Below are 57198 nucleotides of genomic sequence, written 5' to 3' on the forward strand. Positions count from 1 at the left end.
GACCATCAGCATCGAGGAAGGCCCGCTTCTATGTGCGGAAGCGACCCGGAGTGGGGAATTTCAGTGAGCAGAACTGGGGAATTTCAGTGAGCGCCGTCAACGGGTCGTGGACCCTCCTATACGAGGTGGAGGCGCTCATCGTACCGCCCGACCTCGCACAGGCACTTGCCGCGAATGAGGAGGCCAGCAGCTCGCTCGCTGCTCTTGCTCCGTCGACGCGCAAGCAGATCTTGTACTGGGTTGCCAGCGCCAAACGGCCGGCGACGCGTGCCAGACGAGTCGAGGAGGCGGTCGCGGCCGCGGCGGAGAACCGCCCGGTCCGGACGGACCAATGGCCACCTGACCGTCGCGAACCGTCGTGAGTGAAGGAATGGGCCGGCTGTTACGCCGGGTTCTGTCCCGGTGCGCGAAGCACCTTGGACGGCCATCTATCTCGGGACTACGTTGCCGCAGCCCTCCAGCGGTCTACCCGGAAACTCGGCGAGCCGCCTTGGCGTTTCCTGTCTGACCTTGCTCCGGACGAGGTTTACCTAGCCGACCAGGTCACCCTGGCCTCTGGTGGTCTCTTACACCACCGTTTCACCCTTACCTCCGGCCGAGGCCGGCGGCGGTCTACTTTCTGTGGCACTGTCTCGCGGGTTGCCCCGGGTGGGTGTTACCCACCATCCTGCTCTGTGGAGCCCGGACGTTCCTCGGCACCCGCACCCCCGAAGGGAAGCGGATGACGCGACCGTCTTGCCGACCCATTCCACTGTCCAGAATACAGGCCGCGGGCGGAGCCTCACTCCACCTAGATACCCGATTCCTCCGTGCGCACCAGAATCGCGCCGCAGTCCGGGCAGAAGAGCACGTCGTCGGCCGGTGCGGACCGCACGGCATCCAGGTCGCTGCCGGTCAGCGTCATCGTGCACCCGCTGCAGGTGCGGGCCCGGAGCAGGGCCGCGGCGTTCCCGCGCCCGGCCACGAAGCGCTTCTGGTAGAGCGCGGCGAGGTATTCGGTGACGCCGCCGGCGATGGCTGCCCGGTCGCGACGCAGCTCGCCGAGCTGCCGGTTCAGGTCAGCAAGGCTGAGGTCCCGCGCCACTTCGGCGTCGCGCATCCGGCCCAGGATGGCATCGCGCTCGGCCTCGACTGCGGCAGCGGCGCCCTCACGCTCTTCGAGGCGTTCCATGACCGCGATCTCGATCTCCTCGAGCGCCAGAAGCCGCTTACGGAGCGCGGCGAGCTCGGTCTCCAGTGCCTGGACGTCTTTCACCGAAGACGTGTGCTGCACCCGGTCGGCGTCCCTGGCTATGCGCTTCTCGACCACGTCGACATCGGACTCGATCCGGTTCAGTTCGAGCCGGACGTCTTCGACCTCGCCCGAGCGGGTGCTCAGAGTCATCCGGATCGTGTCGGCCTGCGCGCCGAGTTCCCGGAGCCGTGCAAGCTCCGGCAGGGCCTTCGTCTGGTGCTCGACCTGCTGGAGCCTGATGTCGAGGGCCTGAAGCCGGAGAAGCTCCTTCTGTTCAACTGGAGATGCCTTCACGATGTCCTGACCTTTACGAGTATTGAGCTTGAGCGGGCGTGGGGGTGGAACCGCATCCATCGGCAGGTTACTGCACGATGACGAAGTCCCACGGATCTGTGCGCAGATCACTGCAGGTGACCGTGATTCCGGGGAGCGCCGCCCGGAGCTGCTCGGCGGCGGGTTCGAGCCAGAGCGACTCGCTGGCCCAGTGCGACACGTCGATCAACGCCGGCGTGCCGCCGGAGTGCACGGCCTGCTCGCGGGCCTCGGAGGCCGGGTGGTGCCGGAGGTCGGCGGTGATGTACACATCCGCCGCGACCACGGACGGATGCGCGAGGAGTGAGTCTCCCGCACCTCCGCACAGCGCCACGGTCTCCACGACGGCGTCGCGCTCCCCCGAGACCCGGACGCCGGACACGGTCGCCGGCAGCAGATCGGCCAGTCGCCGGGCCAGCCGGTCCAGCGACGTGCGTTCCGGCAACCGGCCCACCCGCCCGATGCCGGTGCCGGGAGCGACTCCCGCCGTGATCGGACGCGTGTCCAGGAGGCCGAGGCGGGAAGCCAGGATGTCCGATACGCCGTCCACGACCACGTCCGCATTCGTGTGCGCCGCCAGGAGGGCGCAATCGGCCCGGATCAGGCGGCCGAGCAGCGCACCCTTGTACCGGTCCTCCGCGACCGACGTCACCCCGCGCAGCAGCAGCGGGTGGTGCACGAGCAGCAGGTCAGCACCCCGTTCGACGGCCTCGTCGACGGTTGCGGAGACCGCGTCGACGGCGAGGTGGATCGAGGTGACCGAGTGTGTCGGGTCGCCGCTGACCAGACCGGGGGCATCCCAGTCTTCGGCCCCGGACAACGGCCACAATTCATGGACGATCAGGGTTACATCGGCGAGCGAGAATGGCACCCCGTCAGCTTACCGGTGACCGGACGGCGCGGCTTCCTGCCGCCGGATCGCCGGAATGCCCAGGACCGGCGGTGTGATCAGGCCCAGCACGAGTGCGACGAGCACGCCGAGCGCGGTCGCCGCCAGGCCGCCGTGAGGATCGATGCCGGCCCAGGCGAGGAGGAAGCCCTGCCAGGCCAGCCATCCCGGGCCGGACTCGATCAGTCCGTAGCCGACGACCGTGATCACGGCGAGAGCACCCACGTTGACCCAGCGCCAGTCCGCATAGCGACCGCCGCGATGAAGCAGGCTCCTGGTGTCGAGCGGGCTCCGCCGAATCACCACCTCCGCGCAGAACAGGCCGGTCCAGGCCGCGACGGGCACGGCCAGCGTCACCGGCAGGGCCAGGGAGGCGTCGGCCAGGCCCGTTCGGCTGACGAGGATCAGCACGACGAGTATCGCTGTTCCCAGCGCGGCGAGCAGCACGCCGACGGGCCGGGTGATCCTGCTGTCCGCGGCGGTGACGGCGAGACCGCCCGAGTACAGATTGAGGTTGATCGCCGACAGCAGGGTGAGCGTGCCGACGAGTAGCAGGGGGATCCCGGTCCAACCCGGGAGGATTCGGGCCAGACTGCCGACCGGATCGATCGCGAAAGCGGCGGCCTGTGCGGGGTGCGATGCGGCCAGCACCGCCCCGAAACAGATCAGGACCAGGGCCGGCAGGCCCAGCCCGAGGTTCGCCCACAGCATCGAGGTCCGACCGGGCGAGTCCTCTCTCTGGTACCGGGCCAGATCTGCGCTGCTGGTCGCCCAGGCCAGCCCGAAATAGGCGAAGACGAGGATCGTGCCGGTGAGCGCGCCGAGTCCGATCCCGGTCGAGTCGGCCAGGGCGGGTCCGGGATCGATCAGCCCGGCGGTCATGATCATCGCCAGGGCGAGCAGGACCGTGGACGAGGTAGCGCAACCCGTAACCGAAAACGGCGACAGCGGCCGCGGCCACGGTGACGGCGACTGCGCCGACCAGAGCCGGGACGGTGCCGTACCCGGGTGCGTCGCGCCCTGCCGCCGCCGCAACCGTGCCGATCGCCTGCCCGGCCGCGGCCGCGAGCAGCGCCCCCTACACGACTCTCATCAGGACGACCAGAGCGGTGGGCACCACGTTCCCGACCAGGCCGAACGTGGCCCGGGACAGGACCATCGCCGGTTGCCCGGTCCGCTTGCCGGCCAGGGTGCCGAGGCCTACCGGGATGAACGACAGGGCGATTCCGAGAAGAGCGGACACCGCCGCTTCGAGGACATTGAGTCCGAGCGCAATCAGCCGGGCCCCCAGCGCCACGCTGACCACGGATGCCGTCACGGCGAACCAGAGGCGGAACATCCGTGTGGGGTGCCCGACCCGGTTCGTCACCGGAACCGGCTCCGTGCCGCTGTGTTCGATGCGGCGCACCGGGGGGGGTGCCCGGAGGCCCGCATCAGGGATCACCGACTCCCTCTCCGCCACCCGCGGACTCGGGATCGGGCCGGGGACGCCGCTGACCACGTCGTCCGCGTCCTCCGGAAGCTCCCGGTCGACGTCGCGCCCGGCGATGTCCGGGGATCCGGTGCCGGGGGCAGATCGAACCGCCCCGGCGAGGTCGTCGCCGGGGCCACCAGGGGCGTCGGGGCCGTCGTCCCTCGCCCCGTGCAGCCCCGTCCCGCTCGGCCATGACCCGATTCTAGCGAGAAATGCTCATTCTTTCCCGGTTGTCGAGGCTGACCAGGGCCGTCACCGCCACCAGCAGCAGGCAGAGGCCGGCCCAGGCGGGCGGGGTCAGCCGTTCACCCACGACGAGGACAGCGAGCACAGTGGCGACGAGCGGTTCGAGCAGCGTGATGCTGGTGGCGAGGCTGCCCCGGACCGAACGCAGGCCGTGGCCGAAAAGCAGGTACGCGGCACACATCGGCCCGATGGCCAGATACGCGGCAATCCCCGCGCTGCCCGCGCTCTGGAGCAGCGGCGCTCCGGTCACCAGCAGCACGGGGACGAGGCAGACCGCGGTCACGCCGAACAGCGCACCCATCGTGGCCCGCGGGCTGTGTCCCGCCCCGATCAGCTGGTGCGACGCGTGGGTGTACAGGGCATAGCTGAACCCGGCCAGCACACCCAGCAACGCGCCGACCGGGGCGCCCGAGACCTCGGCGGCTCCGATGCTGCCGCCGAGCACCAACAGGCCTGTCCCGGCCAGGGCGGCCAACGTGCACAGGCCCCAACGCGGAGTGACCCGACGACGTTCGGCCAGGAACTCGATCCCGGCAGCGAACACCGGAGCGGATCCGAGGGACACGACCGTTCCGACGGCCACCCCGGCCAGGTGCATCGAACTGTAGAAAGCGAGCGGGTAGACGACGATGGCGGCGACGCCGGCCCCGCCCACCGGCGCACGGACCTGTCTCTCAGGACGGCTCGGGCGCCGCGCACCGACAGCAGCCAGAGCAGTCCCCCACCGACGGCCATCGTGGCTGCTCCGGTCGCCAGCGGGCTGAGGTCATCCGGCAGGAAATGCGCGGCCGTTCCGGTCGTCCCCCAGAGCAGGGCGGCCAGAAGGATCGGCATCACGCCGGGGCCCGGCAGGATCATCCGGGGCCCCGCAGTCACCATCCGAGCGTGCCGGGCTCCCCCTTGAACGGGCCGACCACCCGGGACGTGATCCAGCCGCCGTAGAAGTCTCCCGGCTGCGGCTGCACCCGTTCCCCGTTCACTGTGCACCGCTCCATCCGGCCGGGGTAGAGGGCAATGCGGTCGAGGAGCGCCTCATACCCCTTCCTCGGCGCCGGGTAGGTCCAGGCGGCGGATTCCTCCCGCCGTCCCGGCGTGACCACATTGAGGTAGGACGCCTGCCCTTTGTACTCGCACCACGAGTTCCCGGGGGCCGGTTCCAGGCTCCCGGGCCGGAAAGCCGATCGAGGCAGGTAGTAGACCGGAGGATGGCTCGTCTCGAGCACCCGGATCACATCTCTGGTGTCGACGATGACCTGGCCGCCGAACGTGACGACGACGCGGTCGGTACTCGGCTCGGCCCGGGGCGGCCGGGGGTATGTCCAGACCGATTCCTGGCCCGGGCCCGGCACGGCCGGAGTGACGCGATTCTGCTTCATCGGGCCAGCGTACCGGCAGACCCGGGGTGGATTCGAGAGCCGGAACCGCCCGCGGCCCGGGACAGATCGGCACCGAAGACCGCGGCCTGGGTTCTTCGCTGCATCCCGAGCTTGCTGAGTACGGCGGACACATAGTTCTTGACCGTTTTCTCGGCCAGCTCCAGCTCGGCGCCGATCTGACGGTTGGTGAGCCCCCGCGAAATGAGGTCCAGGACCTGCCGCTCGCGCAGGGTCAGTGCCTGCGCGGCCCGGTCCGGCTCGGCCAGGCTCAGCACCTCGGCCACCCGCCGGGCGGCCAGGTCGGTGAGCAGCCGCTCCCCGCGGGCCACCCGGCGGATGCCGTCGATCAGCCGGTCACCGCGGATGTTCTTCAGGACATACCCTGCAGCCCCCGCCAGCACCGCGGCGCAGGTGGCCTCGTCGTCGTCGAAGGCGGTGAAGATCAGGCACCGGATGCCCGGGTCCCGGGCGAGGATCTCCCGGCAGACGTCGATGCCGCTTCCGTCGGGCAGGCGGACGTCGAGGACCGCGACGTCCGGCCGGGTGGCGGCGACCCGGGCGAGGGCCTCCCGCCTGGTCGACGCCTCCCCCACGACCTCCAGGTCCGCTTCCGCGTTGATCAGGTGCACGAGGCCATGCCGGACGATTTCGTGGTCGTCCACGAGGAAGACGCGGGTCATCGGCGTGCCGTGACGGATGCACCGACCAGGCTGGCCGCCCAGCGCAGCCGTGTGCCCCGGGGCGCCCGGTCGTCGAGGGTGAAATTTCCCTGCCATCGTCCTGCCCGTGCCGCCAGGTTGTCGATTCCGCCGGAGTGCGCGGCCTTCGCCCTGCCCACGCCGTCGTCACTGATTTCGATCGTGATCGAGTCGGCGACCACGGTCAGGCTCACAACCGTTTCGCCGGCCCGGGCGTGCCTAACCACGTTGGTCAGCCCCTCGCGGATCACGGCGACGAGGTCGTCGGCCAGGTCGGCCGGCGTGACCAGGTCGATCGGGCCGGAGAAAACGACTCGTGGAGGCTGCTCGAACAGGGGCCCGAGTTCGGTCAGCAGGTCGATGACGCGATGTCGCAGGGACGGCCGGTCGGGGTGCGCCGGCAGGGTCAGGGCGAAAATGGCCGTGCGGATCTCGACGATGGCAGCGTCCAGGGCCTGCACCTCCTCGTCGAGCCTCAGGCGCAGCGCCCGGTCGGTTATCTCCCCGCCAATGGCCTGAATCGACATCCCGGCGGCGAAGACCCTTTGGATGACGAGGTCGTGCAGGTCCCGGGCGATCCTGCCGCGGTCCTCCAGCACCGCCAGCCGGGCCCGATCGGCCCGGCCCAGGGAGAGTTCCAGCGCCACACTCGCCTGCTCCGCGAAGTCCGAGGCCATCACGAGGTCCGAGGCGGTGAACCGGGCCGCTCCGAGGGGACGCGAGGCCGTCAGGACCCCGTGCGGGACTCCCGCTCCCAGAGGGATGACCATGGTGGACCCGCAGATCAGGGCGGAGTCCGGGCCCGGCCTGACGCCGTCCCCGCCGTCGACCAGGAGCGGCTGGCCGCCGGAGAATACCCGCCCGCACAGGCTCCCGGCGACAGGGAAGATGAGGCCGGCGGCCTGCTGCGCGAGCGGCCCCCTGGCGGTGGCGACGACCAGGGAAGCATCCGCGCCGGGGTCGATTCCATCGGGGACGACGACGCACACCAGTTGCGCATCCGCCGTCTGCGCGAATCGGTCGGCCAGGAGGGCCAGGGTATCGTCCGAGCGATCGGTCAGGAGGGCAGCGCTGACCCCGGCCGACGCGGCCGACCAGCGCTGACGCCGCTGGGTCTCCTCGAACAGCCGGGCATTGTCGATCGCGATGCCCGCGGTCGCCGCCAGGGCACACAACAGGTCCTCGTCTTCCTGGTCGAATGCTCCCGGCACCCTGCCGATCAGATACAGGATGCCCGAGACCTCGCCGCGCACCCGCACCGGGACGGCCAGGAGACTCTGCATCGGCGGGTCCTCACCCTCGAAACCAGCCGGACGCGGTTTGGCCTGCCATCGGCTCAGCCGAAGCGGAACCGGGTCATCGGCGAGGGTGCCCAGCAGCCCGAGGACCTCGGCCCACGCGCCCCCCGCAACGGCGGCATCCGCGGATGCCCCGACCTGGACGCTCGGCTCGAGACGGCCGTTGTCGGCGGTGGTCGCGAGCGCCCCGAACAGCGCCGGGCACAGGTCGACCGCCGCCTCCACGATGCGCCGCTGCACGGAGAGAAGATCGAGCTGGCCCACAATCGCCTGGCTGGCCAGGAGGAGGCGGCGCAGGCGCGCATCCGACTGATTCGCCGAGGGTTCGGGCCGCGTGAACGGGGTGGCAACCGGGGCTGTGATCTCGTGCTGGGGCATGGCCTGGCTCCGCTCTCGGTCTGATGCCGGGGATTCTACTCGCGTGGGACCTTCGCCCCTTTTCGGCGCCTCCCGACGCTGTCACCGTGAGGGGGGACGCGAGGGAAGGAGGCCAGCCATGGTCGAAAAAGTGATCGTCGCCATCGACGGCGGGCCCGCCAGCAGGGCCGCCCTCGAGTGGGCCCTCGACCGCGCTCTGGCGGCCGAGCGGCTCCCGTCAGCCTCGGTGAGCCTCGAACTGACGACGGTGGTGGAAATGGGCTGGTCCCCCACCGGGGGGCCGGAGGATGACTTCCAGCCCGCCTACGAACGCGCACTCGCCGAAGCCATCCGCCGGGTCGACCAGGCCGCACCGAACTGCCGCAAGACCGGGTACATCCGCCACGGGGTCCCCACCGATGAACTCGTCCGGGCGTCCGCCGCCGCGGACCTCCTCGTCATCGGCACCAACAAGACGGGGGTGCTCGCCGGAGCGGTCTACGGGACCCTTCCGTTGCGCCTCACCGCCCATGCGAAGTGCCCCGTCATCGTCGTCCCCGCGGTATGGGCGCCACGAACCGGGCCCGTCGTGGTCGGACTGGAAGACGATGCGTTGGCAGCCGGGGCCTTGGACTTCGCCGCCCGCGAGGCCGCTCACTTCGGCCGCCCGCTCAGCATCGTGCATGCCTGGACGATCCCGGCCACGGTGGCGGTCGAATTCGGGGCCGTGATTCCCTATGACGAGTTGCGGCAGGCGCACGCCGAGATCCTCGCCGAACGCGCAGAGCGGGTCCGGGCAGCCAACCCCGACCTCCAGGTCACCGAAGTCCTGGAACAGGGCCTGCCGGCGTTTGTTCTCGTGGAGGCTTCCCGGGACGCCTCCCTGATCGTGGTGGGCACTCACGGCCGCGGCGCCGTCGGCTCCCTCTTCCTCGGATCGGTCAGTCACGACGTCCTACTCAATCTGCCCTGCCCGGTCGCGGTCGTTCCTCGCCCCGACGACGCGGGTGACCGCGACCAGGCGACCGGAAAGGATGCACAGTGAACACCTACTACATCGGGGCAGACGGCTCCGAGCCGAGCCGAGCTGCGATCAGCTGGGGACTGTCCCGGGCAGCCGAGGACGATTCTCCGGCGGTCCTGGTCAACGTCGTCGACGACGAGTGGGGCCTTCTCGGCCCGTCCTATGCGCAGGATGCGGAGCGACACGCCAGTGCCCTGCTGGCCGAGGAGCTCGCCCTGGCGAAGAAGGCTCACCCCAGGCTCGACATCGGCGCCATCATCCTGCACGGCGCGCCGTCCTGGACCCTTGCCGCCCTTCCGCTGGCCGACGACACCCTCATCGTGGGCACCCACAAGACCGGGTTCCTGCGGGGGCGCGTGCTCGGATCCCGCAGCGTGCAGATCGCGGCCGCTGCGCCGTGCACGGTGGCAGTCATCCCGGACACGACGTTCGACACCCGGCGCGGGGTTGTCGTCGGGGTGGACCGGTTCGAGGGTTCGACGTCGGCCGTCATCCGAGGCGCCCGCGAAGCCGACCGGCTCGGCCAGGAGCTCATCCTGGTGCACGCGCCGCCGACACTTTGCACGGGGAAGGCGTCGCCTGAGCTGCCCGAGAGCGCCGACGCCGCGCACCTGCTCCTCAGCGAGGCGGCCGCGGTCGCGAGCGCCACCGCGCCGGGCGTGGTCGTTCGCCGGCGCCTGGTGAACCGCGACCCCGCGGAAGCCCTGCTGGATGCGGGCGCGGGCGCGTCCCTGATCGTGGTCGGCGTGTCCCACCCGCGAGGGGCGACACAGTCGGTGATCGGATCGGTCACCCACGACGTGCTCATGAACATCAACGTTCCCATCCTTATCGCCAGGCCCGCCTGAGCCCCGGCCCCGGACGTCACTCGCTGCGGGTCACACGCTCCGGATCACGGCCACCGGGCAGGGCATGGTCAGCACGATCACGTGGCTGACCGAACCCAGCCAGAAGCGGGCGAATCCGTTCCGGGAATGGTTGCCCACGACGAGCAGGCTCGCACCGGTCGCGGCCGTGACGAGCGCATCGACCGGCAGACCCAGGTCCAGCCGAAGGTCTAACTGCAGGTCGGGGTAGCGTTCGGCCAGTCCTGCGACCGCTTCGGAGAGGACCAGCCGGTCGGCGTCATCCGGTTGCATCGGCCAGTCGATCATGGCGCCCTCCTCGGTCCACGGAGCGGGCACGCTCCAGCAGTACACGGCGGTCAGGCGCTGCCCCAGACGGTCCGCCTGCTCGGCGGCGAACTGGACGGCCGCAAGCGAGGCCTCGGAGCCGTCGACGCCGACAACGACCCCGGTGCCGTCCCGGTTACTTCGTTCGGGAACGATGACGACGGAGCCGGGGGCACGGGCCGCGATCTGCGCGGAACGGGTGCTGAAGACATAGTCCCGAAAGCGCCCGAGCGCATGTGAGCCGATCACCAGCAGTGCAGCGCCTTCTGCCCGGTCGGCCAGCGCCCCGGCCTGCGAACCTGTGAGCACGGTCGCGTGGAGCTTCAGCTCCGGCGCCAGGGGTGCCGCATCCGCGATCTCCCGGGCGAGGTTGCGTTCAGCCTGCTCCCGCGCGGTGTGCTCGTACCCGGCGGCCAGACTCGCCCAGTTCTCGTCGACGACGTGAACCAGCTCGACTGCGAACCGTCTCGGGCGCGCGTAGTCGAGGGCCCAGTGCAGGGCATCCCGGTCCGACGGCTTGCCGCTCATCCCGACCACAACGCGTTCGTCCATGATCTTCTCCATTCCCGTGCACCGGCCTCAATGGTGTCGGGTCAGAACCGAGCCTGACAGGGCCGAAAGTCCCGGTCATCCCGCGGGCCGCTGCAGCAGACCGTCAGTATTCGAACTCGTCGAATTGCGGCGAATCAAGCCCGTCCCCGGTCCACGAAACCCGACCGCTCGCCGTGCCGGACAGCGCTTTGCGGCGCAGGTCATCGGACTTCGCCGATTCCACCAGCTCCTGGTCCACGGCGTCGGCAGTGACACAGACGAGCTGGCTGGATGCGCCAATCAGGAACTGGGCACGACCGGGCAGTCCAGTCTCATCCGCGACCGGGATGTCGATGACGTCGACCTGCCCGCGTGAACTCAAGGCCTCCGCGTAATGCATCACGGCATCCGCGAGTTCGCTTCCGGTGAGGACAGAGCCGCCGGGATGGAAAATGCGCTTCATGGTGACCTCGATAGCTCACGAAAATTACACGTGCAGCCAGGGTCTGGGGCGTGAGTCACACTATAGCCCGGCCGAGGCCGGAAATGCGGGCGTCCCGAGCAGCGGGGCTACAGCGAGAGGGACCGGTTGACGATTCGCTCCGCCACGTCGTTCAGCGGCAGGCCGTTGCTGCGCGCGTGCTGGCGCAGCAGAGCGAAGGCCTCGTCCATGTTGACGGTGTGGGTGAAAGCGACCACACCCTTGGCCTGCTCGATCAGCACCCGGCTGCTGAGGGCGTGCTGCAACTGGGCACGGGCCACGTCGCTCTCCCGGATGGCCCGTTCCTGCAGGATTCCGATCGTGGCGGTGTCGGCCAGAGCCTGGACAGTGCGCAGGTCGTCAGCTCCCAGCCCACCCAGGCGGTCCCAGAAAAGGTTGAGCGAACCGATGGTCGTGGAACGCAGGCGCAGCGGAACCGAGTGCATGGACTTGAATCCGAGCTCGATGGCTCCGGCCCGGAACCGCGTCCAGTCCGGCGAGAGAACCTCGAGGTTGGGAATCGCGACGGGCCTGCCCGTGGTGTAGCACTCGACGCACGGGCCGTTGCCGGCTCGAAGCTGCAGGATCTCGATCAGACGGCTGCACTCGTTGGTCGAGGCCACAACCTCGAGATCGGTGTCGTCACCGGCGGTCAGGATGATTCCGACTGCTGACGCCTCGAAGAGCGTCGCGCACGTCTCAACCAGCGTGTGCAGCAGATCCACCACGTCGTAGCCGACCACCAGGGTGTCGGCCAGAGTGACGAATGTCTCAACCAGCTGACCTTCACGTGACTTGGTCACCATGAACTTATCCTAAGACCCGTCTAATTTAATTCTGAAGTAAAATCAATATTTCGTGCGACCACGTTCTCCGCGACCTCTCGCACCGTTTGACCGTGCGAAAAGGCGTAACCCTGCAGGATGAGAAGCGCGTCCGAGGGTGATACGTCTAATTGGGCCAGCACCATTCCGGTCGCCTGGTGCACGACGCGTCGGGAGTAGCCCCGATCGTAGTCGGCGTCCGGTTTCATCGTATTCGAGAGCAGCACCCGCCGAAGCACCTGCCGGGCCGCGATGCCGACGAGGGTGGTGGCATTCTCGATCTGCCCGAGGGTGAGCGCGCGGGGCATTCGCGAATAGAAGTCGACGGCGCCGATGTCCAGCGAGCCCACCAGCATCGGGAAGGCGAAGATCCCGCCGACTTCGGTGTCGCCGAGAGTGCGCTGGAAGACAGGCCAGTCGAGATTGGCCTCGTGACGGATGTCCGGGGACAGCACCGGCCGACGTGTCGCCCTGGCGTCCCAGCACGGCCCCTCGCCGAGATCGAATTGGATCTCATCGATGCGGGCCGCGGCGGCGTTGCTCGCGCAGATGGTTTCGGTGCCGAACGGCACCCCGAGGGTGGAGATCGCCAGCCCGTCGACGGGCAGCGCCCTGAGGAACGGTGCGCAGAGATTGGTCTGGTGCAGGTGGGCGCTGGTCAGCTCCTCGACCGCGACGCCGAAGGACAGCCGGTCAGACCGAGTCATGACGCCCACCCCCTCGACGCGCTCTGCCCGAAGCGGTCGTGGTGACGGCACCTGCGTGCTCATTCTGGTGCACAGTACCTCACGACCTCTCGCCCCACGGAGGGTTATGGGTGGTTCTTGAGGGGTGGGCCCTACCGGGCTCGAACCGATGACATCCACGGTGTAAACGTGGCGCTCTACCAACTGAGCTAAAGGCCCCTTGAAACGTCGACCTCTGCAGGCCGTGCACCATCATACCGATTCTGCATGGCCGCCGTACGCCAGGGCCGGTCAGGCCGGCTGGAGTTCCTCGATCGCGGCGCGGTACGCCTCCAGCGAGCGAGCCTCACCGGGGGCGGTGATGAAACTGGCCCGGATGATTCCGTCCGGGTCGATCAGGAACGTGGCACGATTCGCAAAGCCCTTATCCTCCAGGAAGACACCGTATTCCTTGGCCACCGCGCCGTGGGGCCAGAAGTCGGCCAGAAGGTCGAAGGTGTACTCCTCCTGCTCTCCCCACGCCCGGAGCGTGTGCCGCGAGTCGACCGAGATCCCGACCACCTCGACGCCACTGGACTCGAACAGGGAGAGGTTGTCTCGCAGTTCGCAGAGCTCACCGCTGCAGATGCCGGAGAACGCGAGCGGGAAAAAGACCAGGGCAACCGACTTCTTCCCGCGGAACCGGCTCAACTGGACCCGCTCGCCGAACTGGTTGACGAGCTCGAAATCGGGAGCCTGGGTGTCGTTCTCCAAAGCCATGCTGCGCTTCCTTTCCTCCGCCCGCGCGAACTTGAGCGGCGGCGACACAGCCTAGCCCCGGTGACTGGGTGAACCAAGAATCGGCCCCGCCCGGCGGCATCCTGCGGCCTGAAAACGACACGCATCGTTCGTGCACGGACCACAGGCATAATCTGTAGGCTTGCGTGGTGCCATCGGTCGTGACCCGACCGTGAAGCGGCGCAGCTATCCCGGCATGATCGGCACCAACACGGTCTGCCCAACAGAGACCAACAGAGAGAGGTCGAGTGTGACTGTCAACGACCAGGACCCGTATTCGGTGAACAGCACGGATGCGGACCCGGAGGAAACGGCCGAATGGTCGGAATCGCTGGACTCGCTCGTATCGGCCCAGGGACACGAGCGCGGTCGCGAGATCATGCTCAGCCTGCTGAAGCGCTCCAAGGAACTGCACCTGGGCGTACCCATGGTGCCGACAACGGACTACATCAACACGATCGCCGATGACGGCGAACCCGACTTCCCCGGCGACGAGGACATCGAACGTCGTTACCGTGCCTGGATCCGCTGGAACGCGGCGGTCCTCGTGCACCGAGCCCAGCGTCCCGGCATCTCCGTCGGCGGGCACATCTCCACCTATGCGTCATCCGCCGCACTCTACGAGGTCGGCTTCAACCACTTCTTCCGCGGCCAGGACCACCCGGGCGGTGGAGACCAGATCTTCATCCAGGGCCATGCCTCCCCCGGCACGTACGCCCGCGCCTTCCTCGAGGGCCGCCTGAGCGCTGACCAGCTCGACGGATTCCGCCAGGAGAAGTCACACGCCCCGAACGGCCTGTCCTCCTACCCGCACCCGCGGCTGATGCCCGAATTCTGGCAGTTCCCGACCGTGTCGATGGGACTCGGCCCGATCAACGCGATCTACCAGGCCCAGACCAACCGGTACCTCACCAATCGCGGGATCAAGGACGCAAGCGACCAGCAGGTCTGGGCGTTCCTCGGCGACGGCGAAATGGACGAGGTCGAGAGCCGCGGACAGCTTCAGGTTGCCGCCAACGAGGGCCTGGACAACCTCAACTTCATCATCAACTGCAACCTCCAGCGCCTCGACGGCCCGGTGCGCGGCAACGGCAAGATCATCCAGGAACTGGAGAGCTTCTTCCGCGGCGCCGGCTGGAACGTGATCAAGGTCGTCTGGGGCCGCGAGTGGGACGACCTCCTCGCCCGCGACTCCGACGGTGCCCTGCGCGCCCTGATGAACGCGACCCCCGACGGGGACTACCAGACTTACAAGGCCGAAAGCGGCGCCTATGTGCGCGAGAACTTCTTCGGCCGCGACCCCCGAACGCTCAAGCTCGTCGAGGGCTACACCGACGATGAAATCTGGAACCTCAAGCGCGGCGGACACGACTACCGCAAGGTCTACGCGGCGTTCAAGGCGGCCTCGGAACACAAGGGACAGCCGACCGTCATCCTCGCGAAGACCGTCAAGGGCTACGCCCTCGGGCCGAGCTTCGAGGGCCGCAATGCGACCCACCAGATGAAGAAGTTCACCCTCGACAACCTCAAGACCTTCCGCGACAGCACCCACATGCCGATCACGGATGCCCAGCTCGAGGAGAACCCGTACCTGCCGCCGTACTTCAAACCGGACGACAACGACGAGGCCATCCAGTACCTGCACGAGCGCCGCCGCGCCCTCGGCGGGTACCTGCCCGAACGTCGCAGCAAGTACACCCAGGTCAACCTGCCCGACGATGCGACCTACGCGCCCACGAAGAAGGGCTCCGGAACGCAGGAGATCGCGACCACGATGGCCTTCGTGCGGCTGCTCAAGGAGCTGCTGCGCGCCAAGGATTTCGGGAACCGCATCGTGCCGATCATCCCGGACGAGGCCCGCACCTTCGGAATCGACGCGTTCTTCCCGAACGCGAAGATCTACAACCCCAACGGCCAGCAGTACACCTCGGTCGACCACGCGCAGCTCCTGGCCTACAAGGAAAGCCCCCAGGGACAGATCCTGCACGTGGGCATCAACGAAGCCGGCGCGATGGCCGCATTCACCAACGTGGGCACCTCGTACGCCACCCAGGGTGAGCCGCTGATCCCGATCTACGTGTTCTACTCCATGTTCGGTTTCCAGCGCACGGGCGACGCCATGTGGGCTGCCGGCGACCAGATGGCCCGCGGGTTCATGATCGGCGCCACCGCCGGACGCACGACCCTGACCGGGGAAGGCCTGCAGCACGCCGACGGGCACTCCCCGTTGCTGGCCTCGACCAACCCGGCCGTCGTGTCGTACGACCCCGCATTCGGTTACGAGATCGGGCATATCGTGCGCTCCGGACTCGAGCGGATGTACGGCGGCACGCACACCGACCCGAACGTCATGTACTACATCACCGTCTATAACGAACCGCAGGTGCAGCCGGCGGAACCCGAGGAGGTGGACGTGGACGGCATCGTGCGCGGCATCCACCGCGTCAATCACTCGCCGATCACCGGGCCGAAGGCCCAGCTGCTCGCGTCGGGCGTGGCCGTGTCCTGGGCGCTCGAAGCACAGAAGCTGCTCGCCGAGGACTGGGGGGTGTCGGCAGATGTCTGGTCGGTCACGTCCTGGGCCGAGCTGCGGCGCGACGGCATCCGGGCCGAGGAGCACAACTTCCTCTACCCGGACAACGAAGCGCTCGTTCCGTATGTGACGGAGAAGCTCGCCGGAGCAGCGGGACCCTTCATCGCGGTCTCCGACTTCATGCACGCCGTGCCTGACCAGATCCGCCAGTTCATCCCCGGCGACTTCGCGACGCTCGGCGCGGACGGCTTCGGCTTCTCCGACACCCGCCCCGCCGCGCGCCGGTTCTTCAAGATCGACGGACCGTCGATGGTGGTGCGCACGCTGCAGCTTCTCGCCAAGCGTGGCGAGATCGACCGGAGCCTGGTCAGCCAGGCCATCGACAGGTACCGGTTGCACGACGTGACCGCCGGAACCACCGGTTCCGCCGGGGGCGAGAGCTAAGCGACCAGTGGCATCGACGCCGAAGACAAAAGAACAAACGCTCACCTGGCTCCGGACCATCTCGGGTGAGCTTTCTACGGCGACGCTGAAACGTCTCGAGGACACGCTGCCCTGGTATGGCGATATGCCGCCGGGGCGGCGGTCCGCGGTGGGGCTGGTCGCCCAGGCCGGGATCACGTCGTTCATCTCCTGGTTCGACGACCCACGGTCCACTCCCTGGATCGCCGCGGACGTCTTCGGCGCGGCCCCCCGCGAACTCCTGCGCTCCATCAGCCTGCAGCAGACGCTGCAGCTGATCAGGGTCACAGTCGAGGTGGTGGAGGAGAGGATCAAGGACGGTGGCGAAATCCTTCGGGAGGCCATCCTCCTGTACTCGAGGGAGATCGCCTTCGGAGCGGCCGATGTGTACGCCAGGGCCGCGGAAGCGCGCGGACTCTGGGACGTGCGACTGGAAGCCCTCGTCGTCGATTCGATCCTGAGCGGCGAATATGACGACGAACTTCCCAGCCGGATCGCCGCTCTGGGCTGGCACGGGCACGGCGAGGTGTGCGTGCTCGTCGGAACGACCCCCAAGATGCTCGACGTCGACCAGTTGCGGCGATCGGCCCGGCACATGGCCGCGGACGTCCTGATCGGCGTGCAGGGCAATCGTCTCGTGCTGGTGATCGGTCGCGCCCATCCCAGACCCGCGGATGCGGAGGAGAACATCGGCACGGCGTCCGCGCTCAGTTTCATGGAAATTGCGGTCCAGCTGGAACCGAGCTTCGGCGCCGGCCACCTGGTGCTCGGCCACGAGGTGCCCAATCTGGTGGACGCCTCCAAGAGCGCCAAGGCTGCCCTCGCCGGCTTCGCCGTGGCGCGGTCCTGGCGCAACGCACCCCGCCCGGTCCAGGCCGACGACCTGCTCCCCGAGCGCGCCCTCGCCGGCGACCCCCTCGCCCGGGCCACCCTGATCCACCGCATCTACCGGCCCCTGCAGGCCCATTCGACCGAGCTGCTCACCACCCTCTGGTGCTACCTCGACAACGGCCGGTCCCTCGAGGCGACCGCCCGGGAACTCTTCGTGCACCCGAACACCGTTCGGTACCGTTTGAAGAGGGTCTCAGAGGTCATCGGTTATGACGCGACCGGGGCCAGAGAAGCGCTTATTCTGCAGGCCGCGCTCATCATCGGTTCGATCAGCGATCACGACGGGTCTACTCGCCGACGGTGAACCGCACGTCGCCGACGGCGAACCGCACCACCCTCAGGACCGCCCGACTGGTGGTTACCGACAAACGTTTCCTGGATAGTTGGTGGAGGATCGACACCCGTTCCGGGAACGGGCTTGGGAGACTGGACAAATGATTGTTGTCGTCTGCCCGGGTCAGGGCTCGCAAACCCCCGGATTCCTCGAACCCTGGCTGGCGGACCCCGCTTTCGCCGCCGGCCTGGCCGAGATCTCCGACGTATGCGGGATCGACCTCGTGCGCCACGGCACGGTCAGCGACGCCGACACGATCCGAGACACCCGAATCGCCCAGCCGCTGATCGTGGCCGCCGGCCTCCTCACCCTGGACGCGATCCTGGTCGACGGACGCCGGGATCGGATCAGTGGGATCGCCGGCCACTCCGTCGGTGAGATCACGGCCGCGGCCGGCGCGGGCATCCTCACCGCCGCGGACGCTGTGCGGTTCGTGCGGGAGCGCGGAAACGCTATGGCCGAGGCCGCCGCACTGGAACCCTCCGGCATGAGCGCCGTCATCGGCACGGACGAGACGGAGCTCCTCACCCGCCTCGACGAACTCGGACTCGCCCCCGCCAACTTCAACGGCGGCGGACAGATCGTCGTGGCCGGATCCCCCGACGCCCTGGCCGCCCTCGGGCAGAACCCGCCGACCCGGGCCAGGGTCATTCCTCTCCAGGTCGCCGGCGCATTCCACACCCGTTACATGCAGCCCGCCGTGGAGCACCTCACCCGGGTAGCGGCGGCGCTGCCCGCCACTGATCCGACCCTGCCGATTTGGACCAACCGGGACGGCACCTCCGTCTCCAGCGGCGCTCGATTCGTCGACTTGCTGGTTCATCAGGTCTCGTCGCCGGTACGGTGGGACCTGTGCATGCAGTCGTTCGCGGCTGCCGGTGTCACCGGAATCATCGAGCTCGCGCCGGCCGGCGCCCTCGTGGGGCTCGCGAAACGTGCACTCAAGGGTGTACCCAGCGTCGCCATCAAGACGCCGGACGACCTGCCTGCTGCATTCGACCTGATCGACCAGCAGAACCAAGCCTGACCGAAAGAGACTATGTCCAAGCCAACACTCCAGCAGTCGCACGGCCCCCAGTTCACCCGGATCCTCTCAGTCGGCGCCGCGCGTGGGGATCTCCTCGTTCCCAATGACGCCCTGGTCGGACCGATCGATTCCTCCGATGAGTGGATCCAACAGCGCACGGGCATCGTCACCCGCACCCGGGCCAGCCAGTCCGTCGAGGCGGTCGACCTGGCCGCGGATGCCGCCCGCGAGGCCATCGAGAAGTCCGGCATTGCGCCGAACCTGATCGACGCCGTCATCGTGGCCACCATCAGCAACGGGCGCCAGACGCCCTCCATCGCCGCCGTGGTCGCCGACCGGGTCGGCGCCAACCCGGCCGCGGCGTATGACATCAACGCGGCCTGTGCGGGATACGCCTACGCCGTAGCGCAGGCCGACGCCCTGATCCGTACGGGGGCCGCCCACTACGCTCTGGTCATCGGCGCGGAGAAGCTGTCCGACCTCGTCGACCCGACCGATCGCAGCATCTCCTTCCTGCTCGGCGACGGCGCCGGCGCGGTCGTCATCGGTCCCAGCGACTACCCCGGAATCGCTCCCACAGTGTGGGGATCCGACGGCTCCAAGGCCGACGCCATCACCATGAACGCCACTCTTCAGGAGTATCGTCGCGGCGAGGCCGAGTGGCCCACCCTGCGCCAGGAGGGTCAGACCGTCTTCCGTTGGGCCGTCTGGGATATGGCCAAGGTGGCGAAGAAGGCACTGGAGGTCGCCGGCATCGAGAGCAGCCAGCTCGCCGCGTTCATCCCCCACCAGGCGAATATGCGCATCATCGACGAGTTCGCCAAGCAGCTCAAGCTTCCGGAATCCGTCGTCATCGCCCGTGACGTCGCGACCACCGGGAACACGTCCTCGGCGTCGATCCCGCTGGCCACCCACCGCCTGCTCGCGGAGCACCCTGAGCTCAGCGGCGGCCTCGCCCTCCAGATCGGCTTCGGGGCCGGTCTGGTGTTCGGCGCGCAGGTCGTCGTGCTTCCCTAGATTTCACCCATCCCCCTCTAAACTGAGTCTCGGTCATACGAGACACCCCCAAGGAGAAAAAAATGGCATTGTCCACCGAAGAAGTTCTTGCCGGCCTGGCCGAACTCATTAACGACGAGACGGGCATCGCAGCCGACACGGTTGAGCTGGGGAAGTCGTTCACCGACGACCTGGACATCGATTCCATCTCGATGATGACCATCGTCGTCAACGCTGAAGAGAAGTTCGACGTCAAGATCCCCGATGAAGAGGTCAAGAACCTCAAGACCGTCGGCAACGCCGTCGATTTCATCGTCAAGGCGCAGGTCTAGCCCTCACCGAACAGGGCCATCACGGATCAGGCCGGCCGGCAACTGCCGACCGGCCTGATCTGTGTGACCTGTCCTCGTTTTTTCGTCTCACGGAGAGTTAACGTTATGACCAAAAAGATCGTTATCACCGGCATCGGTGCGACCTCCCCGCTCGGCGGCACGGCCGCCGACAGCTGGACCGCCCTGCTCGCCGGCGAATCGGGTACGAGCACGCTGGACCACGAATGGGTGGCCCGCACTCAGCTCCCCGTGACTTTCGCCGCCCAGGCCCGGGTCTCCGCGGCCGATGTGCTCGCCCGGCACGAGTCGAAGCGTCTCGATCCCTCCAGCCAGTTCGCACTGATCGCCGGCCGTGAGGCCTGGGCGGACGCCGGTTCCCCCGAGGCCGACCCCGAACGACTGGCCGTCGACTGGGCGACCGGCATCGGCGGAGTCTGGACGCTCCTCGACGCCTGGGACACCCTCCGCGAACGCGGTCCCCGCCGTGTCCTGCCGATGACCGTGCCCATGCTCATGCCCAATGGCCCCGGAGCCGCGATCGGGATGGACCTGCATGCGCGGGCCGGCATCACGACCGTCGTCTCCGCCTGTGCCTCGAGCACCGAGTCACTCGTGAACGCCTACAACCGCCTCCAGGCCGGACTCGCCGACATCGTGATCGCCGGTGGCTCCGAAGCCGCGATCCACCCGCTGCCGATCGCATCCTTCGCGGCCATGCAGGCCCTCTCCAAGCGCAACGACGACCCGGCCACGGCGTCCCGCCCCTACGACATCAGCCGGGATGGTTTCGTGCTGGGTGAAGGGGCAGCGGCCCTCGTTGTCGAAACGGAAGAGCACGCGAAGGCTCGCGGCGCCCGCATCTACGCCGAGCTCCTCGGCGGCGCCGTGACCAGCGACGCGTACCACATCACCGCTCCGGACCCCGAAGGAACGGCCGCGGCCCGCGCCATGATCACGGCAATCCGCAACGCCGGAGCAAGCCTCTCCGACGTGGTCCACATCAACGCCCACGCGACCAGCACCCCGGTCGGCGACATCGCGGAGTACAACGCACTCCGGCGTGTCTTCGGCGACCTGCTCGAGGGCATCCCGGTGTCGGCGACCAAGGCATCCACCGGTCACCTCCTCGGTGGTGCCGGCGCGATCGAGGCCCTGTTCACGGTTCTGGCCCTGTCCGAGCGCACCCTGCCGCCGACGATCAACCTGCAGAATCAGGATCCGAACATCCCGCTCGACGTGGTGACGAGTCCGCGGGCCCTTCCGGCGGGCGACCTGCTCGCCATCAGCAATTCCTTCGGGTTCGGCGGTCACAACGCCGTCGTCGCCTTCCGCTCGGCGTAACGCCGCGGCGGAAACGGTCCCCGAACGAGAACGGCCCCGCCGGGTATCCGGCCGGGGTCGTTCTCATTGTGTCCCGGGTGTCAGCCGACCTGGTGCAGCCAGACCACGGCGTTGAAATCGCTCGCGTGGCGAAACGGCTCCAGCTCGTCGTCCCACGCCTGTCCCAGGGCCAGCCGCAGCTCCCGGTGCAGTGCGAGAGCGTTGGCCCCGGCCAGCTCCATCGCGTTGCGCAGCCGGTCCTCCGGGATCACGACGTTGCCTGCGGTATCCGTCTGGGCGAAAAAGATGCCGAGGCCGGGCGTGTGCAACCATCGACCACCATCCGTGCCGAATCCCGCATCCTCGGTCACCTCGTACCGCAGGTGATCCCAGCCACGGAGGGCGGAAGCGAGCACGGCCCCGGTGCCGCGCGTACCTTCCCACTGGAATTCCGCGCGCTGGGCGCCGGGAAGAACGGGCTGGTCGCTCCAGTCGAAATTGACCGCCAGCCCCAGCGCTCGACCGACTGCCCACTCCACGTGGGGACTCAGCGCCCGCGGCGCCGAGTGCACATAAAGAACTCCCCGCGCAGTCGTCGCCTGCCGAGCCTGGGTTGCCGCCATCGTTTTTCTCCGTTCTGTGAGATGCGTCTTCCCCAACGACCTCTGAACGAAGCACTGCCGAATGATTCAATGCCTGAATGAAACAATGCAGCGGATGCGTGAATCTATCCGGCCGAGGACCCTCGGGGCCTGCAACCGATAGCTGAATTATGCCTCAGGCACCCGGGAGATGACAAGACCGGCCGCGAGACGCCGTGCACGGTCGGATATACTGAGTAAGGTTTTCAACCGATTCGGAGGTCCCGTGTCCGTACGTTGCGGCTTGCTGGCTATCCTCACGATCGGCCCGGCCTACGGTTTCCAGTTGCACGGCGAGCTGGGGTCCAGAACGGGCGGGCGCCGACACGTCAACGTCGGACAGATCTACGCGACCCTCGACCGCCTCCTGAAGCAGGGGGCCATCGAATCGGCCGGCGCCACTCCGGACGGGCTACCGCTTTACCGCAATACGGCCCTCGGTCGGAGCGAGGCCCTGGCCTGGCTGCACGACACCGACAGCGCGAGCGGCGAGGAGTGGAACGACCTGGTCGACCGGGTGCTGATCGCGTCCTCCCTCCCCCACTCGGATGCCCGGGACATCATCGCCAGTTACCGGGATCGGTGGCGATCCGGAATCGACTCCGGCGCTGTCGGCCGCGACTCGGACCCGCAGTCAGGCACCGGGCAGGATCGCCTGGCAGTGCGGGCGCAACACGCCCTGGCCTGCGCGGCGCTGTCCTGGCTCGATGAAGCCGACGCACGCCTCGGCGACGGCCCCGCGGACGCGTTCCGGCACGGGCTCAGTACCGCCCGGCCCAGACGAGGGCGCCGCCCTGCTGCTGCCCCGGTCTGACCCAACGCACCGGGTCACTTGGCCTCGGCATAACTGTCGACCGCCGCGACCGTGAGCAGGAAGTCGACCGGGAAGTCGCCGAACAGGTGACGGCCGGCCGTTGCCGCAGCGCGGCTCACGATCCGTTGGACATCGTCGGCCAGGTGCTCCGGCGTGTGCACGATGACCTCGTCGTGCAGGAAGAACACGAGGTGCGGGGACTCGGCGAAGACCGGGCCCCGCGCCTGGCCCGGTTGGAGCAGACGGAGTTCCCGCCGGATCTCAGCCATCCAGCAAAGCGCCCACTCCGCCGCGCTCCCCTGCACGATGAAATTGCGGGTGAACCGACCCCAGTCACGGGCCTGGCTGCGGGCGCGGCGTTCGTCGGCATCCGTTGCCCCGGGGTGATAGGCCTGGGCCTGGGCGGCGAGCCAGCGTTCACCGGGGCGAGGCGAGGACCGCCCGAGCCGGGTGGAGACCACGTCACCGCGCTCGCCCGCGCGGGCGGCCGTTTCGGTGAGTTCGATCGCCCGTGGGTAGGCCTTCTTCAATTGCGGGAGCAGCCGCCCGCTTTCCCCGGTGGTCGCTCCGTACATGGCGCCCAGCATGGCCACCTTGGCGTGGTCCCGGGTTTCGACCACACCGCTGGACACGATCCCGGCATAGAGGTCGGTGCCCCGGCCCGCCGTTGCCATGGCGGTGTCCCGGGAGAGCGCAGCGAGGATGCGCGGTTCCAGCTGGGCGGCATCCGCCACGACGAGTTTCCAGCCCTCATCGGCCACGACCGCACCGCGAACCTGTTTGGGCAATTGCAGGGCGCCGCCGCCCCGGGTCGCCCAGCGCCCGGTCACCACGCCGCCCGGGATGTACTCAGGGTGGAAGCGGCCCTCGACGATCCAGGTGTCCATCCAGTACCAACCGTTGGCGCTCAGCAGGCGGGCCAGCTTCTTGTAGTCGAGCAACGGAGCGATCACCGGATGTTGCAGCTTCTGCAGTTCCCAGGCGCGGGTCGACGAGACCTCCAGTCCGACCCGCAGGAGCGCGCGCATCAGGTCCGGCTGCGAATCCGGGTTCAAGTGGGGGTCGCCCAGCTCCCGGCGGATGACCTGCGCGAGTTCCTCCAGGCGTTCCGGCCGGATCCCCGGGGCGACGCGCGGGCCCAGTTCGCGGGTCAGCAGCCGATCGTGGATGTCCGTTCGCCAGGGCAGCCCCGCGAACTGCATTTCCGCCGCGATCAGCGCCCCGGCCGATTCCGCCGCCAATAGGAGGCGGAGACGGCCCGGGTCGACGGCGGCGGCGACCGCCTCCAACTGGCGCCGGAACTCCTCCGGCAAGTCGTCGTGCGAGGCGTCGTCGTCGACGATGAGGTCGAAGAGCGTCGATCCCGGCTCCGCGGCCTCGGGTTCGAAGGCCGGCGCCCGATCCCACCGGCTCGGCTCCGCCCGGGCCAGCTCGCTCGAATCGGTCGCGGCCGCCAGCCGCAGGATCGCGTGGCACAGGCGCAGGTCATGGCCGCGCTGCACCCTCACCCCGCCGGCGAGCAGCAGGGGGTAGATGCGGGACGTGTCCTCGAACACCCAGCGCGGGAAGGATGATGACTCCTGCCGGAGGGCGAACCGGGGAAATTCGTGCTCGGCGAGCCGGGTGGCCGGTTCGACGGGCCGGCCCCGGGCGTCGAGGTGCCGGACGAGGATCTCGCCGTTGGCCGTTCGACTCGCCAGAAGGTGCACCCTTCCATTCTGCCGTGCGGATCAGACGTCCCCGGTTGCCGTTTCGTCGCGCCGGGCCCAAGCCTCCCGGAGCAACTGCACGGTCTCGTCATCGGAGAGCTGGTGGAAATCCCGGTAGAACGGGCCGATCGCCCAGAAGTCCCGGGGTGTCTGCAGCACGATCATCTCGTCCGCGTACCGCAGCATGTCGGCGATGGAATCCGCGGGAGCGACCGGGACGGCGAGCACCGCCAGCCGGGCCCCCTGGCGTTTCACTGCGGAGAGCGCGGCCTTGGCGGTTGCTCCCGTCGCGAGTCCGTCGTCAACGATCACCGCCACCCGCCCGGCCGGGCTGATCTGCGGCCGGTCGCCCAGGTAACGGATGCGACGGCGCTCGATTTCCGCCAGTTCCCGGCTTCTGGCGCGGCTGAGGCCCGCCGCATCGCCCCCGGTGGCGGCGAAGACGTCCTCGTTGAGGATGGTCTGCCTGTCGACGCCGTCGACCACCGCTCCCATCGCCACCTCCGGGTAGCCCGGCGCCCCGATCTTGCGCACCAGCACGAGATCCAGCGGTGCGTGCAGGCGCCGGGCAACCTCGACCGCGACCGGGACCCCGCCCCGCGGCAGGGCGTAGACGACGGGGTCGGACAGCGCGGGGTCTGACCGGCGCAGTTCGGCCAGGCGTTCCGCGACCCGGTCTGCCAGCAGCCGGCCGGCCTCGCTCCGATCCGTGAACATCCGGCTCCCGTCCGCTCCCGGTCTGGGCTCTTCTCTGGGAGATTCTGCCGTCCGGTCCTCCGTTTGTCGAGGCCCTCGGGTCGGACGGATCAAACCCCTGCGGAGGCCCGATGCAGAACAACATGCCGCTCAAGTACCTGCAGGCCCGGCACGGAGAAGTCGCCCCCGGCTATTTGCACCCGCGCTTCGAGCCGATCCTGCGGGAGACCAGGGGCGTCGTTATTTTCCACGAACAGGTGATGCGCCTGTTCGACGAACTCACCGGCTGCGGCCTGGGAAAAGCGGATGTCTTGCAGCGTCATCTCGGCAGACCAAGGGACCTGCCCCGGATCGAGGAGTTCGTGCGGCGCCGCGCCCTCGAACGCGGCTTCCCGCCCGCCTTGATCGCCCAGGTCTGGCGGGTGCTCGCCGGCTTCGGCAGTTTCGGATTCGCCAAGGCTCACGGGGCCGCCTTCGCCCTCCCGACCTATCAGTCGGCCTGGCTGAAAACCCACTACCCGGCCGAGTTCCTGGCCGGGCTCCTCACGCACGACCCCGGCATGTGGCCGAAGGACCTGATCGTGGCCGAGGCGAGAAACCTCGGCGTTCCCGTGCTGGGTCTCGATGTGCAGACCAGCGGGCTGGAATACCGGGTGGAGGAACTCGTCGACGGGAGTCTGGGCATCCGTCTGGCCCTGCCGGAGCTGGTCGGCAGCAGCGAGGCGGAGCGGGCGCGGATTGCCCGGCACCAGCCGTTCACCTCGCTGCAGGATTTCCGGAACCGGGTGCACCCCCGCAAGCGGACCTTCGAGGCCCTCGCCCGGGTCGGCGCTCCGGGACTGTTTCGTTGGCTATGACCTCGACCGCCGGCACCAGCTCCTCGCCCACGTTCAGGGGCTGCAGGGCCGGGCGGTGCACATCGACGATGACCAGCTCGCGTTCGACGTGGACCTGCCCCTGCCCGAGTCCGGCGGCGGGGTCACCTCACTCGACCTTTACGGCCGCACCCAGTCCGATCTGGAGCTCCGAGACCTGCACCTCTCGGTCAGCAGCCATCAGATGGCGCGCTTCCACCCGCTCTTCGGGAAGCTCGGCGTGACACCGGCCGCGCAGCTCGGTTCACTCCCCGGGGGTACCGAGGTGCTGGTCGCCGGGGTGCGGCGGGCGACGAACACTCCCCCGATGCGGCGCGGACGCCGGGTCGTCTTCGTCAGCCTCGACGACGGCAGCGGGCCGGTCGCCAACGTGGTCTTCTTCCACAACGCCCAGGAGCGCGTCGGCGGGCGGGTCTTCGCGACCCACTACCTGCTCGTGCGGGGCCGAACTCGCCGCTCCGGCGCCAAAGGGGTGTCCGTCACGGGCGAGAACCCGTGGGACCTGCTCGCGGTGGCCCGGCAGTCGGAACTGCGGCCAGCCGCGGACCACGCGGCGCCGGATGTTCCCTCGAAGCCCCTGGCACATCACCGGAAGCGGGCGTAGCCGCCCCGCGGCTCACGGTCAGGCTGCTCGGGCCAGACTGTCAGCCCGGGCCGATCAGTGCCAGGGTCAGTACCAGTTGTTGGCTTCGGAGTGTGCCCACGCCGAGCACGGCGAACCGTAGCTGCCGCTGATGTAGCCGAGACCCCAGGCGATCTGGGTGGTGGCGTTGGTGGCCCAGTCGGAGCCGGTCGTGGCCATCTTGCTGCCGGGAAGTGCCTGCGGGATGCCGGTCGCCCCGCTGGGGTTGTACGCCGTGTACGACCAGCCGGACTCGCGCTCCCAGAGCTGGTTCAGGCAGGAGAACTCCGAGTCGCCCCAGCCGTAGTTCGAGGCGGCCATCGCGCGGGCGGTGGCGCGGGCGGCATCGGGCGAGTTGCCCCCGCTTGGGGACGGCGCGGGTGCCGGAGCGACCTGGCTGGCCTTCGCGGCCTCCGCAGCTGCGGCCTGCGCCGCCACGGCCCTGGCCTGCTCGGCAGCGGCAGCTGCCGCGGCCGCGGCCTCCGCCTCGGCGGATGCGGCAGCGCGGTCGACCTCGGCCACGGCCGACTGGGCCGCCGCGGTCTCTGACTTGGTTTGCAGAGTCAGCGAGATGACGGCATCCGTCTCCAGCTCCTCATAGTTTCCGAGAGAGGCCACGGAAGAAGCCAGCGGGGTGGCGTCGACCTTGTTCGCCATGGTGGCGATCACGCCGGTGGCCGCGCTGATGGTGGATTCGGCGCGGTGGTCGGCGGTCGACTTGGCGATGGCCGAGTAAACCGAGAGCTGACCGTGGCGAACGCCCGTGCTCTCGGAGAGCACCCGCGTTTCCGCGATACTCTCGGCGCTGGCCGCCGAGGACTGGGCGACGGCCGTGGTGCCGACCCCCGCCACGAGCCCGGCGATGCCGAGGACGGAGCCGGCGACGATCAAACGGGTTCTGGTTCGGGTGCGCTTTCGAGCTGTGGAGATTTCCCTGCGGCGGGACTGGGGGTGGAGCGGGGGGAGGGTAAGCATGACTTCCTGCGATGCGCCCGGGGCAGGGGGTGCACCCGCCGCATCTGGATCAGTGGAACCGCGACCGTGTACAGCCGGGCGAACGAAGGTGCAAGCATGTCGGGGATTTCTGGATGAAACCTCATTTTTACCTGTCAAACCCCTGCACGGGGCGCTTATCAGAGTGGCGCCCAGAGAGCGGATTCACCCCGTTGAGGTACCCATTGGCGCGTCGAAACTGACCATGCCAGTCCGGCCGACCCTACGTCTATTTACTCGCTGACCCCAACTTGTACTGGAGAAACGTTGGGTTCCGGCCGGCATATGCCCGGGCGTCGATGAATGCGGGCCCTGAGATCCTTACACCGGTTTGCGCTTCTTAGCTAGGACTTGACTGAGACTTTCACGGAACCTGTATTTCTGACGCTTACGACCCGGCGCGATGAACGCAGACGCCCCTCAAGAGGTTGATCTGGTGGCCGCCGTCCCGGAATTTGTCAAGGTGAATGAGGCCAGCGTGAGTTTAGGCGGCTAGTTTTGCTTCCTGTTCCTTCTCTTCTTGCTCGGCTGGTTTGTTGATCCAGGTGGTGCCGGGCAGGGCGAGGATCTTCGGGTCGGCCGTGGTGCCGAATCGTTCCGGGTTCTGGGCGCGTGCGGCGGCCAAGGTCGCTGACCGGTCGATGGCCTTGCCGGCCGCGAGGCCGTAGTGGACGTCCGCGGGGGTATTCAGCCCGATCCCAGAATGGCGATGGGTGTGGTTGTAACCCTCGACGAAGTCGGCCATGAACACCCGCGCCTCGCCCACGGAGCCGAAGCGTTCAGGAAACACCGGGGCGAACTTCAAGGTCTTGAACCATGCCTCGGAGAACGGGTTGTCGTTGCTCACCCGGGGGCGGGAGTGCGACTTGGTGACCTCCAGGTCCGACAACATCGTCGCGACGGTCTTCGACGTCATCGACGTGCCCCGGTCCGCGTGGACGACGTGCGGGACGCCGTGGATGCCGAAGATTTCCCTCATCATCTCCACCGCCAACTCGCCGGACTCCGACGCGTGGACGTGGGCGCCGACGATGTACCGGGAGTAAATGTCGATCATCACGTAGCAGTCGAAGTACGTGCCCTTGATCGGTCCGGCCAGTTTCGTGATGTACCACGAGTAGACCTGCCCCGGGCCGGTCGCGACCAGTTCCGGGATCGCCCGGGACGGGTGGCGGGCCAGGCGGCGGCGTCCCTTGACCTGTTTGTTCTCGGCCAAAATTCGGTAGATCGTTGAGATCGACGCCAAATAGACGCCCTGATCGAGCAGCTGCGCGTAGATCTGGATCGGCGGCAAATCAACGTAGCCGGGCGAGTTCACCACCGCCAGAATCCTGGCCCGCTCGAGGCTGTTGAGCTTGTTCGCCGGCACCACCGGGGGCGCCGGGACAGGCAGCGGGAGGGACGGTTTCCGGGTCGCCGTCGCCCGGGAGATCCCGGTCAGCCGTGCCGCGATCCGGGTCGAAACGCCAGCAATGGTCAGCTGTCGGTAGGCGGCCATCAGGAGTCGGTGTGCGGTTTGTCGTCCCGCGAGCTCTTGGACAACTGCTCCAAGAGCTCGTGCGCTTTTCCCATGATGGTTAAGGCCACCTCCGTGGTCGCGAGGCGCTGCTCGGCCTTGCCAAGCTGGCGACGCAGTCTCGCGATCTCGGCCTGTTCCGGCGTCAACCGGCCAATCTTCTCGCCCGGTTTCTTGCCCGCCAGGAGTTTGCGCCACTCGGTGATCTGCGAGGAGTGGATCCCCTGCTCCCGAAGGTAGGCGCCGCCCGTGTTGTTTTGGATGGCGGCCTCGTAGGCGGCCAGGTGCTCGAGTTTCTGCGCCGGGGTGAACGAGCGCCTCGGCGTCGGACCTCCGGATCTGGGTCCGGGACTGCTGGTATTCATTGGACTATCGTCGCGCACGGCGATCAAAGATGGGCTGGGCATGGTGGATCGGTTCCTGGTTCTCGCCCTACGTCATGCGGCGGACTTGCTGTTAGCTGCTGGCCTCACCCAACCCTGACACGTAGGGTCCACGAGTATGAGACCCATGATGCACCCCACGAGCGCGAGGAGGAGCAAGTGAGGGGTCACGTCCCGCTGAGTGGTGGAGTTTCTCGACACAGTGCGGGACCGACGGTTTCCGACGGCGCAAGTGAACGCCTCGACCGAAGCGTCTAGACCTTTCCTGATCTCGATCTGACCGGGAGTCCCCTGCAATTTCTGAGACGAATCTAGCGGAATACCTTGACCCACCTAACCGGCCTCGACGCAATGAACGGTGCATTGGGCAGCCCGGGCTGTGTCAGCACGGTCGCCCGGTATTTGTCGCAGGAAGCAATCCTTATCGCGCCTCAAACCGACCTGGACACTTGCCGCGTTGCAGAAGATGAGCCAGTCTGGCCGCGGGGTCCATTCAACGGCTCCGGCGGAGGCGTTCAGATGCCAGACCCGGCAGTGCAGGAGGCTCTGGCCCGGTTCGCCAGCCGCCCACCGGAGCAGGTGCTGGCCGACCTGGGGTCGTCCCCGGACGGCCTGAGCGACGACGAAGCGACTCGAAGATTGACGGAGTTCGGCCCCAACGCCGTGCGCACCCACGCAGCCCGGGCGTGGCCGGTGCTCGTGAGGCAACTGCGCAGCCCCATCCTGATCCTGTTGTTCCTGACCGCCGCCCTCTCGCTCTTCCTCGGCGATGTCACGAACTCGATCGTCATCGCCGTCATCCTGGTGGCGAGCGTGGGGCTTGGGTTCGTTAACGAGTTCCGGGCCGAGCAGGCCGTGGAATCCTTGCACTCCCGGGTGTCGCGGCGCGCCGTCGTGGTGCGGGACGGTGCCGCTCGGCAGATTGACGTGGTGGAGCTGGTCGCCGGTGACGTGGTGCATCTCGGGCTGGGTTCGATCGTGCCGGCGGACATCCGTGTACTGCGGAGTGAGGATCTACTCTGCGACGAGAGCATTCTCACCGGGGAGTCGCTGCCGGTCGAGAAGAACCCGACCCCAGTGCCGGCAGATGCCGCTCCCGGCGACCTGGCCTCCTGCGTGCTCATGGGCACCGTGATTCAGACTGGCAGCTGCATGGGCGTCGTCGTGGCCACGGGCGGACGCGCCGAATTCGGGCGGATCGCCCTGGGGCTCGGGGAAACGCAGCCCCAGACTGAATTCCAGCTCGGGCTGAAGCGCTTCTCGTTCCTCCTCGTGCGCGTGGCCGTGGTGCTGACGAGCCTGATCTTCCTAGCCAACTTGGTGCTCCAGCGCCCGCTGCTCGAGTCACTGCTGTTCTCTCTCGCCATCGCGGTGGGGATCACCCCGCAGCTTCTCCCCGCCGTGGTCAGCACGAGTCTGGCCACAGGTGCGCGACGTCTGGCCCAGCGCCGGGTCCTCGTGAAGCGGCTGGTCTGCATTGAGGATCTGGGCGACATGGATGTTCTGGTCACGGACAAGACCGGCACCCTGACCGAGGGGCGCATCCGGTTCACCGGCACCATGTCGGTTCGTCCCGAGGTCTCTGATGAGGAAGTAGCCGTGCTTGGGCTGGTTGCGACCGAGGCGGACTTCACCGGCGGCAAGGTCTCCACGGTGGGCCAGAATCCGCTGGACGCGGCCCTCTGGCAGTCCCCCGCCGCCGCGGCGTTCGAGCCATCGCGCTACGCGCACCTCGACGTGACTCCGTTCGACCACCACCGGCGGATGACCAGCGTGCTGGTCCGGGACGGCGAGGGAACGGTCAGCCTGGTAGCCAAGGGTGCGCCGGAAGACCTGCTGCGTATCTGCATCGGCACCTCCGACGCGGCCCTCGCACTGCTTGCCGAGCAGTTCGACTCCGGTGCCCGAGTCATCGCCGTGGCCAGCCGCCCGGCCGTGGGCCAGAAACGGATCAGCATCGCCGATGAGCACGACCTGGTTCTGGCCGGGTTCCTTCTTTTCGCCGACGAGCAGAAGGCGAATGCCCGCGAGTCCCTGGATCGGCTCGAGGCGCTGGGAATCACGGTGAAAGTTGCGACGGGCGACAATGCCCGGGTCACTGAGCGGGCCTGCGCCGACCTCGGCGTGATCTCCGGTGGAACCCTGACTGGGGTGCAGATCAATGGGCTCTCCGACGCGGAGCTCGGTCCGGCCGCCGAGCAGGCGACCATCTTCGCCCGGGTCTCGCCCGAGCAGAAGGCGCGGGTGATCCGGATGTTGCGCGCCAACGGGAGGGCGGTCGGGTTCTTGGGTGACGGGGTCAACGATGCGCTGGCGCTGCACGACGCCGATGTGGGTATCTCGGTGGACAGCGCGACCGACGTCGCCAAGGACGCGGCCGACATCGTGCTCCTGGAGAAGGACCTGGGCGTGCTGGCGGATGGAGTCGTCGAGGGACGACGGACCTTTGCCAACACCATCAAGTACGTGCTCATGGGCACGTCCAGCAACTTTGGGAACATGTTCAGCGCCGCCGTGGCATCCGTATTCTTGAGTTTCCTGCCGATGCTGCCGGGACAGATCCTGCTCAACAATCTGCTCTACGACGCGGGCCAGCTCGCCATCCCCAGCGACCGTGTAGACGAGGAGCAGGTTCGGGCGCCGGCGCACTGGAACATCGGGTTCATCCGCCGCTTCATGCTGCTCTTCGGCGGCATCAGCTCACTCTTCGACTTCGCCACCTTCGCCCTGATGCTTCTGGTGTTCAACGCGGGACCCGGCGAGTTCCGGTCGGGCTGGTTCATTGAATCGATCGCCACCCAGACGCTGATCATTTTCTCGATCCGAACCCGACGAGTACCGTTTCTGCGCAGCCGGCCGTCGACGGGGCTCACTGTGGCAGCGTTCGGAGTGGTGGCCATCGGCGCGTATCTGCCGTTCTCAGCGCTCGGGCCCCTGCTCGGCTTCGCACCGCTCCCGGCACCCTTCTTCCTGGCACTTGCCGGTCTGATCGTGGTCTACCTGCTGCTGGTGGAATTCGCCAAACTGTTCTTCTACGCCCGGGTGGCCGCGCCGCCTGTGCCAGAGCGCCGGAGAGCACCCAGCCACCGGATCGGCCGGCGAGCGGCCGCCTTCAGCGTGGGGCACTCCGGAGCAAGCGGCTTCCGGCCCGCTAGCTCCGGCCCTCGTTCGCGAGCGTGATGGCGGCCACATGCGGAATCAGGATCTAGGCCGCGGGACGGAACTTCACGCGAGAGCTCGCCGTCGAACCGCTGGATTTCGAGGTCGGCAATATCGTTCTCGGGTCCCGCGATGAGGGATGCGCCCACATCGACTACGTCGTCGAGGTCGATTCGGCGTGACGAACGGTGTCGACAAAGTGCGGAGCACGCAAATCGGTCTACGGGGGCGTTTGGCATGGTCTTTGGCGATGAACCGGCTTTGCGACAGACTCAGCTTGTGACCCCAATTGAGCAAGACCCCACTACGGTGGGTCCAATGGTTGACCGGCTCTCGCAACATTTCCCGGGTACGCCCCGAGATCACATCACTGAGACCGTCCGCGAGGGATATCGTGCTCTCTCGGAAAACCCTATTCGTGCCTACGTACCCAATTTAGTTGAGCATGCTGCACGCACCCGTCTGAGGCGCGAGGCGCGAAACGACAGCACCGCTGCCTGACCGCTCGTCACGCGCGCATCGTTCACCTCTAGGCCTATGACGTTTTTGTTGCGTCGTGAAGGCGCAGCCGTCCTTTGGCCCTGTGTTCAACCAGCACGGGCACGTATTCTCGGATCGGACGTCCATCCAAAGCCTTGTGCTCTTCAAGGACCGCCCGCCCGAAGCTGGGCCGCGGACTATGAGGGAATCTCTCGACGAGGCGGTCGACTACCTTCGCAACGGCCTTCAGGCTTCGCCGCCACGGACTTCATGATCACCATCACCCTGTCCGCGGCAGACGCCGCGGCGCACGCTATCGAGAATCCGTTCGCCCCGTCCTGGATGCAGGGCCAGGAGGTGCTGGTCACACTCTTCCTCGTCGCGCTCCTCAGCATCGTCTTCCTCCTCGGCTTCAAAGAGGCCATCGGTATCGCAGTTGTGCTCGTCGCGATCTATCTGCTCCTCAACCTGGTGGTGATCGTGGTGGCCATCGGTCATGTCGCCGAACACGCGACTTGATTACTGATTGGTGGGCGGCACTCACCGAGCAACACGCAAACCCGCTCGTCATGGTGGGCATCGCCCTGCTGGTTTTCCCCAAGCTAGCCCTGGGCCTGTCCGGATTCGAGACCGAGGTCGCCGTGATGCCGCAAGTGACCGGGGACGCGACCGATACCGAGGATGACCCCGCGGGCCGGATCCGCGGCACCAAGCGACTCCTGACCACGGCGGCTCTGATCATGAGTGGCTTCCTGATCACGTCCAGTCTCGTCACGACCCTGCTGATTCCACAGAAGGACTTCCAGCCCGGCGGCCCGGCCAACGGTCGCGCCCTTGCGTATCTCGCTCACGAGTACCTCGGTCCGTTTTTCGGGTCCGTCTACGACCCCAGCACCATCTGCATCCTGTGGTTCGCCGGTGCGTCAGCGATGGCCGGTCTGCTCAATCTCGTGCCGCGATATCTGCCGCGGTACGGCATGGCGCCGCAGTGGGCGCCGGCCGTTCGACCGCTTGTGCTCGTCTTCACCGCGATTGCCTTCCTCATCACTGTCGCCTTCCAGGCGAGCGTCGACGCCCAGGGCGGCGCGTACGCCACCGGAGTGCTCGTGCTGATGACCTCGGCCGCCGTCGCGGTGACCCTCTCCGCCCGGCGCAAGGGACAACGCTGGAGCGCAGTCGGGTTCGGCATCACGGCGCTGATCCTTATCTACACGACGATCGCCAACGTCATCGAACGCCCGGACAGCGTGCGGATCGCTGCGCTCTTCATCCTCGCCATCATGACCACGTCGATCCTCTCCCGGGTGCGACGCTCTTTCGAGCTGCGGGCGACCTCCGTAGTGTTGGATTCCCACGCGCTCGACTTTGTGACATCAGATGCTGAGGACTACGACGTCATCCGTATCATTTCCCACGAACCCGACGAAGACACCGAGGCCGAGTACCGGGTCAAGAGCCGTGACGAGCGACGGTTCGGTAACATCCCGCCAGGTTCACCGATCATCTTCCTGGAGGTGCATCCCTCGGACTCCTGTGCGCTCAGAGAGGAGGGCCGCTCGAACTCGGCGAGAGCTGCGAAGATCCCGGGGACCTTGCCGGATGCGATCGTGGTGTCGATCGCTGCGCCCTCTCCGGTGAGCAGCTTGGGACCGGTGCCCCGGTCGGTGAGGTCATGCACGGTGTTCGCGCCTGGCGTTCAAACGATAATACGCAATGGGGCAATACCTGGAATCTCGGAGATGAGCGAGCGGGATGCGCTCGAGCTCACAAACCGGTGTTGAATAAACGTGCGCGCATCAAGTCCCCAGACCCAGACGGTGGGCCGCTCTAGACTCTTTGGAGAATGCAGCCAATAGTTCTCTCAGTCCGTCTGGTGCGACAGGGATCAAACGGTTTGGGCTGACGCCGACGGGTCGTAGAGGTCTGGTCTACGGTCGTTTAGATACGGGTTTCGGAGGCGAGCTTGGTCGACGATTTCTGTATCGATGACCGCGGTCAGTATCCGTGTGCCGTGCACGATCGAGTCGAGCACCCTCGCATAGGGGTCCACAATCGAGCTGCGACCGACGTAGGCGAGGTCGCCTTCCTCTCCGTCATGGTTGACGTAGGCCATGTAGATCTGGTTTTCCCAGGCGCGCACTGGAATGAGCTGCTCTGCGATGAATTTGAACGGCGTCATCTGCGCGGTCGCAACAATGACCGCATGAGCTCCCGCCAACGCCGCGGCGCGAACGGTCTCGGGGAACTCAACGTCGTAGCAAATGAGCATGGCTAGACGAACACCTCGATAGTCCACAGTGGATACGAGCTGCTCGCCGCGGGTGAAGAGCTCCCGGTCGAGGCTGCCGAACAGGTGCGTCTTGCGGTAATGACCGAGCACCGCGCCGCCCTCGTCCAGGAAGACAACTGAGTTGTAGAGGCGATCCTCCTCGTACTCTGGCAGCCCCACGATCATCGCGAGACCCTCCTCCCGCGCGATCTCTTGCACCTTGATGAGCAGATCCAACTTGGCCAAATCGAACAGCTTGTCGCCGAGGTTGTATCCAGTGAGGAAGAGTTCGGGGGTGATCAGGAGCTCTCCCCCACCCGCCTTCGTTGTTCTCGCCGCTGCCCTCAGTTCTCCGAGATTGGAGGCGACGTTCCCTGGGGAACCCGCGGTCTGCAATCCAGCGATGGAGAGTTTCATGTCTACCTTTCGGTGTGAGCTATATGCACGCATGGACTAGTTACCGTGTGGTCATTTTCATGTTTGGCCCGGAGGCCCGGAGCTGGATCGCTCGGCGGCAAGACGTACGCGCAGACCCTCGACAAGCGCTTCCATCCCCAGCACGAACGCCGCCCGGGCCCCCGCACGGTCTCGGTGTCCTGGCTCGAGTGATCGACGGAGGGCCTCGAGTTCTAACGGAACAGCATCCAGTGACAGCAACGAACTCGGTGCGATCGCGTCGAGCGCGGAACCGAGCACGAGTGCCTCAATCGTCCGCATGACAGCGACCGCGTCACCGTCGGCCCAACCGCCGCGCACAAGGGCGCTCACCACGATGTCGTACATGCGCAACGTGGAAGGATCGGTGATGGGCGTGGTGGCCAAGAGGCGAATGCAGCTCGGTCGCGCCGCAAAGGCAGACAGGTAGGACTCAGCCCAGACAATGACGGCATCGTCCCAACCTTTGACTGCGAAGACGGAGGTGTCGATTTCCTCGACGACGAGTGCCCGCATCCCTTCGATCAGATCATCCCGACCGGAGATGTGATTGTAGAGCGACGATGGCCGTCGATCCAGGTTCGCTGCGAGGCTGCGCATTGTGAGCCGTTCGGCGCCCTGCTTCTCCGCGAGTTCGAGCGCGGCAATCACAATCTGTCGTTTCGACAGCGACACAGAGCACCTCCCTGAAAACTGGTTCTTCCCCCGAGGAGTCCGAACCCATACTCTACTCAATACGAACAACGTTCGTATCGAAAAAACGCACTGCGAGAATCAAGGAGACTCACCGTGTCAGAACTGATTGCTCCCGACCCCGCCCTGACATTTTTCATCGGCGGAACCGCCTGGTTGGGTGCGGGGGTGCCCGAGGCAACCGCCGTGCTCGTGAGCGAGGGGCGTATCGCGGCCCTCGATGATGACGCCCGTGAACTGATGCACCAGAACCTGTTGTCCCCCACCCCAGCGACCTTCGAGGTCGTCGACCTCGATGGCGGCTTCCTGATGCCTTCCTTCGGAGAGGGGCACGCCCATCCGCTCTTCGGTGGTCTCGAGGAAAACGGGCCGAGCGTGCGCGCCTGCACGAGTATCGCCGAGATCGTCGCTGAGGTGCGCCGCTATGCCGAAAAGCACCCACAGAAAGAGTGGATCATCGGCGCTTCCTACGACGGATCCCTCACACCCGGCGGCTTGTTCGACGCACGATGGCTGGATGAAGCACTCTCCGACCGACCGGTCATGCTGCGCGCCTGGGACTACCACACCGTCTGGTGCAACTCGCTGGCCCTTGAACGCGCCGGCATCGACGCGAACACACCGGAACCGGAACTCGGCGAGATCCCAAGACGGGCGGACGGGAGCCCGCTCGGCATTCTGCGGGAGTGGGGGGCCATAGAACTCCTCACAACCGTCAGCCCCGGCTTCAGCTTCGACGAGCAGATCGATGCGCTCCGCCGAGCGACCAAGCACTTCGCCGAGCTGGGAGTGACGTGGGTGCAGGACGCCTGGGTTGAGCCGGCCGACGTCGTCGTCTACCTGGAGGCCGCGCGCCGCGGTGCACTGTCGACCCGGGTCAACCTCGCACTGCTCGCTGACCCGCGCCACTTTCCCGCTTCGCTTCCCGCCATGATCGAAGCACGGAGGCAGGTCGAGCTTCTGGGGCACCCCCTACTCACCGCGAACAGCGTGAAGTTCTTCGCTGACGGCGTCGTCGAGAATGAGACTGGCGCGCTGCTCGAGCCGTACTGCTCCGGCCTGCATGGGCACGGGATGCTCGTTTGGACGGCCGAACACCTCGCCGATTCAGTCACCGCAATCGACGCAGCCGGGTTCCAGGCTCATATCCACGCGATAGGAGACGCGGCCGTTCGACGTGCCTTGGACGCCATCGAGCTCGCCCGGCGTGTGAACGGGCCAGCGGATCGCCGGCCGGTGATCGCGCATGTGCAACTTGCGGCCGCGGATGACCTCCCCCGGTTCAAGGAACTCGATGTGATAGCTGTGATGCAGCCGCTCTGGGCGCAGATGGACGCTCTGATGACTGTACTCACGGTCCCTCGCTTGGGGCTCGAGCGCACGGATCGGCAGTATCAGATGCGCACTCTCGTCGAAACTGGGGCAACGCTGGCATTCGGTTCGGACTGGCCCTGCTCGTCGGCGTCTCCCCTGGAGGGCATCGGCATCGCGGTCTCCCGGGCCACGATCGACGGCGAACCGGCAGGTGGCTGGATGCCAGAGCAACGGCTCGACGCCGAAACCGCCCTCGCCGCCTACACAAGCGGCGTGGCCAGTCAAGCCGGTGCCGCGCGAACGCAGGCGCCGTGGGGCGAAATCCGCGTGGGCGCCAGCGCAGACCTGGTTTGGCTCGCCCGGGACCCCAGGACGGTTTGCCCCACCGAACTGCCATTGACCGGTATCCGTGCCACCTACCTCGCAGGTGCGCCGACGTTCCAGCGGTGAATGCCGTGGGTCGAAACAATCGCGAACACTAGAAGAAGAGAGAAGATCCATGACGACAGAGTCCACCGCTGTACCTGCCGCCTCGGCGGAAGTCGCTACCAGCCAGGGGCAACTGCGCCGGGTACTGGGAGTGCCCTCGCTTGTGCTGTTCGGCCTCGTTTACATGGTGCCACTCACCGTGTTCACCACCTACGGCATCGTCACTCAGATGACCGGCGGGCGCCTGCCGTTGGCGTATCTGATCACCTTGGTTGCGATGGTCTTCACGGCGCGTTCATACGGCCAAATGGCACGTGCGTTTCCGCTTGCCGGATCTGCGTACACCTACACTCAGCGCAGTTTCGGACCAGCGGTCGGTTTCCTGACCGGGTGGTCGCTCATGCTGGACTACTTGTTCCTGCCCATGATCAATTACGTGGTTATCGGGATCTACTTGAATGCGGCCGTTCCGAGCGTTCCTGCTTGGACCTTCGTGCTGGCTTCGATCGCACTCGTGACCATTCTCAACATCGTTGGGATCGCGTCCGTAGCCCGCGCGAACGTGGTCGTCATCGCCGTGCAGGCGATCTTCATCGTCGCCTTCGTGGGTGTGGCGGCGGCAACCATCGGGCGCGGAACGAGCGTCGATTTGCTCGCACCCTTCGTCGGGAACGGTACGGCTCCCGGATTCGGGCCGTTGGCCGCCGGTGCTGCTGTACTCTGCCTATCGTTTCTGGGTTTCGACTCCGTCTCCACGCTTGCCGAGGAGACCCGCGATCCGAAGAAGAGCCTGCCCCGCGCAATCATGATCATCACCCTCATTGCTGGAGTGACTTTCATCGGGTTGGCATATGTGAGCCACCTCATCCTGCCGAGCCACGCCTTTACCAGCGTGGACTCCGCAGCTCTTGACGTGGTCGCCCAGGCAGGCGGTGCGTTCCTTTCGACCTTGTTCCTCGCCGCTTATATCGCCGGTGCGGCTGGTTCCGCCCTGACTTCGCAGGCCTCTGTCGCCCGCATTCTCTTCGCTATGGGACGAGATGGTGTCCTCCCGTCGCGGATCTTCGGTCGACTCAGCGCGCGCTTCGACACACCTGTGCTTTCGATCTTGACAGTTTCAATCGTGTCGCTGCTTGCCGTGGTGATCGACCTCGGGCTCTTGGCCGAGATGATCAGCTTTGGCGCACTCATCGCTTTCAGCGCGGTCAACCTGTCGGTGATAAAGCACCACTTCTTCGGCCTGAGGAAGCGAGGAGGGCTGCAAACGCTCAATTACCTAATCGTTCCGGCCATCGGCGTTGTGCTCACGTTCTGGCTCTGGACCAGCCTGTCGCCGCGCGCGCTCGTCGTGGGCCTCGTTTGGCTGGCCGTGGGCTTTGTGTACCTGCTCGTCTTGACCCGCGGCTTCCGCCGGCCTACCCCCATGCTCGATCTGAAGGAGTAACCAGGGCGAGGCGCTCTGAGAGCGTGCGCCAAGGCGAAGAGTGGGCACCGGACACCAACCGGCACGCCCCTCAAATTGAGCCCCGAGGGGGGCTCCCTCGAGCGGGCAAGGGTCTCGTTTGCGAAACTGCGAACGGGCTGTTGCTCGGCCAAAGGTCCCCGCCCAGCCACGCTAAGGAGCGTGGCTGGGCCAGGTATCGGCTTGAGGTTGCAGGTCGCACTCGGGCGCACCGCGTACCGCACCCCCAGCGGGACGTGACCGGGCAGCGAAGCCCGTCATGGCTCGACCCGGTGGCCGTGACCTGGCGCGTCTGGCCGTCCCAGTCACGGAAGCGGGTCCATGCCCGGTAGTGACCCGTGCCGACCTCGGCCGTTTTGATGGCGCCAAACGTACTTGTCGGCAGTCGCGGCCGGCCGGCCATCAGCGAGCTCCCTCACCGGTTCTCACGCTGCCTGAGGGCTCATGAAGATCGTCCAACCAGCAGAGGACGTCAGAGACGCGGTACCGGATTTCCCAACCGACACGAAGGCCGGACGGGCCCCGCCCGTCGGTGCGCAGATCGTAGATGGCCTGCACTTGCACCCCCAGATAATCAGCGAGCTCGCTGGTCGTGAGCAGGAGCTCGAGACCCAGTAGGGAAAGACGTTCGGTGTTCATGACCCGTAGGTGTTCCAGGCCAACCCAGATGGGCCGATACGCGTCGTGCGCCGCGCCGGCAGAGTCCCCCGTCCAACGGGTCTCGATGAATATTCGTTGAATAAGCGTTAAGCGCATCAAGTCTCTGTCCTGTCTGCTTGGACAAGAAACCTTGGTCAATCGATGTTTCAGTGTAGGGCGGCTGGGACTTGAACCCAGGACCGACGGATTATGAGTCCGCTGCTCTAACCAGCTGAGCTACCGCCCCGATGACCGCGACTACTCGCGAGTGGCTTACTCGGGAGTGTGCGCGGACGTTTCTGAGATGACCCGATCGGTCACCGGCTCCCCACGATACAGGCACTCGAAAGTGTTGAGGGTGCGATTGATGTCGTGGGCTTCGATGAGTCTGAGCGACTCGTGCTTGAGGGCGTCCAGGTTCTCCGGCGTCGCCGTCAGAACAGTGGTCAGCTTGTCGGCGAGGTCTTGCGAGTTGCCGGGTTCGAACAGGAAGCCGTTCTCACCGTCATGCACGAGGTGCGGGAGCGCCATGGCATTGGCAGCTACGACCGGCAAACCGGAGGCCATGGCTTCCATCGTCGCAATGCTCTGCAATTCTGCAATCGACGGCATGGCGAACACGGTCGACCGGGTATACGCGTCGCGCAGCTCGGCATCCGTCACATAGCCGGTGAAGGTGACGCGGGCCCGGATGCCCAGCGTCTGGGCCAGGTGCTCCAGGTTGCGCTTTTGGTCGCCGCCGCCGACGATCTCGACCTGCACGTTCAGGTCGGGCGAGAGCAGGGCGACGGCCTGCAGCAGTACGTCGATCTGCTTCTCACCGGTCACGCGCCCGACGAATAGAATGCGGTTCCCGGTGCGGGGTTCAAAGTTGGGCGAATAGTTGTGGGCGTTGATGCCGCAGGAGATCGCCAGCACGCCCTCGAGGCCGGTGTAGCGCTCCAGAAACTGGGCTGCCCGCTGGGTCGGGGTTGTGACGGCCTCCGCGCGGCCGAAGGTGCGCCGCGCCGCCCGCCAGGCGCCCTTGATCAATCGCTCGTGCAGCCCCTTGGGCAGAAGGGTGAACTCGAGCATGTTCTCGGGCATGAAGTGGTTGGTGCCGATGATGCGGATGCCCCGCTTCTTCGCCTCGATCGTGACCCCGCGGCCCACGATGATGTGCGACTGGAAGTGCACCACGTCGGGCTTGAAGGAGTCGAGGATGCGGCGGCTGTCGCGTCGGACGAACCAAGGCAGGGCGAATCGAAGCCAGTCGTGCGGATACCAGCGCCAGCTCTGCAGGCGGTGCACGACCATCTGCTGGCCTTCATGCGTCTCGGTGAAGGTGCCGTACTTGCGTGACGGAGCCGGCGCCATGATCTGCACCTCGTGCCCGCGGGCCACCATGCCGGCAGCGAGCCGCTCGGCGAATTTGGCCGCGCCGTTCACGTCGGGAGCGAAGGTGTCCGCGGCGATCAATACCCGAATCGGCTTCTTCGACACCGGGGCAACCCGGTGCGACTCGCTCGAAAAATCGGTCGATTCTGACAAAAGACACTGTCCCAACGTAGGTGTGCCGGAGGCCATCATCCGGCGAAGAGTTCCTGCTTTCGACGGCGCGTACGCTGACGAGGTCTTCTAGCACCCTATTCTAATCGGCTTCAGTCCGTGGCAAGGGGGTGATAGCGCGCCAGCAGGAAGACCCCGCCGATCGCAACGACGCCCGCCAGGATGAAGGCGGCGGATGCCCAGGCCGGGGCCTGCTCCACCTCACCGAGCACGACGATGCCGATACCGACGGCAATCAGCGGATCGATCACGGTCAACCCGGCGATGACCAGGTCCGGGGGGCCGGACGCGTAGGCGGTCTGCACGAAATAGGCTCCCAGGGCGGCGGCCAGCAGCAGCCCGGCCACGCAGGCGAGCGTCAGCCATTCGAAGTTTCCGTTCTGGGTTCGGTTGATGATCACCTTCGCCAGGGTGGCGACAAAACCATAGAGCACCCCGGCGCCGATGATGTAGAAAATGGCCTTGAACCGGGTGCGCAGGAACACGAATGCGGCGCCGAATAGCGCCAGCACCACGCCGAGCACGACCAGAATGGTGAGCAGGTTCGCGTCGGTGACGGGCTTGTCCACCGCGGTGAAGGCCGCCACGGTGACGAACAGGCCGACCCCGCCCACGCACATCGCGATGGCGATTTTCGACGCCCGGTTGACCGGAACACGGGTGACCCGGGCGTTGAGGATCGACGTGATCACCAGGGCGACGGCGCCCAACGGCTGCACCATGATGATCGGGGCGAAGGCCAGACTGGAGAGCTGGAAGACGATGGCGAGCCCCAGCATCAGCGTGCCGAACACCCAGGAGGGCCGGCTGAGCAGAAGCATCAGCTGCCGAGGATTGAGCCCGCCCGTTATCTCTGCGGTCTTCGCCTCTACCTTGGTGACGCCGCGGTGCTGGAACTGCGCCCCGAGCGACAGGAACACCGCTCCAACGAGGGCCAGCGGGATGCCGATCGCCTGACGCGGGTCGATCGTGACAGCCAAGTCAGTCAGGTCGGGAGTCACTCAATGACCTTATCCAGAACGAGCCCGATATCCTTGCTGAATGGCCGTACGCTCGATAGTTATTTCAGGAGATCCCGTTCTCCACTCCCCCGCACGCCCCGTCGTGAATTTCGGAGATGATCTGCACGAACTGGTGCAGGACATGTTCGAGACGATGGACGCCGCCCCCGGTGTCGGCCTGGCCGCACCCCAGGTCGGCGTGCCCCTGCGGCTCTTCACCTACAACTACCCCGACGACGAGGACGGCGACCGCCTGTGGCGTGGCGTGGCCATCAACCCGGAATTGTGGATCACGCCCGTTCCGGCCGGAGAAGCCGACGAGGACGAGGACGTCGAGGGGTGCCTGTCCTTCCCCGGCGAGCGATTCCCGCTGCTGCGCTCCCCCGCCGCGATCCTGACGGCGGTGGACCTGGACCAAAAACCGTTCGAGATCCGGGCCGACGGATGGCTCGCGCGCATCTTCCAGCATGAGTACGACCACCTCGATGGCACGCTGTACGTCGACCGGCTCGAGCACTTCTATGCCAAAATCGCGGCCAAAGTGGAACGCAAACGCGGCTGGGGCATCCCCGGGCAAGCCTGGCTGCCCGGCGTGGACAACCTCGAGGACTGAACCGACGAGTGCCCTGCCGACCGGTTGACCGGTTGAGCAGGGGACCCCTCGTCAGCGAGCGAGGTTGACGCCGTGGATGCCGTTGTGGAAACGCAGCGACGGGAACACCGCCGACACGGTGAAGCCGACTCCGGGCACGCTGCCAGCGTCGAATACGCCGCCGAACAGTTCGGCGCGTTCGCGCATCTGGGTGATTCCCGCCCCGGTAACGCTCTCGCTCAGCGCTTTCAGGTCGTCATCGATCGTGTACTTTGTGCGCGCCGCGAAATCGGCTTCATCCGTGCTTTCCCGCCGGGCCGCCGCACGGATGCCGTCGTCGGCCACCACGAGTTGCAGTCCATCTCGGCTCCAGGTGAAGGAGATGCGGGCTTCCGTGCCACGGCCGCCGTGGCTGAGGGTGTTGGCCAGGGCGCCCTGCAGGATGCGGAAGATGGCCAGTTCGGCGCCCGGCTTGAGCGGGAATCGCTCCCCGGACTCGGTGAAGACCACGGAGAGGCCGGCGTCGCACATGACCCGGAAGAGGTCGCGCGTGGACTGCAACCCGGGCTGCGTTGTCGCGATGGCTTCGCCGTCCCGAACGATCGTGAGAACCCGGCGCATGTCGGCCAGGGCCACGCGGCCCTCGTCGACCAGGGTCGTGGCGACACGCACGGCGCTCGACGGGTCGCTCTCCGCCGTGTACCGGGCCGCCTCGGCCCGCGTGATCAGGCGGGAGACCGAGAGAACGGCGACGTCCTGGAGTTCGCGGATGATGCCGAGCCGGCCCTGCTGTTCGGCGAGGGAGAGTTCCAGGTCGATGCGCATCCGTTCGGCGGCCGACCGGTCGAACACGACTCGCCGCCAGGAGCGCCGAGCGCGCAGCCACAGGGCGAGGAGCACGACCGTGAGCACAGCCAGCAGGATGTCCACACTGAGGGAAACGTTCACGTATGCCGCCTTTTCTGCCGCCCACTTCGAACAAAAAAGGCCACCAGGGGTGGAGCCCTTGGTGGCCTTTAGCTCCCCGACTTGGACTCGAACCAAGAACCTGCGCATTAACAGTGCGCTGCTCTGCCAATTGAGCTATCGAGGAATGCTTTTTACAACTCTGTTACTTTATCAAATGTTGGCCGTGTGCAAAATCGAGGCCCGCCTTCAGTAGCCGACCCGAGGGTCGACGACCCCGACAAATCGGCCATCTTCAAGGAATGCGCGCACATTGAGGCGGATCCGCTCGGCGAGCAGCGGTGCCGTCATCTCGGGCGTGTCAGCCGTGTGCGGGGTGATCAGGCAGCGCGGTTCGTGCCATAGCGGGTGTCCGTCCGGCAACGGCTCCGGGTCGGTGACGTCGAGGGCCGCCCCGGCGATTTCCCCGGAGGCCAGGGCCGCCGTGAGCGCATCCGTGTGGACGAGCGGTCCCCGGGCGACGTTCACCAGGACCGCCTCCGGCCGCATCAACTCGAATTCGCGCTCTCCGATCAGGTGCCGGGTGCCCTCGGTGAGCGCCGCGGCGATGAAGACCACGTCGGCGGTCTGCAGAACCTCGTGCAGGGCTTCGGTCGGCACAGTCCGGGCCGCACCGGGCACCGGCAGCGGGCTGCGACGCACGACCGTGATGGAGGTGTCGAAGGGGGCGAGCAGGCGAATCAGTTCCAGGGCGATTCCGCCAGCGCCGACGATGACCACGGAGCGGCCGTAGAGCGAGCGCCCTTCCGGCACCGTGCTCCAGGTTGTTGCGCGAGCGCGCTTCGGAAGCACGCGGAGCAGGGCCAGACCGAGGGCGAGGGCATGCTCGGCGACGGGCTGCGCGTAGGCGCCCTTGGCGCTGGTCCAGAGCAGGCCCGGCCGGCCGAGCCCGGCCAGCACGCCGCTGAACGCGTCCACGCCCGCCCAGGGCAGTTGCACCCAGCCGATCATCGGGTGCGCGTCCAGGGTGGCGCGCAGTTCGTCGGCGCGCCCGTAATCCAGCCAGATCAGCCCCCGCGTGTCCGGGGAGAGGGCCGTGACCGTTCCCCCGGCAGATCGCACGGCAGCCGTGAAGGCGCCCTCGGACTCGGGCAGGATCGTGATCGGGCCGCGTTCCGGCCACCGGTCCCGCGGCAGAGGAGCCACGGCGGCCGTGAGCACGGCCCGGTGCTGGGCGAGTTCAGGACTGCGTGACATGGGCACCGTCCTCGTCCGCGCCGGGTTCGCTCTCGGTGGTTTCGTCACCGGTAAGCGCATCGGCCAGGCCCGCGACATACGGATGCCACGGGTCGTCGAACACCTCGTCGATGGTGCCGAGCCCGACCAGGACTCCTTGGTGGAGCACGCCGATCCGGTTCGCCACCCGGCGCAGCACCTTGAGGTCCGAGCTGATCACCAGGGCGGAGAAGGCACGTTCCCGCTGCAGTTCGCCGATCAGATCGGTCACCGCGTCCCGCACCGTGGCGTCCACGCCCGCGGTCGGCTCGTCGGCGATCAGGAGCGACGGGCCGAACACGAGCGCCCGGGCGAGGGCAACCCGCTGGCGCTGCCCGTTGCTCAGCTCGTAAGGGTACTGGGTGAGCACGGTCAGCGGCAGGCGGACGGCGTCGATCATGGTCGCCACCCGGGCCTCGAGCGCACGGCGGTTGTAGCGCCGGTCCCGGTCCAGGATCGGCTCGGCCACGATCTCCGCCACGGTCAGGGTGGACGGCAGGGTGTCGGCGGCGTCCTGGGCGAGGTAGCCCACCCCGAAGGTGAGCCGGGCCAATTTGCGACGACGGATGCCGCGCAGCCGGTAGCCGAGAACACCGGCCTCTCCCCCGGTGATCTGCGGTCTCACCGTTCCGGCAGCCGGGCCGAACGCGGCCCCCGACAGCACCCGCGCGAGGGTGCTCTTGCCGGATCCGCTCTCCCCCAGCAGACCGAGAACCTCGCCGGGCTCGATCCGCAGGGTGAGGCCGTGCACCGCCACGAAGGCTCCGCTGGCACCGTGTGGCGGGTATTCGATGGTCAGGTCACTGGTCGAGATCGGGTGTGTCGGTGCCGTGCCGCGAGTCATGGTTTCTATCCTGCCGCACGCAGTCGGCGGAGCCCCTCCCGTCGGACGGCCTGTTCGGCCGGGTCGGGTACGGGCAGGGAGGCGAGGAGCCGCTGGGTGTACGGGTCTTTCGGCGCACCCAGCACCTGGGCGCTGGTCCCCTCCTCGACCAGTTTGCCCTGATAGAGCACCGCGATCCGGTCGGCGACGAGGTCGACGACGGCGAGGTCGTGGCTGATGAACAGCGACGCGAATCCGAATTCCCGCTGCAGCTCCGCGAAGAGCTCCAGCACGCGCGCTTGCACCGACACGTCGAGGGCGCTGGTGGGTTCGTCCGCGATGAGCAGGGCCGGTTCCAGGGCCAGCGCACGGGCGAGGCTGGCCCGTTGCCGCTGGCCGCCGCTGAGTTCGTGCGGGTAGCGGTCCCCGTACGCCCGGGGCAGCTGCACGGCCTCGAGGAGTTCGTTCACCCGGGCCCGGGCTGCCGCGGGAGTCTTCGCCCGACCGTGCACCACCAGCGGTTCCGCGACGCATTCGGCGATCGTCAGCAACGGGTTGAAGCTCGATGCGGGGTCCTGGAAGACGAAACCGATGTCCTTGCGGAATTTCTTGAACGCCCGCTCCTTAAAGCCGTTCATCTCGTGACCCAGCACGGTGAGTGACCCGCCGGTCACCCGGGTCAGGCCGGCGATGGCCCGCCCTGTGGTGGTCTTGCCGGAGCCGCTCTCGCCCACCAGCCCGAGCACCTCGCCCGGCCGGATCAGGAAACTCACCCCGTCCACGGCGGTGAAGCCGCCTCGGCCGAGGCGCCCGGGGTACTCGATCCGGAGGTTGTCGGCGACGACGACCGGGGCCTGCTGCGCCCATCCGCGCTCCCGCGCCGTGGCCCGCGCAGCGGCGTGCGCGACGCCCTGGCCGACGTGGGGCACGGCGGCGAGAAGCTTCTTCGTGTAGTCGTCCTGCGGCGAGGTGAACAGGGTCTGGGCGTCGGCCTCCTCCACCACCTTGCCCTGGTACATCACGGCGACGCGGTCCGCCAGGTCGGCGACGACACCCATGTTGTGCGTGATCAGCACGATGGCGGTGCCGAACTCGTCGCGGCAGCGGCGCAGCAGGTCGAGAATCTCCGCCTGCACGGTTACGTCGAGGGCCGTGGTCGGCTCGTCGGCGACGATCAGGCCCGGGTCGAGCACGAGGGCCATGGCGATGACGACGCGCTGCTTCTGCCCGCCGGAGAACTGATGCGGGAAGTAGTTGACGCGGATCTCCGGGTCGGGAATGCCGACCCGGCCGAGAATCTCGATCGCCTTCTGCTTCGCCTCCTTCCGGCTGAACTCACCGTGGGCGCGGATGCCCTCGGCGATCTGCCAGCCGACGGTGTACACCGGGTTGAGTGCGGTGGACGGCTCCTGGAACACCATCGACACGTCCGTGCCGCGAACCTGGCGCAACTGGGACGTGCTGAGCGAGATCACGTTGTTCTCACTCGAACCGTCCTTGCTGCTGAGGATGACCGCCCCGGAGGCGGTCGCCGTCTCCGGCAGCAGCCCGAGGATCGTCTTGGCCGTGACGGTCTTGCCGCTGCCGCTCTCGCCGACGATGGCGAGGACCTCGCCCGGCGCCACCCGCAGGCTCACACCGTCGACGGCCCTGACGGCGCCGGCGTCGGTCGCGAAGGAGATGCCCAGGTCGGTGATGGTGAGCACATCGGTCATGGTCTGTCCTCGAGTCCGTCGGAAGGATGGGTGGCTTGGTCTTCGAGACCGTCGAGCCCGCCGGGCCCGGCGGTGAGCACACCGCCGGGAACGACGGAGGTCTCCGCGACGACGCCGGCCGCCTGCGCGACCGCCCGTCGTCCGCGCAGCCGGGGATCGGCGAGGTCGTTGAGGCTCTCGCCCACCAGTGTGATGCCGAGCACGACGAGCACGATCGCGAGGCCAGGGAAGAGCGAAGTCCACCAGATTCCGCTGGTGACGTCGGAGACCGCCTTGTTGAGGTCGAAACCCCATTCGGAGGCGGCGGTCGGTTCGATGCCGAAGCCGAGGAAGCCGAGACCGGCGAGGGTCAGGATGGCCTCCGACGAGTTCAGGGTGAAAATCAGCGGGAGGGTGCGGGTCGCATTGCGCAGCACGTGCCGGAACATGATCCGGCCGTTGCTGGCGCCGAGCACGCGGGCGGACTCGACATAGGCTTCCGCCTTGATCCGCACCGTCTCGGCCCTGATCACCCGGAAGTACTGCGGGATGAACACCACGGTGATCGAGATCGCGGCCGCGAGGATGCCGCCGATCAGGTTCGATTTGCCGCCGGAGATGACGATGGACATCACGATGGCGAGCAGCAGGGACGGGAAGGCGTATACGGCGTCGGACACGACGACGAGGATGCGGTCGAGCCAGCCGCCGAAGTAGCCGGAAAACAGCCCGAGCAGCACCCCGGCGAAGATGGACAGGATCACGGCGACGATGATCACGAACAGGGCCGTCTGCGCGCCCCAGATCACCCGGGACAGCACGTCGTAACCGCCCGCCGTGGTGCCGAGGAGATGCGCTTCGCCCGGGGGCTGCTGCGCGCCGAACGCGCCGTCGGCGTCGCGGAGCTGGCTGAAACCGAACGGGGCGATCACGGGAGCGAAGATGGCTGTCAGCACGAACACGGCCGTGATGACCAGGCCGGCCAAGAGCATCCCGCGCTGCAGCCCGATGCTCTGGCGCAGCTGGTGCACGATGGGTAGGCGGGTCCACCGGCCGGGCTTCCGCACGGCGGGCGGGTTCTGGGCAGCGGTCACGGTCAGTACCTCACCCTCGGGTCGATCAGCGCGGCGATGATATCGACGATGAAGTTGGACAGGGCGACGATCACGGCGAGTAGGGCGACGATTCCCTGCACGGCCACGAAGTCACGCGCCTTGAGGAATTCGGAGAGCATGAAGCCCAGGCCCTTCCATTCGAAGGTGGTCTCGGTCAGCACCGCGCCGCCGAGGAGCAGGGCGATCTGCAGGCCGATCACGGTGATGATGGGGATCAGTGCGGGCCGGTAGGCGTGCTTGCGCACCAGCCGGAACTCGCTCACCCCGCGTGAGCGGGCAGCGTCGACGTAGTCGGTGCCGAGGGTGCCGATGACGTTGGTGCGCACGAGCCGGAGGAATACCCCGGCCGTGAGGAGCCCGAGCGCGAGCGACGGGAGCACGGCGTGGGAGAGCACGTCACCGAGCACCTGCGGGTTGCCGGTCATCAGGGCGTCGATGGTGTACAGTCCGGTCTTGTTGGGCAGCAACTGCATCTGCAGTTCGGCGCCGGTCGAGGCGCGCCCGGCCACGGGCAGCACCTGCAGCCAGACGGCGAAGACGAGCTTGAACAGGAGGCCGGAGAAGAAGACCGGGGTGGCGTAGCAGAGGATGGCGAAGACGCGCAGGAACGCGTCAGTGGGCTTGTCCCGGAAGTAGGCGGCGACCATTCCGAGCGGGATCCCGATGATGAACGCGACCAGGAGCGAGTAGAACACCAGCTCGAAGGTGGCGAGCCCGTAGGTCATCAGCACCTCCGAGACGGGGCGGTTGGTGCTGATCGTGGTGCCGAAGTTGCCGGTGAAGATCTGGCCGAGGTACTCCACGTACTGCACCAGGATCGGGCGGTCATAGCCGGCCGCGTGGATGCGCTCTGCCAGCTGATCGGGCCCGAGGCGACCGCCCAGGGCCGCCGTGATCGGGTCGCCGGTGAGGCGCATCAGCCAGAAGACCATGGAGACGAGGATGAACATCGTGGGGATGATCAGCAGGAAGCGGATCAGGACGTACCGGCCGATCCCACCGCCGGACGAAGTTCGTTTCTTGGGTCCGGCGGCCCGAGGGGCCGTGGGACGCATGCTCACAGTGGTCATGCCTGCCTAACGCTGGAAAAATGAGAGGGGCACCCAGCAATGAAATTGCTGGGTGCCCCCGGATTTCAAATTAGAGAAACTCTAGCCGGTCGGGACTCAGCCCTTTTTCAGCGCAGCGTAGCGGAACTTGAACGACGCGTCGAGGGTGTCGCTGGTGCCGGTCACGTCGGTGCCGGTGACGGCCACCTGGGCGCCCTGCAGCAGCGGCACGGTCGACAGCTGGGCGGCGACCTTGTCCTGGATGTCCTCGATCAGCTTGGTGCGCTCCGCGGGGACGGCCGTGACGGCCTGCTTCAAAATCAAAGCGTCGACCTCAGGGTCGCTGTAGTGGTTCTTCAGGAAGCCACCCTCGAGGAAGAACGGGGTCAGGTAGTTGTCGGCGTCGGAGTAGTCCGGGAACCAACCGAGCTGGTACACGGGGTACACATCGGTCGTGCGGTCCTTGGCGTACTGAACCCACTCGGTGGTCTGCAGGTTGACCGTGAACAGGCCGGAGGCTTCCAGCTGGTCCTTGACCAGGGCGTACTCGTCGCCCGAGGAGGGACCGTAGTGGTCGTTGCTGTACTGCAGGTTCAGCACGACCGGGCCGGTCACGCCGGCCGCGGCGAGGGTCGCCTTCGCCTTGTCGCGGTCCGGGGCGCCCTTGCCGTCGCCGTAGAGGCCCTTGAGGGACTCGGTGGCACCGGTCAGGCCGGCGGGCACGTAGGAGTACACGGGCGTGTAGGTGCCCTTGTAGACCTGCTTGGCGATTTCCTCGCGGTCGACGAGGTCGGCAACCGCCTGGCGCACGGCGAGAGCCTTGGCCGGGTCTGCCTCGGGGGTCTTGGCACCGAACGGCTGGGTGTCGAAGTTGAAGACGACGTAGCGGAGCTCGCCGCCGGGACCGTCAACGACCTTGACCTTGTCGTTGCCGCGGAGGTCTTCGATGTCCGTGGCCGAGAGGCTGCGGAACGCGACGTCGATGTTGCCCTGCTGAACGTCGAGCTTGAGGTTGGAGGCGTCGGCGTAGTACTTGACGTTGACGACATCCGTCTTCGCCGGGCCGAGGAGTCCCGCGTAGTCCTTGTTGGCCTTGTAACCGACCAGGTTGTTGAAATCGTAGCTGGTGATGACGTACTGGCCGGCAAAGGCGTTCGCCTTGACGATGTCGTTGTCGGAGGTGAGCGCGGTGGCGGAGAAGGAATCCTCGTCGACGATCGGGCCGGCCGGGCTGGACAGGATCTGCGGGAAGATCTGGTCGTCGGCCTGCTTGAGCGTGAAGACGACGGTGGTGTCGTCAGGCGCTGCCACGCTGGCGAGGTTGTAGAGCAGCGACGACGGGCCGTTGTCGTCCGCGATCGCCAGCTGGCGGTCGAAGGTGAACTTCACGTCGGAGGACGTGAGGTCGTTTCCGTTGGCCCACTTCAGGTCGGGCTTGAGCGTGACCGTGTACTCGGTCGGGCTCGTGAACTCGGCTTTGGTGGCGATGTCGGGCTCGACGTCGGGGCTGCCGTACGGCGTGTTCATCAGGAATGGGAAGACCTGGTTCTGCACCGAGAACGAGCCGTTGTCGTAGGAGCCGGCGGGGTCGAGCGTCGTGACCTTGTCGGTCGTGCCGATCGTGATGGAGCCGCCGCCGCTGGTGCTCTTATCGGTCGACCCGCCTGCGGAGCAGCTCGCGAGGGTCAGCGCGGCGACAGCGACGACTGCCGCGGCGCTGATGCCTTTCGCGCGTGAAGTGGATGGGAATGCCATAGCCGTGAGCCTCTTCCTCTAGAAATCCGATGCGGGGCGCGGGGCCGTAACGCACACGCCTGCATTGCTGTAGGAAAAGAATTAGCACAGAAGGCCCGATTACCAGCCGGTTCACGGAGCATCTTTACCGAGCTGCAACGTGCAGCGCCCGGCTTTCGGGGCCGCCGGGGCTCGGGCCTCACTCCTCGCGGAGGTTGCGCTTCTCGGCTTCGACCCGCACCAGTTCACGCTGGATCGCCACGTAGACCTCTCGGTTGGAGGCATCCGCCCGCTGGAGGCGCCCGAGCAGCTCGGCCTTCTGTCGCAGCAGGTCGCGGTCGACCAGGGCGACCGTGACATCGCGCACGTACCGGGCCACCGCCCCCTCGGAGCGCTCCGGCAGAGACGCCATGGCCAGGTCCTTGACCAGGTTTTCCAGCGGGGCCGGAACCTCGGTGACGACCCGGTCCAGCCAGTCCGATGCGGCGTGGTGCGTCAGGCTGGCGGCGATGGCGTCGCGCACGACGGCCAGGGACTGGTTCGAGAACGTGGTCTGCACGGCGCGCTGGAGCAGTTCCAGCCCGACCACGGTCGGGCGCTGGAGCATGGCCATCAGGCCGTCGCGTTCCAGCCGGGTGACCGGATCGGTGGCGAGGTCGACCATGGAGAAGGGCTGCTCCCGCGGCGCGTCGTCCCGGCCGGCGTGCCGGGCGGTGTCCTCCCCGGACCCGGAGGACCGTGAGCGGGTCAGGGCCGCGGAGACGGCCTTGCCGACCTCGCCGAGCTCCATCCCGAGCATGCGGGCCAGTTCGTGGGTGTACCCGGGGCGCAGGGCAGGGTCGCGGATGTCGCTGACGATCGGCGCCGCGGAGCGGAGCGCGGCCACCCGTCCCTCCACGGTGTCGAGGTTGTACTGGCCGAGCAGCTGCCGGATCATGAACTCGAACATGGGCTTCTTCGAGTCGATCAGCCGGCGCACGGCGTCGTCGCCGCGGTGCAGGCGCAGGTCGCAGGGGTCCAGTCCCTCCGGACCGACCGCCACGAAGGTCTGGGCGGTGAAACGCTGCTCCTCGCTAAAGGCGCGCATGGCCGCCTTCTGGCCGGCGGCATCCGGGTCGAACGTGAACACGACCTCGCCGACCCCGCTGTCGTCGCCGAGAACGCGGCGCAGCACCTTGATGTGGTCGACACCGAAGGAGGTGCCGCAGGTGGCCACGGCGGTGGTGACCCCGGCCAGGTGGCACGCCATCACATCCGTGTACCCCTCGACGACGACGACCTGGTGCCCACGCGAAATGTCCCGTTTGGCGAGGTCGAGCCCGTAGAGCACCTGGGCTTTGTGGTAGATCGGTGTCTCGGGCGTGTTGAGGTACTTGGGGCCCTTGTCGTCGTCGAGCAGTTTGCGGGCGCCGAAGCCGATGGTCTGCCCGGTGATGTCACGGATCGGCCAGACCAGGCGACCGCGGAACCGGTCGTAGACGCCGCTCGCTCCTTCACGGCTGGAGACCAGCCCGGAGAGCGTGAGCTCCTCGGTGGTGAACCCCTTGGCCCGGAGGTGGTTGGTGAGTTCGTCCCAGCTCTTCGGGGCGAAACCCACGCCGAAGCGGGCGGCCGCCAGGGCGTCGAAGCCGCGTTCACCGAGGAAGGTGCGCCCGACGGCGGCGCCCGCACTGCCGAGCCGCTCGACGAAGAAGTCGGCGGCCGCTTGGTTGGCCGCGTACAGCCGGGCCCGGTTGGTGTGGTCGGGCGCCTCGCCCGCGCCGCCCTCGTAGTGCAGCTCGATGCCGACGCGCCCGGCGAGGCGTTCGACGGCCTCGCTGAAGCTGACGTGGTCCATCTTCTGCAGGAACGAGTAGACATCGCCGCTCTCGCCGCAGCCGAAGCAGTGGTAGAACCCCACCTGGGGGCGGACATGGAAGCTGGGGCTGCGCTCGTCGTGGAACGGGCAGAGGCCTTTCATCGACCCGACCCCGGCTGACTTGAGGCTCACATAGTCGCTGACGATGTCGGCGATGTTGGTGCGGGCTTTGACCTCTTCGATGTCGTCTTGTCGAATCAGGCCTGCCATAGCTGAATGCTAGTCCTGCCCGGGTCGGTGTTCGGTACGGTGCACCGGTTTGTGGAGATACGGTGTGTGGAGTTACGGATGGGCCGGGCTCAGTTCTGCACGAGGCGTTCGTACCAGGCCAGCGCGGACTGGTCGGTGAGGCTGGCCACCTGGTCCACGACCACGCGCTTGCGGGCGGCATCGTCGGAGGCGGCGCGCCAGTCCTCGGTGAATCCGGCGTCGAGGTGCTCGTCGCCCGAGGTGTACAGGCGTTCGGCCAGCAGGCCAAGCACTTTACGCTGCTGGGTGTAGATCGGCTGCCGGGTGTTGTTGGACATGACGAACGCGGCAACGACGCCCTTGAGTACGGCGATCTCGGCCTGGATCTCCCGCGGCACCACGACGTGGGCCCCGAACCGGAGCAGGCTGTCCATCGGGTAGGACTGCCGGGTGGCGTGCACGGCGGCACCGGAGAAGCGGCCGATCAGCTGGCTGGTGAGGGTCTTCAGTCGTCCCTGGTCGCGGCGGCCCGCCGTCCAGGTGCGCAGCCAGGAGTCCATCGCCCCGATCCGGTCGTAGGCCTGGGCGAGCTCCTCGTGTGACACGGCGCCGCCGATCCAGGCGTGCATCGACGGGACGAGTTCGGCGCTGGCCTGGCCGTTGAGGGCGGCGACGTCGACGTAGCCGTTGACCACGGCATCCTCGAAATCGTGCACGGAGTAGGCGATGTCGTCCGAGAGGTCCATCACCTGCGCCTCGATGCAGAGGCGCCGGTCCGGCGCGGCGGCGCGCATCCACTCGAAGGCGGCCCGGTCGTCCTGGTAGAAACCGAATTTGGCGCGCCCGCTCGGGTCGGCCACCGAGGACTCGTCCGGCCACGGGTACTTGCAGCTGGCGTCGAGGCTGGCCCGGGTGAGATTGAGCCCGTAACTGCGGCCGTCGGCCCCGAACACCTTGGGTTCGAGGCGGGTGAGCAGGCGCAGGGTCTGCGCGTTGCCCTCGAAGCCGCCGATGTCGGCGGACCAGTCGTTCAGCGCACGCTCGCCGTTGTGGCCGAACGGCGGATGCCCGATGTCGTGCGCGAGGCACGCGGTGTCGACGATGTCGGGGTCGAGTCCGAGCCGCAGGGCGAGCTCCCGGCCGACCTGGGCCACCTCGAGGGAATGGGTGAGCCGGTTCCGGGCGAAGTCGAGGCCAGCGGTGGGGCTGAGCACCTGGGTCTTGGCGGCGAGCCGCCGCAGCGCGCTGGAATGCAGCAGCCTGGCCCGGTCGCGCGCGAAATCGCTGCGCCTGGACCCGTGCTGCTCCGGCAGCCAGCGCTGTTCGTCGTGGGTGCTGTACCCGGTCTCGTTAGCCACCGCTTGTGTCCCCTTCGCCCTCGGTCAGGTTGGCGCGTTCGGCGCCTTCGATCTCCTGGGAGTCGAGCCAGTGTTCGGGGAGGGCGGTCCTCTTCGGGCTGCCCGCGCGTCCGCGTGGGCCCTCGGCACCCGCGCCCGGGTATTCCTGCTCCCCGTCGAGCGTGCCGAGCAGGTCGTCGAGCTGCGCGAGCGAGACCACTGACGCGAGGCTGGCCCGAAGGTCGCCGCCGACCGGGTAACCCTTGAAGTACCAGGCCACATGCTTGCGGATGTCGCGGCAGGCCCGCTCTTCGCTCTCGAAGAATTCGGTGAGCAGTTCGGCGTGGCGGCGGAACGTGTCCGCGACCTGGCCGAGGCGGGGCTGGATCCGGGCGGTGGCCAGGTCGCCGCGGAAGGCCGCGGCCAGGTCGCCGAACAGCCACGGGCGGCCCAGGCAGCCGCGTCCGACGACGACTCCGTCGCATCCGGTCTCGGCCACCATGCGCAGGGCGTCCTCGGCGGACCAGATGTCGCCGTTGCCGAGGATCGGGACGCTGGTGACGATGTTCTTGAGCGTGGTGATGGCCGACCAGTCGGCCTGGCCGGAGTAGTGCTCGGCCGCCGTGCGGGCGTGCAGTGCGATGGCGGCGACGCCGGCGCCTTCGGCCGCCTTGCCGGCCTCCAGGTACGTGAGGTGGTCGGAGTCGATGCCCTTGCGCATCTTGATCGTGACCGGCACGGAGCCGCCGGCGGTCACCGCGGCCTCGACGATCTGCCGGAACAGCCCGAGCTTCCAGGGCAGTGCGGCGCCACCGCCCTTGCGGGTGACCTTGGGCACGGGACAGCCGAAGTTCAGGTCGATGTGGTCGGCGCGGTCCTCCGCGACGAGCATGGTGACCGCCTCGGAGACGGTTTTCGGGTCAACCCCGTAGAGCTGGATCGAGCGGGTGGTTTCGCTCTCGTGGTGCCGGATCAGGCGCATCGATTCCGGGGTGCGCTCGACCAGCGCGCGGGAGGTGATCATCTCGCTGACGTAGAGGCCCGCACCGAACTCGCGGCAGAGCCGGCGGAACGCGGTGTTGGTGATGCCGGCCATCGGGGCGAGCACGACGGGCACGTCGAGCGTGAGCGGGCCGATCTGGAGCGGCTTCGCCGGACCGATCGTGGTTGCAGGTATCATCCGTTCAATTCTCACAGACGCCAGGATGGCTGGTGACCGCCCCCAAGCTGGCCTCTCCCCGCCCGCCGAGCCGTGAGTTCCGCCACTGTTTTGGCGCAAAACACGAGTAAAACTCACGGCTCGGCGGGGTGGGGAGTCAGGCTCCGCAGCAGCCGTCGGCGCCGCAGCAGGCGCCGGACTCGGACTGGCCGAGCAGTTCGATCGTGGGAACCGGCGCGGCCTCGGTGGGGACGGCCGGGGTGGAGACGGCCTCGGTGGGGACGGCCGGGGTGGTGGTCACATCGGTCATTTGTTCTTCTCCTCGATTTTTTCGGACTGAGCCTGGCCGAGAGCCTGCGCAAAGGTATCAGGCTCCTGCGCACCGGAGATGCCGTATTTTCCGTCGATCACGAAGAAGGGCACCCCCTGGATGCCGTAGGCGGCGGCCTGAGCGACGTCGGCCTTGACCGCCGCCAGGAACTCGTGCGCGGTCAGGGAGCGCACGACGTCGTCCC

53 protein-coding genes, 3 tRNA genes, 1 other RNA gene and 2 pseudogenes (1 of these 59 only partly in view) are annotated in these 57198 nt (G+C 67.3%); 18 read left to right on the forward strand and 41 right to left on the reverse strand.

The annotated features are described in order from the left end of the window. Positions 1 to 362 (forward strand): YdeI family protein (locus tag E3T42_RS12625; RefSeq protein ID WP_206750369.1); only part of this gene is annotated, 362 nt, incomplete at its 5' end. 5 nt (positions 363 to 367) lie between these two features. Here the strand turns inward: E3T42_RS12625 and rnpB are convergent. The 9 genes from rnpB to E3T42_RS12670 form a co-directional block, all read right to left on the reverse strand. Continuing rightward, positions 368 to 746, reverse strand: an RNA gene (rnpB, locus tag E3T42_RS12630) — RNase P RNA component class A. Positions 747 to 790: 44 nt separating this feature from the next. Then, on the reverse strand, positions 791 to 1528 hold the full coding sequence (locus tag E3T42_RS12635; protein ID WP_134364900.1) for a zinc ribbon domain-containing protein: 738 nt from the start codon (positions 1526 to 1528) through the stop codon (positions 791 to 793). A 67-nt stretch (positions 1529 to 1595) separates the two neighbouring features. Beyond that, a complete protein-coding gene (locus E3T42_RS12640) occupies positions 1596 to 2417 on the reverse strand; it encodes a Nif3-like dinuclear metal center hexameric protein (protein ID WP_134364901.1) in 822 nt (273 codons plus the stop codon). Positions 2418 to 2426: 9 nt separating this feature from the next. Next, positions 2427 to 3317 (reverse strand): cytosine permease, encoded by an 891-nt coding sequence (locus tag E3T42_RS12645; RefSeq protein ID WP_134364902.1) that lies wholly within the window; start codon positions 3315 to 3317, stop codon positions 2427 to 2429. 196 nt (positions 3318 to 3513) lie between these two features. Continuing rightward, positions 3514 to 3804 (reverse strand): cytosine permease, encoded by a 291-nt coding sequence (locus tag E3T42_RS12650; protein ID WP_134403103.1) that lies wholly within the window; start codon positions 3802 to 3804, stop codon positions 3514 to 3516. A gap of 307 nt (positions 3805 to 4111) precedes the next feature. Further along, on the reverse strand, positions 4112 to 4810 hold the full coding sequence (locus E3T42_RS12655) for a DMT family transporter (protein WP_174776161.1): 699 nt from the start codon (positions 4808 to 4810) through the stop codon (positions 4112 to 4114). 217 nt (positions 4811 to 5027) lie between these two features. Continuing rightward, positions 5028 to 5531, reverse strand: coding sequence for a DUF427 domain-containing protein (locus E3T42_RS12660; RefSeq protein WP_134364904.1), 504 nt, complete (start codon positions 5529 to 5531; stop codon positions 5028 to 5030). Further along, on the reverse strand, positions 5528 to 6211 hold the full coding sequence (locus E3T42_RS12665) for a response regulator transcription factor (protein ID WP_134364905.1): 684 nt from the start codon (positions 6209 to 6211) through the stop codon (positions 5528 to 5530). Before E3T42_RS12665 ends, E3T42_RS12660 begins: the two co-directional genes overlap by 4 nt. Continuing rightward, positions 6208 to 7905, reverse strand: coding sequence for a GAF domain-containing sensor histidine kinase (locus E3T42_RS12670; RefSeq protein ID WP_134364906.1), 1698 nt, complete (start codon positions 7903 to 7905; stop codon positions 6208 to 6210). Before E3T42_RS12670 ends, E3T42_RS12665 begins: the two co-directional genes overlap by 4 nt. A 118-nt stretch (positions 7906 to 8023) precedes the next feature. Here E3T42_RS12670 and E3T42_RS12675 point away from each other — a divergent pair, with 118 nt between their 5' ends. Both E3T42_RS12675 and E3T42_RS12680 read left to right on the forward strand, forming a co-directional pair. Continuing rightward, complete coding sequence (locus E3T42_RS12675) at positions 8024 to 8929, forward strand: universal stress protein (protein ID WP_160140996.1); 906 nt, start codon at positions 8024 to 8026, stop codon at positions 8927 to 8929. Continuing rightward, positions 8926 to 9756: a universal stress protein gene (locus tag E3T42_RS12680; protein ID WP_134364908.1), complete on the forward strand. Its 831-nt coding sequence runs from the start codon at positions 8926 to 8928 to the stop codon at positions 9754 to 9756. The genes E3T42_RS12675 and E3T42_RS12680 overlap by 4 nt, the downstream gene beginning before the upstream one ends. 30 nt (positions 9757 to 9786) lie before the next feature. Here E3T42_RS12680 and E3T42_RS12685 read toward each other — a convergent pair whose 3' ends face one another. The 6 genes from E3T42_RS12685 to E3T42_RS12710 all read right to left on the reverse strand — a co-directional run bounded on the left by E3T42_RS12685 (position 9787) and on the right by E3T42_RS12710 (position 13361). Next, positions 9787 to 10632, reverse strand: a complete 846-nt coding sequence (locus tag E3T42_RS12685; protein WP_160140995.1) for a universal stress protein — start codon at positions 10630 to 10632, stop codon at positions 9787 to 9789. Between the two features lie 103 nt (positions 10633 to 10735). After that, positions 10736 to 11074 carry a hypothetical protein gene (locus E3T42_RS12690; protein ID WP_134364910.1) on the reverse strand — a complete coding sequence of 113 codons (339 nt, stop codon included), beginning with the start codon at positions 11072 to 11074 and terminating at the stop codon, positions 10736 to 10738. Positions 11075 to 11181: 107 nt separating this feature from the next. After that, entirely contained in the window at positions 11182 to 11898 is a 717-nt protein-coding gene (locus E3T42_RS12695) for a GAF and ANTAR domain-containing protein (protein WP_134364911.1), read from the reverse strand. 20 nt (positions 11899 to 11918) lie between these two features. Beyond that, positions 11919 to 12623 (reverse strand): GAF and ANTAR domain-containing protein, encoded by a 705-nt coding sequence (locus E3T42_RS12700; protein ID WP_166787093.1) that lies wholly within the window; start codon positions 12621 to 12623, stop codon positions 11919 to 11921. 125 nt (positions 12624 to 12748) lie between these two features. Continuing rightward, positions 12749 to 12821, reverse strand: a tRNA-Val gene (locus tag E3T42_RS12705). Positions 12822 to 12893: 72 nt separating this feature from the next. Then, positions 12894 to 13361: a peroxiredoxin gene (locus E3T42_RS12710; protein WP_134364913.1), complete on the reverse strand. Its 468-nt coding sequence runs from the start codon at positions 13359 to 13361 to the stop codon at positions 12894 to 12896. A gap of 268 nt (positions 13362 to 13629) precedes the next feature. On the opposite strand from E3T42_RS12710, the gene aceE reads away from it, so the two are divergent. From aceE to E3T42_RS12740, 6 genes are all read left to right on the forward strand, one after another. Further along, complete coding sequence (aceE, locus tag E3T42_RS12715) at positions 13630 to 16356, forward strand: pyruvate dehydrogenase (acetyl-transferring), homodimeric type (RefSeq protein WP_134364914.1); 2727 nt, start codon at positions 13630 to 13632, stop codon at positions 16354 to 16356. Between the two features lie 7 nt (positions 16357 to 16363). Continuing rightward, entirely contained in the window at positions 16364 to 17569 is a 1206-nt protein-coding gene (locus E3T42_RS12720) for a CdaR family transcriptional regulator (protein WP_134364915.1), read from the forward strand. Positions 17570 to 17699: 130 nt separating this feature from the next. Next, positions 17700 to 18626, forward strand: coding sequence for an ACP S-malonyltransferase (locus E3T42_RS12725; protein WP_134403105.1), 927 nt, complete (start codon positions 17700 to 17702; stop codon positions 18624 to 18626). 12 nt (positions 18627 to 18638) lie between these two features. Beyond that, on the forward strand, positions 18639 to 19643 hold the full coding sequence (locus E3T42_RS12730) for a beta-ketoacyl-ACP synthase III (RefSeq protein ID WP_134364917.1): 1005 nt from the start codon (positions 18639 to 18641) through the stop codon (positions 19641 to 19643). A gap of 62 nt (positions 19644 to 19705) precedes the next feature. After that, positions 19706 to 19954, forward strand: a complete 249-nt coding sequence (locus E3T42_RS12735; RefSeq protein ID WP_134364918.1) for an acyl carrier protein — start codon at positions 19706 to 19708, stop codon at positions 19952 to 19954. Positions 19955 to 20059: 105 nt separating this feature from the next. After that, positions 20060 to 21295 (forward strand): beta-ketoacyl synthase, encoded by a 1236-nt coding sequence (locus E3T42_RS12740; RefSeq protein ID WP_134364919.1) that lies wholly within the window; start codon positions 20060 to 20062, stop codon positions 21293 to 21295. Between the two features lie 80 nt (positions 21296 to 21375). Here the strand turns inward: E3T42_RS12740 and E3T42_RS12745 are convergent, their stop codons facing one another. Next, on the reverse strand, positions 21376 to 21897 hold the full coding sequence (locus tag E3T42_RS12745) for a DUF3145 domain-containing protein (RefSeq protein ID WP_134364920.1): 522 nt from the start codon (positions 21895 to 21897) through the stop codon (positions 21376 to 21378). 262 nt (positions 21898 to 22159) lie between these two features. Between E3T42_RS12745 and E3T42_RS12750 the strand changes: the two genes are divergently transcribed. Next, positions 22160 to 22729, forward strand: coding sequence for a PadR family transcriptional regulator (locus tag E3T42_RS12750; RefSeq protein ID WP_160140993.1), 570 nt, complete (start codon positions 22160 to 22162; stop codon positions 22727 to 22729). A gap of 14 nt (positions 22730 to 22743) precedes the next feature. On the opposite strand, the gene E3T42_RS12755 is transcribed toward E3T42_RS12750, so the two are convergent. Both E3T42_RS12755 and E3T42_RS12760 read right to left on the reverse strand, forming a co-directional pair. Further along, a complete protein-coding gene (locus tag E3T42_RS12755; RefSeq protein WP_134403107.1) occupies positions 22744 to 24438 on the reverse strand; it encodes a bifunctional 3'-5' exonuclease/DNA polymerase in 1695 nt (564 codons plus the stop codon). A 21-nt stretch (positions 24439 to 24459) separates the two neighbouring features. Next, positions 24460 to 25155 carry a phosphoribosyltransferase gene (locus E3T42_RS12760; protein WP_134364923.1) on the reverse strand — a complete coding sequence of 232 codons (696 nt, stop codon included), beginning with the start codon at positions 25153 to 25155 and terminating at the stop codon, positions 24460 to 24462. A gap of 110 nt (positions 25156 to 25265) precedes the next feature. On the opposite strand from E3T42_RS12760, the gene E3T42_RS12765 reads away from it, so the two are divergent. Both E3T42_RS12765 and E3T42_RS12770 read left to right on the forward strand, forming a co-directional pair. Continuing rightward, positions 25266 to 25991 (forward strand): hypothetical protein, encoded by a 726-nt coding sequence (locus tag E3T42_RS12765; protein WP_134364924.1) that lies wholly within the window; start codon positions 25266 to 25268, stop codon positions 25989 to 25991. Between the two features lie 55 nt (positions 25992 to 26046). Beyond that, on the forward strand, positions 26047 to 26613 hold the full coding sequence (locus E3T42_RS12770) for a hypothetical protein (protein ID WP_134403108.1): 567 nt from the start codon (positions 26047 to 26049) through the stop codon (positions 26611 to 26613). A gap of 66 nt (positions 26614 to 26679) precedes the next feature. Here E3T42_RS12770 and E3T42_RS12775 read toward each other — a convergent pair whose 3' ends face one another. Further along, on the reverse strand, positions 26680 to 27522 hold the full coding sequence (locus E3T42_RS12775) for a hypothetical protein (protein WP_134403109.1): 843 nt from the start codon (positions 27520 to 27522) through the stop codon (positions 26680 to 26682). A 586-nt stretch (positions 27523 to 28108) separates the two neighbouring features. Further along, positions 28109 to 29505, reverse strand: a protein-coding gene (locus E3T42_RS12780; RefSeq protein WP_134403110.1) for an IS3 family transposase whose coding sequence is annotated in 2 segments (ribosomal slippage) — positions 28109 to 29163 and positions 29163 to 29505 — 1398 coding nt in all. Because the reading frame shifts where the segments join, the coding sequence is not laid out codon by codon here. 537 nt (positions 29506 to 30042) lie between these two features. Here E3T42_RS12780 and mgtA point away from each other — a divergent pair. Both mgtA and E3T42_RS17660 read left to right on the forward strand, forming a co-directional pair. Continuing rightward, the gene (mgtA, locus tag E3T42_RS12785) at positions 30043 to 32703 is read left to right on the forward strand and encodes a magnesium-translocating P-type ATPase (protein WP_134403111.1); all 2661 of its coding nucleotides are present in this window, start codon (positions 30043 to 30045) and stop codon (positions 32701 to 32703) included. A gap of 297 nt (positions 32704 to 33000) precedes the next feature. Beyond that, positions 33001 to 33183, forward strand: coding sequence for a three-helix bundle dimerization domain-containing protein (locus E3T42_RS17660; RefSeq protein ID WP_370262420.1), 183 nt, complete (start codon positions 33001 to 33003; stop codon positions 33181 to 33183). 34 nt (positions 33184 to 33217) lie between these two features. Here E3T42_RS17660 and E3T42_RS17665 read toward each other — a convergent pair whose 3' ends face one another. Further along, on the reverse strand, positions 33218 to 33412 hold the full coding sequence (locus E3T42_RS17665; RefSeq protein ID WP_134365163.1) for a three-helix bundle dimerization domain-containing protein: 195 nt from the start codon (positions 33410 to 33412) through the stop codon (positions 33218 to 33220). Here E3T42_RS17665 and E3T42_RS12795 point away from each other — a divergent pair. Beyond that, positions 33376 to 34712 (forward strand): annotated as a pseudogene (locus E3T42_RS12795) (amino acid transporter); the annotation flags it as partial. The gene E3T42_RS17665 and the pseudogene E3T42_RS12795 overlap by 37 nt on opposite strands. On the opposite strand, the pseudogene E3T42_RS17345 reads toward E3T42_RS12795, so the two are convergent. From E3T42_RS17345 to E3T42_RS12810, 3 genes and pseudogenes are all read right to left on the reverse strand, one after another. Further along, positions 34711 to 34846 (reverse strand): annotated as a pseudogene (locus E3T42_RS17345) (recombinase family protein); the annotation flags it as partial. The pseudogenes E3T42_RS12795 and E3T42_RS17345 overlap by 2 nt on opposite strands. A gap of 201 nt (positions 34847 to 35047) precedes the next feature. Further along, a complete protein-coding gene (locus tag E3T42_RS12805; RefSeq protein WP_134365158.1) occupies positions 35048 to 35848 on the reverse strand; it encodes a carbon-nitrogen hydrolase family protein in 801 nt (266 codons plus the stop codon). A gap of 57 nt (positions 35849 to 35905) precedes the next feature. Continuing rightward, positions 35906 to 36541 carry a TetR/AcrR family transcriptional regulator gene (locus E3T42_RS12810; RefSeq protein ID WP_134365157.1) on the reverse strand — a complete coding sequence of 212 codons (636 nt, stop codon included), beginning with the start codon at positions 36539 to 36541 and terminating at the stop codon, positions 35906 to 35908. A gap of 114 nt (positions 36542 to 36655) precedes the next feature. Between E3T42_RS12810 and E3T42_RS12815 the strand changes: the two genes are divergently transcribed. Both E3T42_RS12815 and E3T42_RS12820 read left to right on the forward strand, forming a co-directional pair. Further along, a complete protein-coding gene (locus E3T42_RS12815; RefSeq protein WP_241976124.1) occupies positions 36656 to 38323 on the forward strand; it encodes an amidohydrolase in 1668 nt (555 codons plus the stop codon). Between the two features lie 49 nt (positions 38324 to 38372). Continuing rightward, positions 38373 to 39746 carry an APC family permease gene (locus E3T42_RS12820; RefSeq protein ID WP_134403112.1) on the forward strand — a complete coding sequence of 458 codons (1374 nt, stop codon included), beginning with the start codon at positions 38373 to 38375 and terminating at the stop codon, positions 39744 to 39746. A gap of 420 nt (positions 39747 to 40166) precedes the next feature. Here the strand turns inward: E3T42_RS12820 and E3T42_RS17670 are convergent, their stop codons facing one another. From E3T42_RS17670 to E3T42_RS12840, 4 genes are all read right to left on the reverse strand, one after another. Then, on the reverse strand, positions 40167 to 40520 hold the full coding sequence (locus E3T42_RS17670; RefSeq protein ID WP_134403113.1) for a helix-turn-helix domain-containing protein: 354 nt from the start codon (positions 40518 to 40520) through the stop codon (positions 40167 to 40169). A 56-nt stretch (positions 40521 to 40576) separates the two neighbouring features. Then, positions 40577 to 40650: transfer RNA gene (locus E3T42_RS12830), tRNA-Ile, on the reverse strand. A 26-nt stretch (positions 40651 to 40676) separates the two neighbouring features. Beyond that, entirely contained in the window at positions 40677 to 41885 is a 1209-nt protein-coding gene (locus E3T42_RS12835) for a glycosyltransferase (protein WP_241976125.1), read from the reverse strand. Between the two features lie 158 nt (positions 41886 to 42043). Then, positions 42044 to 42952 carry a DMT family transporter gene (locus E3T42_RS12840; protein ID WP_134365154.1) on the reverse strand — a complete coding sequence of 303 codons (909 nt, stop codon included), beginning with the start codon at positions 42950 to 42952 and terminating at the stop codon, positions 42044 to 42046. 40 nt (positions 42953 to 42992) lie between these two features. Here E3T42_RS12840 and def point away from each other — a divergent pair, with 40 nt between their 5' ends. Further along, entirely contained in the window at positions 42993 to 43565 is a 573-nt protein-coding gene (gene def / locus E3T42_RS12845; protein WP_134365153.1) for a peptide deformylase, read from the forward strand. 51 nt (positions 43566 to 43616) lie between these two features. On the opposite strand, the gene E3T42_RS12850 is transcribed toward def, so the two are convergent. The 13 genes from E3T42_RS12850 to E3T42_RS12905 form a co-directional block, all read right to left on the reverse strand. Then, on the reverse strand, positions 43617 to 44492 hold the full coding sequence (locus tag E3T42_RS12850; protein WP_134365152.1) for a sensor histidine kinase: 876 nt from the start codon (positions 44490 to 44492) through the stop codon (positions 43617 to 43619). A gap of 72 nt (positions 44493 to 44564) precedes the next feature. Further along, positions 44565 to 44637 (reverse strand) — tRNA-Asn (locus E3T42_RS12855). A gap of 62 nt (positions 44638 to 44699) precedes the next feature. Then, entirely contained in the window at positions 44700 to 45707 is a 1008-nt protein-coding gene (locus E3T42_RS12860) for a D-isomer specific 2-hydroxyacid dehydrogenase family protein (protein ID WP_134403114.1), read from the reverse strand. Further along, positions 45691 to 46569, reverse strand: a complete 879-nt coding sequence (locus tag E3T42_RS12865; protein ID WP_134365150.1) for an ATP-binding cassette domain-containing protein — start codon at positions 46567 to 46569, stop codon at positions 45691 to 45693. The genes E3T42_RS12860 and E3T42_RS12865 overlap by 17 nt, the downstream gene beginning before the upstream one ends. A 5-nt stretch (positions 46570 to 46574) precedes the next feature. Next, positions 46575 to 48263, reverse strand: coding sequence for an ABC transporter ATP-binding protein (locus E3T42_RS12870; protein ID WP_134365149.1), 1689 nt, complete (start codon positions 48261 to 48263; stop codon positions 46575 to 46577). After that, positions 48260 to 49336: an ABC transporter permease gene (locus tag E3T42_RS12875; protein ID WP_241976127.1), complete on the reverse strand. Its 1077-nt coding sequence runs from the start codon at positions 49334 to 49336 to the stop codon at positions 48260 to 48262. The genes E3T42_RS12870 and E3T42_RS12875 overlap by 4 nt, the downstream gene beginning before the upstream one ends. A gap of 2 nt (positions 49337 to 49338) precedes the next feature. Next, positions 49339 to 50427 carry an ABC transporter permease gene (locus E3T42_RS12880; protein ID WP_134403115.1) on the reverse strand — a complete coding sequence of 363 codons (1089 nt, stop codon included), beginning with the start codon at positions 50425 to 50427 and terminating at the stop codon, positions 49339 to 49341. A gap of 96 nt (positions 50428 to 50523) precedes the next feature. Beyond that, on the reverse strand, positions 50524 to 52161 hold the full coding sequence (locus tag E3T42_RS12885; RefSeq protein WP_134365147.1) for an ABC transporter substrate-binding protein: 1638 nt from the start codon (positions 52159 to 52161) through the stop codon (positions 50524 to 50526). A 178-nt stretch (positions 52162 to 52339) separates the two neighbouring features. After that, positions 52340 to 54208 carry a DNA primase gene (gene dnaG / locus E3T42_RS12890; protein WP_134365146.1) on the reverse strand — a complete coding sequence of 623 codons (1869 nt, stop codon included), beginning with the start codon at positions 54206 to 54208 and terminating at the stop codon, positions 52340 to 52342. 89 nt (positions 54209 to 54297) lie between these two features. Next, a complete protein-coding gene (locus E3T42_RS12895) occupies positions 54298 to 55545 on the reverse strand; it encodes a deoxyguanosinetriphosphate triphosphohydrolase (protein WP_134365145.1) in 1248 nt (415 codons plus the stop codon). Further along, complete coding sequence (gene dusB / locus E3T42_RS12900; RefSeq protein ID WP_134403116.1) at positions 55538 to 56704, reverse strand: tRNA dihydrouridine synthase DusB; 1167 nt, start codon at positions 56702 to 56704, stop codon at positions 55538 to 55540. The genes E3T42_RS12895 and dusB overlap by 8 nt, the downstream gene beginning before the upstream one ends. A 136-nt stretch (positions 56705 to 56840) precedes the next feature. Beyond that, complete coding sequence (locus tag E3T42_RS16790; protein WP_160140991.1) at positions 56841 to 56993, reverse strand: hypothetical protein; 153 nt, start codon at positions 56991 to 56993, stop codon at positions 56841 to 56843. Next, on the reverse strand, positions 56990 to 57198 hold the 3' end of the coding sequence (locus E3T42_RS12905; protein WP_134365143.1) for a DsbA family protein. The gene runs 451 nt beyond the window's last position; only the last 209 of its 660 coding nucleotides appear in the window; its start codon lies beyond the right edge, outside the window — the gene reads right to left on this strand; it ends in the stop codon at positions 56990 to 56992. The genes E3T42_RS16790 and E3T42_RS12905 overlap by 4 nt, the downstream gene beginning before the upstream one ends.

It is taken from the genome of Cryobacterium sp. TMT4-10 (assembly GCF_004403275.1).
Lineage (GTDB): Bacteria > Actinomycetota > Actinomycetes > Actinomycetales > Microbacteriaceae > Cryobacterium > Cryobacterium shii.

Excerpts from the sequence above, each read along its gene's own strand:
- E3T42_RS12860 (WP_134403114.1), bottom strand. The coding sequence starts at position 45,707 with ATGTCACGCAGTCCTGAACTCGCCCAGCACCGGGCCGTGCTCACGGCC.
- E3T42_RS12725 (WP_134403105.1), top strand. The coding sequence starts at position 17,700 with ATGATTGTTGTCGTCTGCCCGGGTCAGGGCTCGCAAACCCCCGGATTC.
- E3T42_RS12765 (WP_134364924.1), top strand. The coding sequence starts at position 25,266 with ATGCAGAACAACATGCCGCTCAAGTACCTGCAGGCCCGGCACGGAGAA.
- E3T42_RS12645 (WP_134364902.1), bottom strand. The coding sequence starts at position 3,317 with ATGACCGCCGGGCTGATCGATCCCGGACCCGCCCTGGCCGACTCGACC.
- E3T42_RS12695 (WP_134364911.1), bottom strand. The coding sequence starts at position 11,898 with ATGGTGACCAAGTCACGTGAAGGTCAGCTGGTTGAGACATTCGTCACT.
- E3T42_RS12760 (WP_134364923.1), bottom strand. The coding sequence starts at position 25,155 with ATGTTCACGGATCGGAGCGAGGCCGGCCGGCTGCTGGCAGACCGGGTC.
- E3T42_RS12865 (WP_134365150.1), bottom strand. The coding sequence starts at position 46,569 with ATGACTCGCGGCACGGCACCGACACACCCGATCTCGACCAGTGACCTG.
- E3T42_RS12700 (WP_166787093.1), bottom strand. The coding sequence starts at position 12,623 with ATGACTCGGTCTGACCGGCTGTCCTTCGGCGTCGCGGTCGAGGAGCTG.
- E3T42_RS12685 (WP_160140995.1), bottom strand. The coding sequence starts at position 10,632 with ATGGACGAACGCGTTGTGGTCGGGATGAGCGGCAAGCCGTCGGACCGG.
- E3T42_RS12730 (WP_134364917.1), top strand. The coding sequence starts at position 18,639 with ATGTCCAAGCCAACACTCCAGCAGTCGCACGGCCCCCAGTTCACCCGG.
- E3T42_RS12690 (WP_134364910.1), bottom strand. The coding sequence starts at position 11,074 with ATGAAGCGCATTTTCCATCCCGGCGGCTCTGTCCTCACCGGAAGCGAA.
- E3T42_RS12820 (WP_134403112.1), top strand. The coding sequence starts at position 38,373 with ATGACGACAGAGTCCACCGCTGTACCTGCCGCCTCGGCGGAAGTCGCT.
- E3T42_RS12675 (WP_160140996.1), top strand. The coding sequence starts at position 8,024 with ATGGTCGAAAAAGTGATCGTCGCCATCGACGGCGGGCCCGCCAGCAGG.
- E3T42_RS12885 (WP_134365147.1), bottom strand. The coding sequence starts at position 52,161 with ATGGCATTCCCATCCACTTCACGCGCGAAAGGCATCAGCGCCGCGGCA.
- E3T42_RS17660 (WP_370262420.1), top strand. The coding sequence starts at position 33,001 with ATGGTTGACCGGCTCTCGCAACATTTCCCGGGTACGCCCCGAGATCAC.
- E3T42_RS12735 (WP_134364918.1), top strand. The coding sequence starts at position 19,706 with ATGGCATTGTCCACCGAAGAAGTTCTTGCCGGCCTGGCCGAACTCATT.
- dusB (WP_134403116.1), bottom strand. The coding sequence starts at position 56,704 with ATGATACCTGCAACCACGATCGGTCCGGCGAAGCCGCTCCAGATCGGC.
- def (WP_134365153.1), top strand. The coding sequence starts at position 42,993 with ATGGCCGTACGCTCGATAGTTATTTCAGGAGATCCCGTTCTCCACTCC.
- dnaG (WP_134365146.1), bottom strand. The coding sequence starts at position 54,208 with ATGGCAGGCCTGATTCGACAAGACGACATCGAAGAGGTCAAAGCCCGC.
- E3T42_RS17670 (WP_134403113.1), bottom strand. The coding sequence starts at position 40,520 with ATGCGCTTAACGCTTATTCAACGAATATTCATCGAGACCCGTTGGACG.
- E3T42_RS12880 (WP_134403115.1), bottom strand. The coding sequence starts at position 50,427 with ATGACCACTGTGAGCATGCGTCCCACGGCCCCTCGGGCCGCCGGACCC.
- E3T42_RS16790 (WP_160140991.1), bottom strand. The coding sequence starts at position 56,993 with ATGACCGATGTGACCACCACCCCGGCCGTCCCCACCGAGGCCGTCTCC.
- E3T42_RS12745 (WP_134364920.1), bottom strand. The coding sequence starts at position 21,897 with ATGGCGGCAACCCAGGCTCGGCAGGCGACGACTGCGCGGGGAGTTCTT.
- E3T42_RS12710 (WP_134364913.1), bottom strand. The coding sequence starts at position 13,361 with ATGGCTTTGGAGAACGACACCCAGGCTCCCGATTTCGAGCTCGTCAAC.
- E3T42_RS12660 (WP_134364904.1), bottom strand. The coding sequence starts at position 5,531 with ATGAAGCAGAATCGCGTCACTCCGGCCGTGCCGGGCCCGGGCCAGGAA.
- E3T42_RS12805 (WP_134365158.1), bottom strand. The coding sequence starts at position 35,848 with ATGAAACTCTCCATCGCTGGATTGCAGACCGCGGGTTCCCCAGGGAAC.
- E3T42_RS12665 (WP_134364905.1), bottom strand. The coding sequence starts at position 6,211 with ATGACCCGCGTCTTCCTCGTGGACGACCACGAAATCGTCCGGCATGGC.
- E3T42_RS12670 (WP_134364906.1), bottom strand. The coding sequence starts at position 7,905 with ATGCCCCAGCACGAGATCACAGCCCCGGTTGCCACCCCGTTCACGCGG.
- E3T42_RS12870 (WP_134365149.1), bottom strand. The coding sequence starts at position 48,263 with ATGACCGATGTGCTCACCATCACCGACCTGGGCATCTCCTTCGCGACC.
- mgtA (WP_134403111.1), top strand. The coding sequence starts at position 30,043 with ATGCCAGACCCGGCAGTGCAGGAGGCTCTGGCCCGGTTCGCCAGCCGC.
- E3T42_RS12740 (WP_134364919.1), top strand. The coding sequence starts at position 20,060 with ATGACCAAAAAGATCGTTATCACCGGCATCGGTGCGACCTCCCCGCTC.